The organism is Streptomyces sp. CWNU-52B, assembly GCF_047444975.1.
GTDB lineage: Bacteria > Actinomycetota > Actinomycetes > Streptomycetales > Streptomycetaceae > Streptomyces.
The window spans coordinates 1-56,027 of record NZ_JBLFJV010000023.1 but is presented as its reverse complement, the minus strand read 5'-3'; the positions used below and the strand labels follow the sequence as shown (position 1 = coordinate 56,027).

50 protein-coding genes and 2 pseudogenes (1 of these 52 running past the window's edge) are annotated in these 56,027 nt (G+C 71.1%); 11 read left to right on the top strand and 41 right to left on the bottom strand.

The features are described 5' to 3' along the window. Both ACLVWQ_RS22640 and ACLVWQ_RS22635 read right to left on the bottom strand, forming a co-directional pair. Positions 1-69, bottom strand: the beginning of a protein-coding gene (locus tag ACLVWQ_RS22640; RefSeq protein WP_414110932.1) for an acyl-CoA synthetase. 1,482 nt of this gene lie to the left of the window's left edge; only the first 69 of its 1,551 coding nucleotides appear in the window; its start codon is at positions 67-69; its stop codon lies beyond the left edge, outside the window. Next, on the bottom strand, positions 66-1,175 hold the full coding sequence (locus ACLVWQ_RS22635) for an NAD(P)H-dependent flavin oxidoreductase (protein WP_414110931.1): 1,110 nt from the start codon (positions 1,173-1,175) through the stop codon (positions 66-68). Before ACLVWQ_RS22635 ends, ACLVWQ_RS22640 begins: the two co-directional genes overlap by 4 nt. A gap of 223 nt (positions 1,176-1,398) precedes the next feature. Between ACLVWQ_RS22635 and ACLVWQ_RS22630 the strand changes: the two genes are divergently transcribed. Further along, positions 1,399-3,195, top strand: a complete 1,797-nt coding sequence (locus ACLVWQ_RS22630) for a serine hydrolase (RefSeq protein WP_414110929.1) — start codon at positions 1,399-1,401, stop codon at positions 3,193-3,195. Between the two features lie 61 nt (positions 3,196-3,256). On the opposite strand, the gene ACLVWQ_RS22625 is transcribed toward ACLVWQ_RS22630, so the two are convergent. From ACLVWQ_RS22625 to ACLVWQ_RS22595, 7 genes and pseudogenes are all read right to left on the bottom strand, one after another. Then, complete coding sequence (locus ACLVWQ_RS22625) at positions 3,257-4,765, bottom strand: phytoene desaturase family protein (RefSeq protein WP_414110928.1); 1,509 nt, start codon at positions 4,763-4,765, stop codon at positions 3,257-3,259. A 343-nt stretch (positions 4,766-5,108) separates the two neighbouring features. Then, positions 5,109-7,418: a tetratricopeptide repeat protein gene (locus ACLVWQ_RS22620; protein ID WP_414110926.1), complete on the bottom strand. Its 2,310-nt coding sequence runs from the start codon at positions 7,416-7,418 to the stop codon at positions 5,109-5,111. Between the two features lie 60 nt (positions 7,419-7,478). Continuing rightward, positions 7,479-7,856 (bottom strand): annotated as a pseudogene (locus tag ACLVWQ_RS22615) (oxygenase MpaB family protein); the annotation flags it as partial. 949 nt (positions 7,857-8,805) lie between these two features. Next, complete coding sequence (locus ACLVWQ_RS22610) at positions 8,806-10,527, bottom strand: MFS transporter (RefSeq protein ID WP_414110925.1); 1,722 nt, start codon at positions 10,525-10,527, stop codon at positions 8,806-8,808. Between the two features lie 39 nt (positions 10,528-10,566). Further along, on the bottom strand, positions 10,567-11,025 hold the full coding sequence (locus ACLVWQ_RS22605; RefSeq protein ID WP_414110924.1) for a MarR family winged helix-turn-helix transcriptional regulator: 459 nt from the start codon (positions 11,023-11,025) through the stop codon (positions 10,567-10,569). 121 nt (positions 11,026-11,146) lie between these two features. Continuing rightward, positions 11,147-12,337, bottom strand: coding sequence for an acyl-CoA dehydrogenase family protein (locus ACLVWQ_RS22600; protein WP_414110922.1), 1,191 nt, complete (start codon positions 12,335-12,337; stop codon positions 11,147-11,149). A 181-nt stretch (positions 12,338-12,518) separates the two neighbouring features. Continuing rightward, the gene (locus tag ACLVWQ_RS22595; protein ID WP_414110921.1) at positions 12,519-12,986 is read right to left on the bottom strand and encodes a ferredoxin; all 468 of its coding nucleotides are present in this window, start codon (positions 12,984-12,986) and stop codon (positions 12,519-12,521) included. 228 nt (positions 12,987-13,214) lie between these two features. Between ACLVWQ_RS22595 and ACLVWQ_RS22590 the strand changes: the two genes are divergently transcribed. Then, complete coding sequence (locus tag ACLVWQ_RS22590) at positions 13,215-14,615, top strand: glycoside hydrolase family 43 protein (RefSeq protein WP_414110920.1); 1,401 nt, start codon at positions 13,215-13,217, stop codon at positions 14,613-14,615. 41 nt (positions 14,616-14,656) lie between these two features. Here ACLVWQ_RS22590 and ACLVWQ_RS22585 read toward each other — a convergent pair whose 3' ends face one another. Further along, positions 14,657-15,016: an ArsR/SmtB family transcription factor gene (locus ACLVWQ_RS22585; protein WP_414110919.1), complete on the bottom strand. Its 360-nt coding sequence runs from the start codon at positions 15,014-15,016 to the stop codon at positions 14,657-14,659. A gap of 158 nt (positions 15,017-15,174) precedes the next feature. Between ACLVWQ_RS22585 and ACLVWQ_RS22580 the strand changes: the two genes are divergently transcribed. Then, complete coding sequence (locus ACLVWQ_RS22580) at positions 15,175-16,554, top strand: MFS transporter (RefSeq protein WP_414110918.1); 1,380 nt, start codon at positions 15,175-15,177, stop codon at positions 16,552-16,554. A gap of 39 nt (positions 16,555-16,593) precedes the next feature. On the opposite strand, the gene ACLVWQ_RS22575 is transcribed toward ACLVWQ_RS22580, so the two are convergent. From ACLVWQ_RS22575 to ACLVWQ_RS22545, 7 genes are all read right to left on the bottom strand, one after another. Continuing rightward, a complete protein-coding gene (locus tag ACLVWQ_RS22575; protein WP_414110917.1) occupies positions 16,594-17,034 on the bottom strand; it encodes a hypothetical protein in 441 nt (146 codons plus the stop codon). A 128-nt stretch (positions 17,035-17,162) separates the two neighbouring features. After that, positions 17,163-18,695, bottom strand: coding sequence for an ATP-binding protein (locus ACLVWQ_RS22570; protein ID WP_414110916.1), 1,533 nt, complete (start codon positions 18,693-18,695; stop codon positions 17,163-17,165). Next, complete coding sequence (locus ACLVWQ_RS22565; RefSeq protein WP_414110915.1) at positions 18,692-19,396, bottom strand: response regulator; 705 nt, start codon at positions 19,394-19,396, stop codon at positions 18,692-18,694. The genes ACLVWQ_RS22570 and ACLVWQ_RS22565 overlap by 4 nt, the downstream gene beginning before the upstream one ends. Positions 19,397-19,605: 209 nt before the next feature. Beyond that, positions 19,606-20,826 carry an acyltransferase family protein gene (locus ACLVWQ_RS22560; RefSeq protein WP_414110914.1) on the bottom strand — a complete coding sequence of 407 codons (1,221 nt, stop codon included), beginning with the start codon at positions 20,824-20,826 and terminating at the stop codon, positions 19,606-19,608. Between the two features lie 94 nt (positions 20,827-20,920). After that, positions 20,921-21,784 (bottom strand): SGNH/GDSL hydrolase family protein, encoded by an 864-nt coding sequence (locus ACLVWQ_RS22555; protein WP_414110913.1) that lies wholly within the window; start codon positions 21,782-21,784, stop codon positions 20,921-20,923. A gap of 254 nt (positions 21,785-22,038) precedes the next feature. Next, entirely contained in the window at positions 22,039-23,019 is a 981-nt protein-coding gene (locus ACLVWQ_RS22550; RefSeq protein WP_414110912.1) for a pectate lyase family protein, read from the bottom strand. Positions 23,020-23,322: 303 nt separating this feature from the next. Further along, on the bottom strand, positions 23,323-23,727 hold the full coding sequence (locus tag ACLVWQ_RS22545; RefSeq protein WP_414110911.1) for a hypothetical protein: 405 nt from the start codon (positions 23,725-23,727) through the stop codon (positions 23,323-23,325). Positions 23,728-23,823: 96 nt separating this feature from the next. On the opposite strand from ACLVWQ_RS22545, the gene ACLVWQ_RS22540 reads away from it, so the two are divergent. After that, entirely contained in the window at positions 23,824-24,858 is a 1,035-nt protein-coding gene (locus ACLVWQ_RS22540) for a LuxR C-terminal-related transcriptional regulator (RefSeq protein WP_414110910.1), read from the top strand. A gap of 353 nt (positions 24,859-25,211) precedes the next feature. Then, entirely contained in the window at positions 25,212-26,549 is a 1,338-nt protein-coding gene (locus tag ACLVWQ_RS22535) for a prolyl oligopeptidase family serine peptidase (protein ID WP_414110909.1), read from the top strand. Positions 26,550-26,566: 17 nt separating this feature from the next. Here ACLVWQ_RS22535 and ACLVWQ_RS22530 read toward each other — a convergent pair whose 3' ends face one another. The 12 genes and pseudogenes from ACLVWQ_RS22530 to ACLVWQ_RS22475 all read right to left on the bottom strand — a co-directional run bounded on the left by ACLVWQ_RS22530 (position 26,567) and on the right by ACLVWQ_RS22475 (position 38,382). Further along, positions 26,567-27,124, bottom strand: coding sequence for an FAD-dependent oxidoreductase (locus tag ACLVWQ_RS22530; RefSeq protein ID WP_414110908.1), 558 nt, complete (start codon positions 27,122-27,124; stop codon positions 26,567-26,569). Between the two features lie 328 nt (positions 27,125-27,452). Beyond that, positions 27,453-27,605: pseudogene (locus ACLVWQ_RS22525) on the bottom strand (FAD-dependent oxidoreductase); the annotation flags it as partial. A gap of 71 nt (positions 27,606-27,676) precedes the next feature. Further along, positions 27,677-30,223, bottom strand: a complete 2,547-nt coding sequence (locus tag ACLVWQ_RS22520; protein WP_414110907.1) for a M20/M25/M40 family metallo-hydrolase — start codon at positions 30,221-30,223, stop codon at positions 27,677-27,679. Next, the gene (locus ACLVWQ_RS22515; RefSeq protein ID WP_414110906.1) at positions 30,220-31,038 is read right to left on the bottom strand and encodes an SDR family NAD(P)-dependent oxidoreductase; all 819 of its coding nucleotides are present in this window, start codon (positions 31,036-31,038) and stop codon (positions 30,220-30,222) included. The genes ACLVWQ_RS22520 and ACLVWQ_RS22515 overlap by 4 nt, the downstream gene beginning before the upstream one ends. Continuing rightward, complete coding sequence (locus ACLVWQ_RS22510) at positions 31,038-32,366, bottom strand: MFS transporter (RefSeq protein WP_414110905.1); 1,329 nt, start codon at positions 32,364-32,366, stop codon at positions 31,038-31,040. The genes ACLVWQ_RS22515 and ACLVWQ_RS22510 overlap by 1 nt, the downstream gene beginning before the upstream one ends. Continuing rightward, on the bottom strand, positions 32,363-33,385 hold the full coding sequence (locus tag ACLVWQ_RS22505; RefSeq protein ID WP_414110904.1) for a polysaccharide deacetylase family protein: 1,023 nt from the start codon (positions 33,383-33,385) through the stop codon (positions 32,363-32,365). The genes ACLVWQ_RS22510 and ACLVWQ_RS22505 overlap by 4 nt, the downstream gene beginning before the upstream one ends. A gap of 124 nt (positions 33,386-33,509) precedes the next feature. Further along, complete coding sequence (locus ACLVWQ_RS22500; RefSeq protein WP_414110903.1) at positions 33,510-34,520, bottom strand: Lrp/AsnC family transcriptional regulator; 1,011 nt, start codon at positions 34,518-34,520, stop codon at positions 33,510-33,512. A gap of 244 nt (positions 34,521-34,764) precedes the next feature. After that, on the bottom strand, positions 34,765-35,685 hold the full coding sequence (locus ACLVWQ_RS22495) for a hypothetical protein (protein ID WP_414110902.1): 921 nt from the start codon (positions 35,683-35,685) through the stop codon (positions 34,765-34,767). Positions 35,686-35,754: 69 nt separating this feature from the next. After that, positions 35,755-36,066 carry an MmoB/DmpM family protein gene (locus ACLVWQ_RS22490; protein WP_414110901.1) on the bottom strand — a complete coding sequence of 104 codons (312 nt, stop codon included), beginning with the start codon at positions 36,064-36,066 and terminating at the stop codon, positions 35,755-35,757. Between the two features lie 115 nt (positions 36,067-36,181). After that, positions 36,182-36,553, bottom strand: coding sequence for a Rieske 2Fe-2S domain-containing protein (locus tag ACLVWQ_RS22485; RefSeq protein WP_414110900.1), 372 nt, complete (start codon positions 36,551-36,553; stop codon positions 36,182-36,184). Beyond that, positions 36,550-36,798, bottom strand: coding sequence for a toluene-4-monooxygenase system B family protein (locus tag ACLVWQ_RS22480; protein ID WP_414110899.1), 249 nt, complete (start codon positions 36,796-36,798; stop codon positions 36,550-36,552). The genes ACLVWQ_RS22485 and ACLVWQ_RS22480 overlap by 4 nt, the downstream gene beginning before the upstream one ends. Before the next feature lie 66 nt (positions 36,799-36,864). Then, positions 36,865-38,382, bottom strand: coding sequence for a toluene monooxygenase (locus tag ACLVWQ_RS22475; RefSeq protein WP_414110898.1), 1,518 nt, complete (start codon positions 38,380-38,382; stop codon positions 36,865-36,867). A gap of 467 nt (positions 38,383-38,849) precedes the next feature. Here ACLVWQ_RS22475 and ACLVWQ_RS22470 point away from each other — a divergent pair, with 467 nt between their 5' ends. After that, positions 38,850-39,446 carry an HD domain-containing protein gene (locus ACLVWQ_RS22470; protein ID WP_414110897.1) on the top strand — a complete coding sequence of 199 codons (597 nt, stop codon included), beginning with the start codon at positions 38,850-38,852 and terminating at the stop codon, positions 39,444-39,446. Between the two features lie 64 nt (positions 39,447-39,510). On the opposite strand, the gene ACLVWQ_RS22465 is transcribed toward ACLVWQ_RS22470, so the two are convergent. The 6 genes from ACLVWQ_RS22465 to ACLVWQ_RS22440 form a co-directional block, all read right to left on the bottom strand. Next, on the bottom strand, positions 39,511-40,512 hold the full coding sequence (locus tag ACLVWQ_RS22465; protein ID WP_414110896.1) for an acyl-ACP desaturase: 1,002 nt from the start codon (positions 40,510-40,512) through the stop codon (positions 39,511-39,513). Between the two features lie 165 nt (positions 40,513-40,677). Further along, the gene (locus tag ACLVWQ_RS22460) at positions 40,678-40,872 is read right to left on the bottom strand and encodes a ferredoxin (RefSeq protein WP_414110895.1); all 195 of its coding nucleotides are present in this window, start codon (positions 40,870-40,872) and stop codon (positions 40,678-40,680) included. A gap of 116 nt (positions 40,873-40,988) precedes the next feature. Continuing rightward, on the bottom strand, positions 40,989-42,206 hold the full coding sequence (locus ACLVWQ_RS22455) for a cytochrome P450 (protein ID WP_414110893.1): 1,218 nt from the start codon (positions 42,204-42,206) through the stop codon (positions 40,989-40,991). Between the two features lie 451 nt (positions 42,207-42,657). Beyond that, positions 42,658-43,329: an HAD family hydrolase gene (locus tag ACLVWQ_RS22450; protein WP_414110892.1), complete on the bottom strand. Its 672-nt coding sequence runs from the start codon at positions 43,327-43,329 to the stop codon at positions 42,658-42,660. Positions 43,330-43,385: 56 nt separating this feature from the next. Then, positions 43,386-43,658, bottom strand: coding sequence for an HPr family phosphocarrier protein (locus tag ACLVWQ_RS22445; RefSeq protein WP_414110891.1), 273 nt, complete (start codon positions 43,656-43,658; stop codon positions 43,386-43,388). Positions 43,659-43,729: 71 nt separating this feature from the next. Then, complete coding sequence (locus tag ACLVWQ_RS22440; protein ID WP_414111050.1) at positions 43,730-45,769, bottom strand: transketolase family protein; 2,040 nt, start codon at positions 45,767-45,769, stop codon at positions 43,730-43,732. Positions 45,770-46,088: 319 nt separating this feature from the next. Here ACLVWQ_RS22440 and ACLVWQ_RS22435 point away from each other — a divergent pair, with 319 nt between their 5' ends. From ACLVWQ_RS22435 to ACLVWQ_RS22420, 4 genes are all read left to right on the top strand, one after another. After that, positions 46,089-46,817 (top strand): GntR family transcriptional regulator, encoded by a 729-nt coding sequence (locus ACLVWQ_RS22435; protein ID WP_414110890.1) that lies wholly within the window; start codon positions 46,089-46,091, stop codon positions 46,815-46,817. A gap of 42 nt (positions 46,818-46,859) precedes the next feature. Then, positions 46,860-47,315: a PTS sugar transporter subunit IIA gene (locus tag ACLVWQ_RS22430; RefSeq protein WP_414110889.1), complete on the top strand. Its 456-nt coding sequence runs from the start codon at positions 46,860-46,862 to the stop codon at positions 47,313-47,315. After that, positions 47,312-47,593: a PTS sugar transporter subunit IIB gene (locus ACLVWQ_RS22425; protein WP_414110888.1), complete on the top strand. Its 282-nt coding sequence runs from the start codon at positions 47,312-47,314 to the stop codon at positions 47,591-47,593. The genes ACLVWQ_RS22430 and ACLVWQ_RS22425 overlap by 4 nt, the downstream gene beginning before the upstream one ends. Positions 47,594-47,891: 298 nt before the next feature. Beyond that, positions 47,892-49,280 (top strand): PTS ascorbate transporter subunit IIC, encoded by a 1,389-nt coding sequence (locus ACLVWQ_RS22420; RefSeq protein WP_414110887.1) that lies wholly within the window; start codon positions 47,892-47,894, stop codon positions 49,278-49,280. A 504-nt stretch (positions 49,281-49,784) separates the two neighbouring features. Here the strand turns inward: ACLVWQ_RS22420 and ACLVWQ_RS22415 are convergent. Next, positions 49,785-50,402, bottom strand: coding sequence for a TetR/AcrR family transcriptional regulator (locus tag ACLVWQ_RS22415; protein WP_414110886.1), 618 nt, complete (start codon positions 50,400-50,402; stop codon positions 49,785-49,787). 194 nt (positions 50,403-50,596) lie between these two features. Between ACLVWQ_RS22415 and ACLVWQ_RS22410 the strand changes: the two genes are divergently transcribed. Further along, positions 50,597-51,760: an FAD-dependent oxidoreductase gene (locus ACLVWQ_RS22410; protein ID WP_414110885.1), complete on the top strand. Its 1,164-nt coding sequence runs from the start codon at positions 50,597-50,599 to the stop codon at positions 51,758-51,760. 118 nt (positions 51,761-51,878) lie between these two features. On the opposite strand, the gene ACLVWQ_RS22405 is transcribed toward ACLVWQ_RS22410, so the two are convergent. The 5 genes from ACLVWQ_RS22405 to ACLVWQ_RS22385 form a co-directional block, all read right to left on the bottom strand. Beyond that, positions 51,879-52,835, bottom strand: coding sequence for an ABC transporter permease subunit (locus ACLVWQ_RS22405; protein ID WP_414110884.1), 957 nt, complete (start codon positions 52,833-52,835; stop codon positions 51,879-51,881). Further along, on the bottom strand, positions 52,832-53,773 hold the full coding sequence (locus tag ACLVWQ_RS22400) for an ABC transporter ATP-binding protein (protein ID WP_414110883.1): 942 nt from the start codon (positions 53,771-53,773) through the stop codon (positions 52,832-52,834). The genes ACLVWQ_RS22405 and ACLVWQ_RS22400 overlap by 4 nt, the downstream gene beginning before the upstream one ends. Next, complete coding sequence (locus tag ACLVWQ_RS22395) at positions 53,766-54,203, bottom strand: GntR family transcriptional regulator (protein WP_414110882.1); 438 nt, start codon at positions 54,201-54,203, stop codon at positions 53,766-53,768. Before ACLVWQ_RS22395 ends, ACLVWQ_RS22400 begins: the two co-directional genes overlap by 8 nt. A 139-nt stretch (positions 54,204-54,342) precedes the next feature. Further along, entirely contained in the window at positions 54,343-54,657 is a 315-nt protein-coding gene (locus ACLVWQ_RS22390) for a hypothetical protein (protein WP_414110881.1), read from the bottom strand. 83 nt (positions 54,658-54,740) lie between these two features. Beyond that, a complete protein-coding gene (locus ACLVWQ_RS22385; protein ID WP_414110880.1) occupies positions 54,741-55,868 on the bottom strand; it encodes an amidohydrolase family protein in 1,128 nt (375 codons plus the stop codon). Positions 55,869-56,027 lie beyond the last annotated feature (159 nt).

The window sequence follows — 56,027 nt, the reverse complement described above, 5'->3', positions numbered from 1 at the left end:
CGCGATGAGCACAATGCGCTCGGGGTCGGCGGTGGCCTGGGCCCAGAAGCCGCCTGGGGGCTGACTCACGCGTGGCTCCTTCCTGCGATGCGGTCGAGTCGGTCCACGGCCTCCTCGAAGCCGCGGGTGAGGTCGTCGACGACCTCCTGGACGCTGCGTTCGCTGTTCATCCGGCCGACGATCTGTCCCACCGGTGTCCCCAGCAGCGGTGCCACCTCGTGCTTCTGGATCCGCGAGACCGCCTCGGCGACCAGCAGGCCCTGCAGGGGCATGGGGAGCGTGCCAGGTCCTTCCGGGTCGTCCCAGGCATCGGTCCATTCGGTACGCAACTGCCGTGCGGGCTTCCCGGTCAGCGCGCGCGAGCGGACCGTGTCGCCGGACCCGGCGGCCAGCAGCTTCCGCGTCAGGGCGCGCGAGTGCATGTCGGCCTCGGTGGTGGTCAGCCAGAGGGAGCCCAGCCACACGCCCTGGGCGCCCAGGGCGAGCGCGGCGGCCATCTGCTGCCCGCTGCCGATACCGCCCGCGGCGAGCACGGGCAGCGGCGCGACGGCCTCGACGACCTCGGGCGTGAGCACCATCGAGGCGATCTCGCCGGTGTGGCCGCCGGCCTCGTAGCCCTGGGCGACGACGATGTCGATGCCCGCCTCGGCGTGCTTGCGCGCGTGCCGGGCACTGCCCGCGAGGGCCGCGACGGGCACACCCTTCTGGTGGGCCCGCTCGACGACGTCGGCGGGCGGTGAGCCGAGCGCGTTGGCCAGCAGCTTGATCGGATAGTCGAAGGCGACGTCCAGTTGGGTGCGGGCGACCTGTTCCATCCAGCCGGTGATGCGCCAGCCGGAGGCCTCGCCCTCGTCGAGTCCGGGCACGTCGTACTTGGCCAGGGTGTCCTCGACGTACCGGCGGTGCCCCTCGGGGATCATCGCCTCGACGTCGGCCTCGGTGACGCCCTCGACCTTCTTGGCGGGCATGACGACGTCCAGCCCGTACGGCGCCCCGCCGACGTGCGCCTCCATCCAGTCGAGGTCGCGTTTGAGTTCGTCGGGGTCGGTGTAACGGACCGCGCCGAGCACACCGAGTCCACCGGCCCGGCTGATGGCAGCGGCGACGGCGGGGAACGGCGTGAAGCCGAAGAGGGCGTGCTCGACTCCCAGTTTCTTGCTCAGCTCCGTCTGCATGGGCGCAGGATGCCGCAGTCCTCCGGACGAGGGAAGACATTTCTGATGACCCGTCAGTTTTCTCGGTCCACGGGGAGTCGGGACGGCACCGTTGACACCGCCCCCGTCTGACACAAAAGTTTCACCGGACACCGGGAGCCGGGAAAGATACTTTCAGGCGCCACGGCGACACGGTGGCACAGCGGCACGGCGGCACAGCGGCGGCAGAACGGGAGGCTCTTCGATGGCGGACAGAGCGGGTGGCGGGCCGACCCGTCGTCAAGTGGGCCGGAGCCTGACGGCGTTGGGCGGTGCCCTGATCCTCGCGCCGCTGCCCGCGGCGTCGGCGGCGCCCCGCACGGCCGACGGCGGCACGGGCGTCGGTACGGGCCACGGCCGCACCACCCTGCGGCACGGCTCCGCCGAACGCGCCGGACTGCTCCCCGCCCCTCTGCGCCGACTCGTCACCGACGCCGAGGCGTTCCTCGGCCCGTCCCCCACGCACCCCTGGTACGCGGGCGCCGTGCTGCTCGCCGGCCGCGGCGGCACGGTCGCCCTGCACGAGCCGATCGGCAAGGCGGTGCGCTACTCGGCGTACGACGAGAAGACCGACACCGCCGTGGAGTTCCCCGCGGAGCGGCAGATCGCGACCACGAGGGACACGGTCTTCGACCTGGCCTCGGTGTCGAAGCTGTTCACGTCGATCCTGGCCGTGCAGCAGATCGAACGCGGCGCCCTGGAGCTGGAGGGCAGGGTCGCCTCGTACCTCCCGGACTTCGGCGGCGCCGGCAAACAGGACATCACGATCCGTCAACTGCTCACGCACACCTCGGGGTTCCGCGCCTGGATCCCGCTCTACAGCGCGCCGACGTACGAGGAGAAGCTCCAGCTCATCTGGCGGGAAGCACCCCTCGACGCGCCGGGCACCACGTACCTCTACTCGGACCTCAATCTGATCTCGCTCCAGCTCGTCCTGGAGAAGGTCACCGGTCACGCCCTGGACGTCCTGCTCCGCACCGAGATCACCGCACCGCTCGGGATGCGCCGCACCCGCTACAACCCGCCGCCCTCCTGGAAACCGGGGATCGCCGCCACGGAGGACGCCCGGCCGCCCTGGTCGGGGCTCGACCGCGGTCTCGTATGGGGCGAGGTGCACGACGAGAACGCGTACAGCCTGGGCGGTGTGGCGGGGCACGCCGGTGTCTTCTCCGACGCGTGGGACCTCGCGGTCCTCGGCCGGACCCTGCTCAACGGCGGCGCGTACGGCGGGGCGCGCATCCTGGAGCCCGAGTCGGTGGACCTGATGTTCACCGACTTCAACACCGCGTTCCCCGGCGACGAGCACGGCCTCGGCTTCGAGCTCTACCAGCACTGGTACATGGGCGCGATGGCCACCCCGCGCACCGCGGGCCACACGGGCTTCACAGGCACGTCCCTCGTCCTCGATCCGTCGACCGACTCCTTCCTCGTCCTCCTGGGCAACTCCGTCCACCCGGTGCGCGGTTGGCGATCGGGATCCGCACCTCGCGTCGCCGCCGCGGACAACCTGGCGCGCGCGGTCGCGGTCCGGCCCGCGCGAGGGCGTACGGCCTGGTTCTCGGGCATGACGTCCGCGGCCTCCGCGACACTGACACTGCCCGCGCTCGACGTGGGCGCCGGGGGACGGCTGCGGTGCGCCCTGTGGTGGGACACCGAACCGCGGGCGGACGCCCTCTTCCTGGAGTCCTCGACGGACGGCGGCACGACGTGGCAGGCGGTGCCGTTCACCACCGTCCGCCACGGGGAGGCTCCGCGGGGGCACGCGGCCGGTTCGGTGACCGGCTGGTCGGGCCGGGTCTGGCAGGCCCTCACCGCGGACCTCCCCCGGGCCGGACGGCTCGTCCTGCGGTGGCGGTACACGACGGACCGGCTGTACGTGGGACGGGGCGCGTACGTGGACGCGTTGCGGGTGCGGGACGAGGACCGGGTCGTGTTCGACGAGGCGCGGCCTGCGGACTCGGCCCGCATCGAGGCGGTGGGCTGGACGGCGTCCTCGGACTGACATCCGAGGACGCCTGCGGAGCCACTGAACCACCGGGTTACGGGGCTACCGGGCTACTGGGCTACTGGGCTTCCAGGAGAGCCATGGCGGCGTTGTGGCCGGGGACGCCGCTCACTCCTCCGCCGCGCACCGCGCCCGCGCCGCACAGGAGGACGTTGGCGTGCGCGGTCTCGACGCCCCAGCGGCCGGTGCCCTCCTGGGTGTGGGGGAAGGCGAGGTCACGGTGGAAGATGTTGCCGCCTGGCAGCCTGAGGTCGCGTTCCAGGTCGAGGGGTGTCTTCGCCTCGATGCAGAGACGGCCGTTCGCGTCGGCCGCCAGACAGTCGACGATCGGTTCCACGAGGTGGGCGTCCAGCTGCGCCAGGGTCGACTTCAGCAGCTCGCGGCGTACCCCGTCGTTGTCGTGGGCGAAGAGCCGGGCGGGCGTGTGGAGTCCGAAGAGGGTGAGCGTGTGAAAGCCCTGCTGGACCAGGTCGGGGCCCAGGATCGAGGGGTCGGTCAGCGAGTGGCAGTAGATCTCCGAGGGCGGCGCCGAGGGCAGCGATCCGGACGCGGCCTGCGCGTGGGCGGTCGCCAGTTGTTCGTACCCCTCGGCGATGTGGAAGGTCCCGGAGAAGGCCTCGCGCGGGTCGACGGAGGTGTCGCGCAGCCGGGGCAGCCGCTTCAGCAGCATGTTGACCTTGAGCTGGGCGCCCTCGGCGGGGGTGGGCGGCTCGTCGCCGGTCAGCCGCGCGAGTTCCTGCGGGGAGGCGTTGACCAGGACGTGCCGGGCGGCGACGGTGTGCTCGCCGTCGGCGGCCCGGTAGGTGACCTCGGCGGCGCGTCCGTCGGTCTCCACCCGGACCGCCTCGTGGCCGGTCGCGAGGACCGCGCCGGCCGCACGCGCGGCGCCGGCCAGCGCGTCGGTGAGCGCGCCCATGCCGCCGACCGGCACGTCCCAGGCTCCGGTGCCGCCGCCGATCACGTGGTAGAGGAAGCAGCGGTTCTGCCGCAGGGACGGGTCGTGGGCGTCGGCGAAGGTGTCCTCGACGGCGACCCCCAGCGGCTCCTCGAAGAGCATGCGCCAGGCGTCCTCGTCGTCGACGCGGCGGCGCAGTTCGTCGCGGGTGGGGAGGGGTTCGGTGAGGGTGGGGAAGACCTGCTTGGCGACACGGCCGGTCATGCCGTAGAAGCGCTGCCAGGCCTGGTACTCGCTGCCGGATCCGGTGAGCTTGGTGAAGGCCTCCCGGGTGCGCCGCTCGCCGCCCCCGATGAGCAGTCCGGCCGGCCGGCCGCTGCGCTGGGTGGGGGTGTACGAGGACACGGTGCGGCCGCGGACCCGGAAGTTCAGCCCCAGATCCCGCACGATCTTCCGGGGCAGCAGGCTGACCAGGTACGAGTAGCGCGACAGCCGGGCGTCGACGCCGGTGAACGGCCGGGTGGAGACGGCCGCGCCGCCGGTGCTGCCGAGTCGCTCCAGGACGAGGACGGACTTCCCCGCGCGGGCCAGGTAGGCGGCGGCGACCAGCCCGTTGTGCCCTCCGCCGACAATGACGACGTCGTGTTCCCGATGTCCCTCATGAGCAGCCATGCCTCTTGGTAACACGCGCAGATCACCCACAGCCACCCCGACAGGCACCCGGCGGACACCCACGCGGAACGCCCCACAAGGGGCGCGGGGAACGGCGCACCCAGCCACATCCGACCCGCACCCAAGAAACAACCCCGCCAAAGACCCCCCAAGGGGCGCGAGGAACTGCGCGCCCAGCCACATCCGGCCCGCACCCAAGAAACAACCCCGCCAAAGGCCCCCCAGGGGCGCGGGGAACTGCGCGCTCAGCCACATCCGGCCCGCGGCCAAAACACCCCCGGTAGGGGCCGAGGGGGCCTGGGGGCGCAGCCCTCAGTGTCCCGGCGAAAGACAGCGCACGGCGTCAATACGCCCCGGCCCCACCCCGCCGCAACACCGCCACCCTCCGATACAACTCCGCCGCCTCCGCCCCCCGCCCAAGCTGCTCAAGACAGTGCGCCTCGTCATTGCGACTGGCCAGCGCATCGGGATGCCCCGCCCCGAGCACCCGCTCACGCGCCCCGGCCACCTGCCGGTACTCCGCGAGCGCGTCCCCCCAGCGGCCGAGCCACCCCAGCCCGACGGCGACCTCACGCCGGCTCACCAAGGTGTCCGGATGGTCGGGCCCGAGAACCCGCTCCCGGATCGCGCACACGTCACGCGACTCGGCGAGAGCCTCCTCCCAGCGGCCGAGCCGGCCCAGGTTCACCCCGAGGCCGTGCCGGGCGCGCAGGGTCTCGGGGTGGGCGGGCCCATGGACCCGGGCGCGGTCGTCGATCAGCGCCCGGTACAGCTCCAGGGCCTGCACACTGCGCCCCAGCCGGCCGAGGCTGATGCCGACCTCGTAGCGGGCGGCGAGCGTGTCGGGGTGGTCGGGCCCGAGCGCCTGCGCCCGCGCCGCGGCGACCTCCTGATAGGTCCCCAGCGCCTCGGGCCACCGCCCCAACTGCCCCAGCGCGTACGCCACTTCGTACCGCGTGACGAGGGTGTCGGGATGCTGCGCCCCGAGCACACGCGCGCGGGCCGCCGCCACCTCGTTCGCCATCCGGTACGAGTCCTCCAGGCGCCCGAGCCTGCTGAGGTTGAAGGCGAGGTTGTGCCGGCACCGCAGGGTGTCGGGGTGGTCGGGATCCATCGCGCGCTCCCGGGCCGCGAGCACGGTCGTGTAGACCTGGTGTGCCTCGAAATGCTGCCCCAACTGGCCGAGTACGTACGCCATTTCCTGGCAGGCGGCCAGCGTGTCCGGGTGGTCGGGCCCGAGCACGTGCTCCCGGGCGCGGGCCACGCGGGTGTACTCGCGCAGCGCATCGGCGGGGCGGCCCGTGCGGCTGAGGGTGAAGCCGACCTCGTACCGGCTGGCCAGCGTGTCGGGGTGGTCGGGCCCGAGGACGTGCTCGCGTTCGGCGGCGACGGCCCGGTGCACCTCGCCGGCCTCGGTCCAGCGGCCCAGCCGCCCCAGGCTCAGCCCCGCGTTGTGACGGCCGTCGAGCGCGGTGAGCACCTCCGGCGGCGGGGTGGGGCGTGCGGCGGGTACGGGCGCGTGGGCCCCGCGGGTGTCGGCGCGGGCGATCCACTCACCGGTGAGGCCCGCGGCGGCGTCCGGCGGCGTGGTGCGCAGGGCGGCTCCCGTCGCCTTGTGGCCGGTGGTCATCCCGCGGGTCCAGGACGGCAGGCGCGCCTCGCCGGGGACGGCGTGCCCCGTCGTCCCGGGCCACCCCGAGGCCCCCGCCCGCTCCACCGGCTCGGGCCGCTCCGCCGACTCGGGGCGCGCTGCCGCCTCGGGCCACACGGGCGCCGACAGCACGGTCGGCACGTACACCGGCGTGGTGCGGCCCGCTCCGATCCGCCGCCCCAGTTCACGCGCGTCGTGCGGCCGTCGATCAGGTTCCTTGGCCAGCAGGTCGAGGATGATCCGGTCCAGGAACTCGGGAAGTTCCGCACGGTGGCCACGTGGCGGTTCGGGCGGGGTGTCCCGGTGCCCGACGAGGACCGCCCACGCGTCGTCGAGGTCGAACGGCGGGGCACCGGTGGCGATCTCGTACAGCACACAGCCGAAGGAGTAGAGGTCGCTGCGCTGGTCGACCTCGGAGCCGGCGATCTGCTCGGGTGACATGTAGTGCGGGGTGCCCATCGCGATCCCGGTGCCGGTGAGGCGCGCGGTGAAGCCGATGTCGTGGCCTAGGCGGGCGATGCCGAAGTCGCAGATCTTCACCGTGCCGTCGGCGAGCCGCATGATGTTGGCGGGCTTCAGATCGCGGTGCACGATGCCCTGCTGGTGGGTGTAGGCCAGGGCGCCCGCGACCTGGTCGGCGACGTCCACTATGTCGGCGACCGGCAGCGGATGCTGCTTGTTGTCCTCCAGGAGCTGGCTCAGGTTGCGCCCGTCGAGCAGCTCCATGACCAGGTACAGGACACCGTCGGACTCACCGAAGTCGTGGACGACCGTCACTCCGCGGTGCTGGAGCGCGGCCGCCACCCGGGCCTCACGGCGGAACCGCTCCCGCAGGACACGGGTGAACGAGTGGTCGTGGCTGTGTCCCAGCGGTTTGAGGCACTTGACGGCGACCTGTCTGCCCAGCGACTCGTCCCGGGCACGCCACACCTCTCCCATGCCCCCTCGACCGATCAGGTCGAGCAGTCGGTACCGGCCCTGGATGAGCCTGGTCTCCCCCATCTGCCGCGATCGCCCCCGTCGTCCGGACCCGCCCTCCCCTGGCCCGTCCAGTATGGCGAGCTATGGTCCGACTTTGTACGGTGCGGGGCGCGAGCCGGGGCCGAGCCGTGACACGGCTCGGACAATGTGTTTGGGCGGCAGTTGCCACCGCAGACGTGCGGGAACGCTGCGCAGTACGGTGCCGGTGAGGCGAAGTCGCCGGGTCACCGTTCGGGGCGACCGTACGGATCTTCCGTACAACTCATGGGCGTACGACGGCAGTGAGGCGTACGCGGACTGCGCCACCCAGCGCCACAGCAGGGCCCGCGCCGGGACCAGCAGGGGGTGCACGGGCGGGCTGCGCAGGAAGTCGTCGACCTCCCGCGCCTCCGTCCCGGCGGCCAGTTCCGGTCTGGTCCGCTCGAAGTACGCGGCCAGTTCTCCCTGGTCGGACGGTACGTCGGTCGACGGAACGGGCCTGGTCCCAGTCGGTGGGAGGGATCAGGACCGGCACAGGATCGTCCTCGCTCCGCTCCGCGATCAGGGCGAGCAGCAGTTCCGTCACAAGAACCGTCTTGCCTGCTCCGGCCGCACCGGTGACCAGCAGTCGTCCGGGTTCGGTAGCGCTGTAGAACCGAGCGATGTCGGGGTCCACCCCTTGTGGTTCCCCGCTGGCCTGCTCTCTCAGCAGCCGACCGTGAGCGGTCTGTGTGGTGGCGGCGCGTGGCTGGCCGGAGAAGACCGTGTAGCGCAGGTCGATGCGCTGGGTGTCGTCGCCGAGAAGCCGGTACAGTTCCAGCGCTTCACCGTTGCCCACCTGCTGGGCCAGGGTCTGCGCCCACCCTCGTGCGGGTCCGACGAGGTCGGTCTCCGGCTCCTTGCGCAGTGCCCAACCCGCCATGACCATGCTGACAACCGCGACCATCAGCGCCACAAGGTCCGCGGGCGACGGCGCTCCCATTCCATGCCGGGCGACCACGGAGGCGGTGTACCCGGCCGAGAGCATCACAGCGGCCCCGCCGCCCACCCCCAGCCAAAGATTGCGTCGTCGACTCCGACGCCCCCCAAGACGCTGCATTTCACATACCGTCCGACGACAAGTCCGCACTCGACACGATAGTGGTTATTCGCGCTGATCAGTCGGTGGTTCGGCAGTCTCGGTGGACGTGATTCCCGGCCTGCCCGTTCCTGGACGCGCGATCGCTGTCGCGTCGGCCGTCCGCGGCACCGGCCCGAGCGACTGTTCAACGACCGTGGTGACGGCTGCCTGAAGCGCCACCGCGCGCTCTGACACTCCTCGCGCAGGCACAAGGCAGGCGCTTTGGGAATGGTGCGAGTTCACGGACGCACGATCCCGGCGACAGACCGACGGTAAGCATCTCCCGGCGGCTGTGGGGGCGCCGGGTTCTCAGGTCGCGCTGTCGCGCAGGTGCGCCAGCCCCGCGGTGGTCAGCTGGCGAGGCGCCTCATCCGGTTCGACGAGGACGACGGTGCAGTCGGCCGCGTGGGTGAGGGCGGTGGTGAAGCTGCCGTCCGCGAACTGGGCGAGGGCCCCGCGGGGTGACCGTCCCACCGCGACAGCGCGCGCCCGCACGGACGCGGCGTGCCGGGCCAGGGCCCGGCCGGCGGCGGCATGGTCGCCGACGCTGGTGAGGATCTGGCCGGTGGCGAAGACACCCGAGGCGGTGACCCGGTCGAGGTGGGCGGAAACGGCGGTCCGAGCCCGCTCGTCGCTCTCGGCTTCGACAGCCAACTCCTCGACGACGGCCGTCTCCTGGACGTGGACCACCTCCAGCGGGCTGTTCGTGTCGTGCGCGAGACGGGCCGCGGCGTCGACGATGGCGGCGGCCCGGTCGTGGGCCCCCACGGCGACGATCACCCGCGAAGTACCGGCTGCGGGGCCGGCACCGACCGCGGTGAGCGACGGCGCCACCGGCTCGGCGCCGGTGGGCTCGGTCTCCGCCTGGCGCAGCATGCGGTGACCGGTGGCCAGGACGGGGATGGCGAGGAGGAAGGCAGCGGCGCCGACGTAGAAGGGCAGGCCCAGACCGGCGGCGTCGGCGAGCTTCCCGGCGACGTACGGGGCGATACCACCGCCGATGAACCGCAGGAAGCCGTAGGCGGAGGACGCCACGGGGCGCTCGACGGGGGACACCAGCATGACGGCCTGCGTGGTGAGCGTGTTGTTGATGCCGATGCAGGCACCGCTGACGATGACCGCGACGATCACCACGCCCGGTGTGTCCACGCAGGCGGCGATCACCGCCATGATGACTGCCAGGGCGGTGAGGTTGGCGTACAGCGTGGGGGCGGTGCCGAAGCGGGCCTGCAGGCGCGGCGCGCCGAACACGCTGAAGAGGGCGACGAGCAGGCCCCAGCCGGTGAAGACCAGGCCCAGCCGGATGGCGTCGAGCTCCATCGGGTAGGGCGCGTAGCCCAGCATGGTGAAGAAGCCCCAGTTGTACATCAGCGCCACGATGCCCATGGTCAGCAGGGAGCGGTGGCGCAGCGCCCTGAGCGGGGCGATGGGTGAGGTGGGGCGTGCGGGTCGCGGAGTGTCGGGGACCCAGACGACGGTCGCCGCCAGCGCGACGGCCATGAGGACCGCGACGCCGAAGAAGGGCCCGCGCCAACTCACGTCGCCGAGCAGCCCGCCGAGCAGCGGGCCGACGGCGATCCCGAGGCCGAGGGCGGTTTCGTAGAGGATGATCGCGCCGCCGAAGCCGCCGCTGGCGGAGGCGACGATCACGGCCAGGGAGGTCGCGATGAACATCGCGTTGCCCAGTCCCCAGCCCGCGCGGAAGCCGACGATGCCGTCGATGGAACCGGTCGACCCGGCGAGGGCGGCGAAGACGACGATGACGGCCAGACCGATGACCAGCGTGCGCTTGGCGCCGATCCGGCTGGATATCCAGCCGACGAAGATCATGGCCACGGCCGTCACGATCAGATAGCTGCTGAACAGCAGCGACACCTGACTCGGCGAGGCGTGCAGGCTCTCGCCGAGGGCCGGCAGGATCGGATCCACCAGGCCGATGCCCATGAAGGAGATCACGCAGGCGAAGGCCACGGCCCAGACGGCCTTCGGCTGCCGGAACGGGCTGGCAGCCTTTTCGTGCGGTGCGCTCATTACCGCTCTTCTCCCGTCATGTTCGGAAAAGGGTGCATGTCACGGCTTCGCTGGCAGGTCGCGAACGGCCCGGGCCAGGGCAGGCAGCGCGATGCCGACCGCCTGCCGCTCCGCCTCCGGCAGCCCTTCGACGAGTTGCTTCAGGGCGCGGGCGCGCTCCGCCTGCCGCTGACGGAAGACCTCCCGGCCACGGCCGGTGACCTCCACCAGGACCGCGCGGCCGTCACTGCGGTCGGCGACGCGCCGCACCAGGTCCGCCTTCTCCATGCGGGTGACGAGCTGAGTCATGTTCGGCTGCGAGACGTTCTCCGCACGGGCCAGCTCCGTCAGCCGTACGGCTCCCTCACGCCCCAGCCTGTTCAACACGGCCGACGCCGCCTGACTCAGGCCACCGGCCGTGGTACCCCGGCGCACATAACGGACCAGCTGCTCCACGGCGACCATCAGGTCCTCCGCGGACACCTCCGGCGAAGCGGAGCCCGCATCCTGCTCATGCATAACGCCATTATGCATCTACATGCAGGATGCATCAATATCTGGACAGCCCACTACGGGCACGGGGATCGCTCGAACGCGGCCCGCGCCAGGCGCGTCGATGCGGCGCGCCGTCACATCGCGGCTACCGCCGCACCCGCGGCATCCCCAGGCCGATCCACGAGATGATCTCCCGCTGGATCTCGTTGTTGCCGCCGCCGAAGGTGAAGATGACGGCCGAGCGGTAGCCGCGTTCCAGGTCGCCGTGGAGGACCGCGCCCGCCGAGCCGTCCTTGAGTGCGCCCGCGGCGGCGACGACCTCCATGAGCGAGGCGTACGCGTCGCGGCGGGCCTCGGATCCGTACACCTTGACCGCGGAGGCGTCCTGCGGGGTGAGCGTGTTCTCCTGGACGGCGTTCACCATCTGCCAGTTGAGGAGTTTCATCGCGTCGAGCCTGGTGTGGGTCCGGGCGAGACTGCGGCGCACCCAGGGCAGGTCGACGACGCGGCTGCCGTCGGCGAGCTTGGTCTCCATGGCCCAGCGCTGGACGTCGTGCAGGGCGCGGATGGCCATGGTGCCGTGGGCGGCGAGCGTGACGCGTTCGTGGTTGAGCTGGTTGGTGATCAGCCGCCAGCCCTTGTTCTCCTCGCCGACCCGGCGCGAGGCGGGGACACGGATGTTCTCGTAGTAGCTGGCCGTGGTGTCGTGCGAGGCCAGGGTGTTGATGAGCGTCCAGGAGTAGCCGGGGTCCGACGTCGGTACGAGGAGCATGGTGATGCCCTTGTGCGGCGGGGCGTCGGGGTCCGTGCGGACGGCGAGCCAGACCCAGTCGGCGGTGTCTCCGTTGGTCGTCCAGATCTTCTGGCCGTCGACCGTGTAGTGGCCGCTCTCCTCGTCCCCCTCCCTGACCGCCTTCGTCTTCAGGGCGGCCAGGTCCGTACCCGCGTCGGGTTCGCTGTAGCCGATCGCGAAGTCGATCTCGCCGGAGAGGATCTTCGGCAGGAAGTACGCCTTCTGCTCGTCCGTGCCGAACCTCATGATCGTCGGTCCGACCGTGTTCAGCGCCATGAGCGGCAGCGGTACGCCGGCCTGGGCCGCCTCGTCGAAGAAGATGAACTGCTCCATGGGCGTCAGACCACGCCCGCCGTACTCCTCGGGCCAGCCCACACCGAGCCAGCCGTCGGAGCCGAGCCGGCGGACGGTGGCACGGTAGAAGCGTTTCTGTGCCGCCGGGTCGGCGTAGCGACTGTGTACGTCGTCCGGGACGAGTTCGCTGAAGTAGGCGCGCAGTTCGGTGCGCAACCGCTGCTGCTCCGGCGTGTATTCGAGGTGCACGGCGCCTCCCTGGGGCTTCCCTGACCCACCGCCCGGCCACCCGGACCTGACGGCGCACACCGTAGAACGTGTTCCAGAAATAGGGAATGGCGGTGACGTGGCCGGATGCCGTGCAGGGTCCACGGCGGGCCCGAATCCGGCCGCGCGGCCGCCCCCCCTTTCCCCTCAGCCGCCCACCAAGTCACCGCAGCAGAGTGAGGAACTCCGAGCAGGCGCGGGCACACTCCCGGCAGGAGCGGGCACTCTCCTCGACCTCGACCTCGACCTCAGCCTTGAACCTGACCTCGATCTCGGTCTCGGTCTCGGTCTCGGTCTCGGTTCGAGCGTGGGTCTCAGCCCCGGCCTCGACCCCGGATCCGGCCCCGCGGTCGAAGACGCGAGCCGTCTCCAGGCACACGGTTCGGCACCGTTCCACCTCGGCGCGCACCGCCCTCTCGGACCGCGCGCCCTGTTCCGCCAGGAAACGGCACGTCATGTCGCAGATCTCCGCGCACGCGATGCCCTTGCGGCGGATCAGTTGCTGGTCCTCGGGGCCGTCGAGGTCGACGAGGCTCACCCGCAGGGCGCACGCCTGCGCGCACTCGGTGCAGGCCAGCGCACAGGCGAACCGGCCCTCGAGGAAACGAACACGCTCCTGAAGCTCTGTCACTGACACACCGTCCGGGTAGCCGGGCACGGCCGCGCCAAACCCCGCCGGGGCACAGGTGACCCACCTGGAACGGCTCGCACGAACGACCGACAACGGACCCCGGTCGCCGAGCGCGCCCAAGTTATTGACGTGACCATGACCGCGCTCTAGGTTCTGACCGGCTTGTCGAACCTTGTTCGAGATATCGCTCATTCATGACGGGGAACGCGTCAGCAGGGAGAGCCGCACATGATCACGCCAGACAGTTCCACCGGACCCGCCCCCTTCGCGCGCCGGAGCCTGTTGCGGGCGATGGCCGCCCTGCCCGTCTCGGCCCTCGCCGTGGGCCGACTGCCGGGCCTGCTCGGCGCTGCCACGGCCGCCGCGCCGCCCAGCGGATCCGCCACCCGCTACACCATCGTGCCGTTCCTCAACAGCAACGACGGCACCGTGAACGTCTACCAGTCCGACGACGCCACGGACTTCCGGCTCCTCAAGGCCTCCGCGTACACCCCGCCCTCAGGACGGATCCGGGACGCCAGCATCCTCAAGCACACCGACGGCCACTACTACATCACCTACACCACTCACACCTGGCAGGACACCAGCACCACCATCGGCTTCGCCCGCAGCGCGGACCGGGTCAACTGGACGTTCCTGTACGACCACACGGTCCCCGTCTCCAACCTGTCGCGCGCCTGGGCGCCCGAATGGTTCGTCGACAGCGACGGCAGTGTGAACGTCCTGGTGTCCTGCTCGACCGCCGACGACGAGTGGATCTTCACTCCGTACCGACTGAGGGCCACCAACTCCGCACTGACCGCGTGGAGTTCACCCGTCGCACTGTCCGGCATCGGCACCAACCACATCGACACGTTCGTGGTGCGGACCGGCTCGACCTATCACGCCTTCACGAAGAACGAGACGACGAAGTACATCGAGTACGCCACGGCAGGCGCGCTCACCGGGCCGTACACCATCAGCCGCACCGGGAACTGGGCGGGCTGGGGCGGCACCCGTGAGGGCGCCGCCCTGACACAGCTCGACAACGGCGCGTGGCGGATCTTCCTCGACGGATACGGCGACGGCACCTACTACTACAGCGACAGCTACGACACCTTCGCCACCTGGAGCGCACCCAGGGCACTGCCGGGCATCTCCGGTACGGCACGCCACTTCACCGTGGTCAAGGAGACGGTGTCCGGCGGGGTGAGTCTGCCGACGGGGATCACCCGCGCGTTCCGCTCGGGCAACTTCACCACCCGTTACTGGCAGGACCAGTCCGCCCTGCTCAACCTCCCCGTGGTCACGGCCTCCAGCACGGCCGCGGAGAGGCAGGCGTCCACGTTCACCGTCGTGGCGGGCCTCGCCGACGGGAACGGCTACTCCTTCCGCAACTCGGCCGGCAACTACCTTCGGCACTGGGACTTCCGGGGCCGTCTCGACGCGAACGACGGCACGTCCACGTTCGCCAGGGACGCCACCTTCATCGCCCGTACGGGCAGCGTCAGCGGCTCCGTACGACTGGAGTCGTACAACTACCCCGGCTACTACCTGCGCCACTACAACTACCAGGTCCGCGTGGACCCTTCGGACGGCACCGACCTCTTCCGCCAGGACAGTTCGTTCGTGGCCGTGGCTCCCCTCTGATCCGCCGGACAACCGAGCGGCGGTGATCCTCTCGGCCGCCCTCAGGCGTGCGGCGCCTGGCCGCTCACCCGGTGGTCGGCATGGCTGAGGGCCTCCGTCACCAGGCGCCGCAGATGCCCGTCGCGCAGGCTGTAGTGGATGTGCCGCCCTTCGCGCCGCGCCTCCACCAGCCCCGCGAGCCGCAGCTTCGCCAGGTGCTGGCTCACCCCCGTACGGGAGGCCGCACAGCGCTCGGCCAGTGAACCGACGTCCGCCTCCCCCTGGGCCAGCAGCCACAGCAGGTGCAGCCGGGTCGTGTCGGACAGCAGCGCGAACACCTCGGCCGCTTCCGCGAGTCGCGCGCTGTCCGGCGGACGCAGATGCGCACCGGGCGCAGGTGGCAAAGGCTCGCGAGCAGGCATGCGCACAGCCTCGCACAGCCGAGAGGGCGGGGCGGGCCGCCGCGGGGCAGGGCCGACCACGCCCCGTCCCCCGCGTGACGTCAACACGTGCACAGGTGCGCACATGTGGATACAGTGGTCGGCAGTCGTACCGCCCCGCGTCGGCCCGGGAGACATCCATGCTCTCCGTCCTGCGTCATCCCGCCTACCGCCATCTGTTCGCCGCCCAGGTCATCGCCCTGGTCGGCACCGGGCTGGCGACCGTGGCGCTCGGGCTGCTCGCCTACGACCTCGCGGGCGCCGACGCCGGTTCGGTGCTCGGTACCGCGCTCGCCGTCAAGATGGTGGCGTACGTGGTGATCGCGCCGGCCGTCGGCGCGGTCGCCGACCGGCTGCCGCGCCGCACACTCATGGTGGGCGCCGACCTGACCCGGGCCGGGGTGGCGCTGTCCCTGCCGTTCGTGGACCAGGTCTGGCAGATCCATGTGCTGGTCTTCCTGCTCCAGTCGGCGTCCGCGGCCTTCACTCCCACCTTCCAGGCGGTCGTCCCGGACGTGCTCCCCGCGGAACGCGACTACACGCACGCGCTGTCGCTCTCCCGTCTCGCCTACGACCTGGAGAGCCTGTTCAGCCCGGCCCTCGCCGCCGCGCTGCTCTCCGTGATCACCTACAACTGGCTGTTCCTCGGCACCGTGGCCGGCTTCGTCGCCTCCGGCGCCCTGGTCCTCTCCGCCGTACTGCCGAAACCCGAGCCGGAGCCGACGCCGACGGCAACAGCGAAGGCAAAGGCGGACGACGGCATCGCGCGCACCGGAAGCGTCTACGCCAAGGCCACCGCGGGTGCGCGGCTCTTCCTCACCACGCCGCGACTGCGCGCCCTGCTGGCCCTCGACCTCGCCGTGGCCGCGGCGAGCGCGACGGTCACCGTCAACAGCGTGGTCTACGTGCGCGACCAGCTCGGGCGCGGCACCGCGGACGTCCCGCTGGCCCTCGGCGCGTACGGGGCCGGCTCGATGGCCGTCGCCCTGCTGCTGCCCCGCGTCCTGGAGCACACCGCCGACCGTACGGTGATGCTGTGCGGCGGCCTGCTGCTCACCGTGGTCTTCGTCCTGCTCGGCGCCGTCACCGCGGCCGACGGCGGCGGGTGGCGCTGGCCCGCGCTGCTGGGTACCTGGGCCGCCTTCGGCGCCGCGTGTTCGATGGTGCTCACGCCCACCGGACGACTGATCCGGCGCTGTGTCCCGCCGGCGGAACGCGGCCGGGTGTTCGCGGCCCAGTTCTCGCTCTCCCACAGCTGCTGGCTGCTGACCTACCCGCTGGCCGGCTGGCTCGGCTCGGCGGCCGGGCTGCTGCCCGCGGCGGCCGCGCTGGGTTCCGTCGCTCTCTGCGCCGGGCTGCTGGCCGTACGGCTGTGGCCCGCGCGGGAGCAGGCCCCGGTCGAGCACGAGCACACCGGCCTCCACGCGGGCCATCCGCACCTCGCGGGCGCCGTACGGGTGCGGAACGGCTGGCGCCACAGCCACCCGCGCGTCACCGAGGGGATCCACGCCCACCCCTGACGACCGCGGGCCCGCCTCGCGTCTGCGCGCACACCGCTCCTACCGGCTGGGGGCCTCCTGGCTCGGGGCGCGTTCGGAGACCGGGACGACGTTGCCCGCCGCGTCGCAACGGACGGTCCAGGGCGTCCCGTAGCCCTCCTCGTAGACCCGTACGTCGATGTCGGGGGCCGGTTCGCCGTCGGCCGCGCGGGCGTCGGCCGCGGTGCAGATGATCTGGCTGAGCCCGAGACCACCCCCGCCGGTCATGTTCGCCACGGGCACCGCCAGGCGCAGGTCCACGGCATCGCCGGCGGCCCGCGCGGTCAGCCGTCCGTGGTCCGCGGGCACCTCGGTGCTCAGTCCGCGGGCGCGTTCGGCGGCGTCGGGGCCCTTGAGCAGCAGGTCCAGTGCCTGTTGCGGGGTCGCGGGGGTGTCGGTCTCACGGGTGACGGCCTGGACCCCGTACGGACTGACGAAGTAGAGCCGGGTGTGGTGAGCCACCGATCCCGGTTCCCGAAGGCCCGACGCCGGGGCACCCGCTCGGACCGGTCCTGTGGAGCCGATGCCGCAGCCTGCCGACGACAGCACGACGCCCGACACAACGGCCGTCAGACAGAGGAGCCGGCGCTTCATGACGGGTCCCCCTCCGGCGGCGTACGCGGAAGCGTGACGGTGAACACCGCGCCGCCTTCAGGGAGGTTGGCGGCGGTGAGGGTGCCGTGGTGCAGGCGTACGTTCTCCGTCGCGATGGAGAGTCCCAGGCCGCTGCTCTCCGAACGGGCCCGTGCCGCGTCCGCCTTGTAGAAGCGGTCGAAGACATGCGGCAGGACCTCGTCGGGGATACCGGGGCCGGTGTCGGCGACGTCGATCACCAGGGACTCCCGCGTGACCCTCGCCCGGACGGTGACCGGAGCGGCGCCGTGGCGCAGCGCGTTGCCGACCAGGTTGGCGAGGACGACGTCGAAGCGCCGCACGTCGACCCGGACGCGCGGATCGTCCCCGGGAAGCTCGGTGATCACTTCGTCCGGCTCGCGCCAGCCACGCAGGTGAAGTGTCTTGTGGACGACGGTGCGCAGGCTCACGCTGTCCAGGTGCAACACGGCCGCGCCCGCGTCGAAGCGGGAGATCTCCATCAACTCCTCGACCATGACGGCGAGTTTGCGGGTCTCCCCGCTGATGAGGAGGACCGCGTCGGCGGTGTCCGGGGGCAGCGCGCCCGAGCAGGCGTCCTCGTCGAGGGCGTCGGTGACGGCGACCATCGCGGCGAGCGGGGTGCGGAGTTCGTGCGTGACGTCCTCGACGAACCGACGGGCGCTGGCCTCCATGCGCCGCAACTCGGCGTCGTCCCGCTCCAGCGCGGCCGCCATGGAGTTGAACGTGCCGGTCAGCGCGGCGAGTTCGTCCTTGCCCAGGACCTCCAGGCGGGTGTCCAGGGCGCCCGAGGTGATCTTCTCGGCAGCCGTACGCAGCTTTCGTACGGGGCGCAGCACCTGGCGGGACGCGAACAGCGCGGGTACGACGGCGAAGGCCAGCGCCGGAATGCCGCCCGCCCAGGCCGCGGTGATCAGGGCGGAGATGTCGGCCCGTTCGCCGTGCAGCGACAGGACGGCGTACACGACCAGTCCTGACGGCTCGCCCGCTCCTGCGCCCCGGTCGGTGTAGCCGACCGGCATGCCGATGCGCAGGTAGGGCCCGTCGGCGTGCTCCACGCGCTCGTAGTAGGCGCTGTCGCCGCTCCTCGTCGCGTCGCGCAGGGCGTCGCCCACGTCACCCACGTCACCCGGTTCGCCCACTTCGCCCGCACTGCCCGCGCCGCTCGTGGCGCTCGTGGCGCTCGTGGCGCTCGTGGCGCTCGTGGCGGCAAGAGGTGACTCACCGTCGCGGGAGACGGCCGTACGCCATCCGCGCGAGCCCGAGGCGCGGTCCAACTGGCGTACGAAGACCCGTAGATCCTGGTCCGTGGGGTCCTCCGGGAGGTTGGGCGCCAGCGAGTCGATCTGAAGCCGCAGATCGTCGACGGCGCTGTTCTGGGCCCGTTCCAGGATCGCGCCGCGGGCCTGCCGGAAGGTCAGCATGGCGGTGATCAGCGCGCTGAGCCCGGCGACCAGGACGAACGCGACGACCAGGCGCGTGCGCAGCCCGCTGGACAGGGCGGGCCTCATGCCGGCAGCGGGCCGAAGCGGTAGCCGAAACCGCGGACAGTCTGGACGTACACAGGGCTGCGCGGGTCCTCCTCGATCTTGGCGCGCAGCCGCATCACACAGGCGTCCACCAGTCGGGCGTCCCCGTGGTAGCTGTGCTCCCAGACGTCCTCAAGCAGCTGCTGGCGGCCGAAGGTCCGCCCCGGGGCGGCAGTGAAGAACAGCAGCAGCTTCAACTCGGAGGGAGCGAGCGGGAGTTCCTCACCGCGTTTGCGGACGATCAACGCGTCACGGTCGATCTCCAGATCGCCCACCCGGGTGGGGCCCGCCGGTGCGCCGCCGTCGGTGTCGGCCTGGGCGGGGGCGACGCGGCGCAGCACCGCGCGCATGCGCGCCTCGATGACCGCTCCGCGGGCCGGTTTGATGACGTAGTCGTCGGCGCCCGCCTCCAGGCCGATCACGACATCGAGGTCGTCGCCGCGCGCGGACAGGATCACGATGGGCACCCGGCTGGTCTCACGGATGCGGCGGCACACCTCCAGGCCGCTCATACCGGGGAGCATCAGGTCGAGGAGCACCAGATCGGGCTCGGTGGCCGCCAGGGCCTCGATGCCGTCCTCGCCGGTACCGACCGCCTCGGTCTGGTGCCCGTTGCGGGACAGGCCCAGGACGACGCCGCGGCGTACGGCCGGATCGTCCTCGATCAACAGAACGCGGGGCATCCACGGGTCCTTTCCGCAGCGAGCATGTCATTGCGCACCGCTTGCGCGATCGGTCGGTCGTTCACTGTACGGCCCGCCGAAAACCCTGTCGGGGACGAGTCCGAAGCCCGTCGGAAGACCCGTCGGAAGACCCGTCGGAAGACCCGCTCCAAGGCCCGTCCGAAGGCGCGGCACAGGGACCGCGGGCCGCGCCCGGCTCGTCCTCCGCTTCACCGCAGTCGGTCGACATCGACCGTTCCCGCCCCCGGTACCGGTTCGGGAACCGCCGCCCAGAGGACGACTCCCGTCAGGGCCACGGCGGCCACCGTGAGCACACCTCGGTGGCCGCGTGCCCAGCCCGTCCTGAACCGCACCGGGTCCTCGACGAACCGCTTCGTCACCGCGGCCGCCATCAGCGAGACCCCGATCGCGGCGACGGTCGCGCCCCACTCCCCGAGCGCCGTCAGCCGCGGCAACACCAGCAGGTACACCGGCCAGTGCCACAGATACAGGCTGTACGAGAGCCCTCCCAGGCCACGCGGCAGCCGGCTGCCCGCGATCCGTGCCGCCAGAGTGCCCGGCACCTGGGCCATGAGGACGATCAGCACGGCCGCGGCCAGCGCGTGGACGTGGAGCCCGCCGCGGAAGAGCAGGGGCGCCTTCTCCCCCTCGGTCACCGCCCACGCGACCAGCAGCCCGCACCCCAGGACCAGGCACACCGGGTCGGCCGCGCGGTGCGGCAGCCTGCGCACGAGGCGGCGTACCGGCGCGGTGGCCGCGAGCGCTCCGAGCAGCAGGGCGGCGGCGCGGGTGTCGGTGCCCTCGTAGGCACGGGTGGTGTCCACCGCGGCGCCGAGCGAGACGGTCAGCACCAGGGACACCGAGGAGCCCACCCCGGCGAGCGCGGCCACGATCCACTCACCGCGCCGGCCCCGAGCGGCCGACGCCACCACCAGCGGCCAGGCCACGTAGAACTGCCACTCCACTCCGATGCTCCACAGATGGGCGAAGACGCGGGTGTCTGAGGCGTTCCAGTACCCGATCCGCTCCGCGATGTAGTGCCAGTTGACCGCCTGCGCCCCGACCCAGGGCAAGTCGTCGAGTGCGAAGCGCAGTTGCTCCGCACTCCCCCACATCCACGTGGCCGGCACGCTCACGACGGCCACGCAGACGAGCGCGGGCAGCAGCCGACGGGCACGGCGGCCCCAGAACACGGCCGGCGCGATCCGGCCACGCTGCTCCGCCTCGCCGAGCAGCAGCCCGGTGATCAGGTACCCGGACAGCACGAAGAACAGGTCGACGCCGAGGAATCCGCCGCGCAGATGTCCGGCGTGGAAGAGCAGCACGGCCGCGACGGCGCACCCGCGCAGCCCGTCCAGTGCGGCGATGTGCGCACGGCCCGTCCCACCGGGGCGCGCCGAAGCGCCCGACGGGGAAGAAACACTCGGCACGGAAGCGGAAGCGGAAGCGGAAGAAGGCAAAGGGGAAGGGGAGGCGGAGGGCATCACGTCGGCCGCTCCGTCAGGCGTCAACTCGCCCGCTCGGTCACGCGGCACAGCGGAGCTTGCCGTATCGCTCGTCGCCGGTCCAGGACTCCTGGGCCCAGGAGTCCACCGCGGCCGGTGCGAAGCTCTCCCGCTTGCCGAGTTTCTCGGTGAACCACTTGGCGAAGGCCGCCGCTCCCTGCTGGCAGTTGTGGATACCGTCCGGGGCGCGCAGCGCCTTCTCCCCCGACGCCTCGGTGCCCCACACCTGGGAGGCGTCGAAGAACTCCGCCGTGCCGTCGCTCCGCACGGCGACTTCCGCGGCGACCTCGGGAGCGGTGCCCATCTGCGCCTCGTGCTGCTCGTAGAACCCGTCGATCCTGATGGGCGGCGCCGAGACGAGCACCACCTCGGCCCCGGAGTCCTCGGCCGTGTCGACGACCTTCTCGTAGGCGGCCCGCTGCTGATCGCGGGTTCCCCAGTCGTACGTCGTGATCTGATAGGCGATCACGGTGGGCCGGAACGACTCGATGTCCTCGCCCAGTTGCTTCCACGTGGCGCCCGAGATCATCTGCGTGATCTTCTCGCCGCTGTCGACGATCGTGCCCCCGCCGTCCGAGGAGGAGTCCTGGAACTCCACACCACCGGCTTTCAGGGCCGCGCCCAGGGCGGGAGCCTCGGCGCCCGCGATGGAGTCCCCCAGCCACAGCACCTTCGTGGCGGCGCTCGTCGTCGTGCTCCTTCCCTCGTCCTCGACGCCGGAGCCGTTGTCGCCGCAGCCGGCCACGGTGACGCCGAGCAGGGTCACCGCCCAGACGGCGCTCAGGGCGTGGCAGGCCGTACGGCGCGGAGAACCGGATCGGGAGCAGGAGCGGGAGCGGGAGCCGGATCGGGACCAGGAACGGGGCTTGCGTTTGCTGTTCATGCCCTCAGCACAGCAGCGCCCGAGCCCCCGATCGCCCGCCGTCATCGTTTGCTCATGGTCCGGGCAAGGAGCGCTCACAACGCGTCCGGCGGCCGAGCGGACCTCCATGGGGGAAGAAGAGGTCCGTCCGGCCGCCAGGGTCTCACCTCACCCGCGCTCCCTTCCTGCGCAGACCCGCGGCTCCGGATGACCGGACACCTGCGGCTCCGGGTACCGGCAACTCCTGGTAGGGGCAGCAGCGGCCGGCGGCGGGGTCAGATTTTGCCCGCGCCCGCTCCGGACGTCACCGAGGCGACGACCGTCGAGGCCGGTTCGGCGGTATAGGCGTAGGGCGGGCTGGTGAAGGTGCCGGTGCGGGAGATCTCGGTGGCGGCTCCGCCGAGGTCGTTGCCGCGCAGGTTGGCGTAGCCGTCCACGTCGCTGCTGCGGCTGGTGGTGACCGCGAGCTTCGTCGTACGGAAGACGTTGTTCTCGACGAGCAGTTGAGCGCCCATGCGGGAGTGCACCGCGGTGTCGGCGCCCTCGACGTAGTTGTCGTAGAAGTGGCCCGTGCCGAATCGCAGGCTGGGGATGCGCGAGTACACGTCGCTGAAGTGGTTGTGGTGGTAGGTGACCTTCAAGTGGCCGGTGTCCTCGGCCGAGTTGTTGTCGCTGTGGCCGACGAGTGAGCCCTTGAAGTGGTTCTTGAAGGTGTTCCAGGACACCGTCACGTCGTCGGACGCGTGGGTGACGTCGAGCAGGCCGTCGTAGTAGTCCTTGTCGTGATCGCGGTCCGCCGAGAAGGAGTTGTGGTCGATCCACACCTTCGTCGCCTCCTGGACGGTGATCCCGTCCGACGGCGCGAGGGGCTTGCTGATATTCAGATTGCGGACGACGACGTTGGTCACGCCTTTCAGCCGGAGACCGCCGCCGGTGAACCCGGAGGACGAACCGACGCCCAGGATCGTGGTGTTGGAGCCGACGTCGACCTGCCCGGTGAGCGAGATCAGCCCACTGACCTTGACCACCTTGGCCGTACCGCCGGTGACGGCCGTCGTGAACGCGGCGAGCGTGGAGACGGTGACCTCGCTCGCGGCGCCGCCACCCGTGGTGCCGGCGCCGAAACCGATGGGGGAGGTCTCGGCGGCACCCGCGGACTGCGGCAGAGCGACGGCGGTGCCGATCGCGAGGGCGGCCGCCGCGACCACGGACAGGACCAGTCGTCCGGGACCGGTACGTGGAGGGTGTGTGCGCATGCGGGTGCGTCCCTTCGAGAGCGTTCCATTTTTCAGATACGCGAACGACGTACGTGATGTGGATCGCCGTGCGAATGCGGCGCACTCTTCAGCACTCTTCGTCGCGGCGCCCGAAGGGCCCGGGAAGTGCACGTTCCCCGGTCGTGCACCGCCCCGGCGTCCGACGTCTCACCTACTGGATGACGACGAAGAGTCACGCCACTGAACGGGAACGTAAACGGCAAGCGCTTTCTAGTCAACGTCTGGAGCAGAACGACCTGGAGCAGAACCAGCGCACTGTTCCAGGAGGGGTCCAGCAGTGTTCTAGGTCAGCGGCTTGCGTTCGGGCCACCACCGCCGGACGGCCTCGAAGATCGTCGACGGACTGGTGTTGAAGCAGAGCTTCGCGTCGGGCGCCAGTTCGTGGGTGGTGTTGACGAGCACCTCGAAGAGCGGGGTGAGTGCCGGGTCCAGCCGGACACCGGCGCCGATCATCACGACGTCGTAGTCCTTGGCGGCCAGTGCGGCGCGGTAGACCGCCTCGGCCGTGCGGCCGTAGTCGAGCAGGCAGACGTCCATGGTGATACCGAGTTCCGCCAACCGGGCCCGGCCTGCGGCTATCCCGGCCCGGATCGTGTCGGCGTCGATCGCGGGGAACGCCTCCCGCGAGGAGGGCGCGTCGTCGACCAGCGCGGGATCCAGTCCGACGTTGAGCAGGGACGGGGACATGTCTTCGTACCTCCGGTTGGCTCGGGGTTCTCGGATCCACGCTAGGGGTCCGTGGGCCGGGCGGCCCTCCCACAATTCTGGGATACGGTCGGAACGGTGAGCATTCCGACAGCGCGGCGCGAGACCCTGCGCGGCATCGAGGCGATCTGCCGTCTCGATCTCGACTCCCGGGAGCTGAGGCGTCGGATCGCCGACCGGCTGACGCGGCTCGTCCCGGCCGACTCCTACTGCTTCGGCGCGATCGACCCGACGACGCTGCTGTCCACCGACGAGGTGAGCGTCGGACTCGTACCGGAGGCGGCCGCGGCGTCCGCGTACAACGAGCATCTGGTGGACGACGTACTCAAGTTCGCGGTGCTGGCCCGTTCCGGGGTGTCCGCGGGCACGCTCAGCGCGGCGACCGGCGGCGACCCGAAGTCCAGTCACCGGTACCGGACCGTGCTGCCGATGATCGACGCACGGCACGAACTGCGGGCGGGCTTCGTGGTGGACGGCCGGTGCTGGGGCGTCCTCGCCCTGTTCCGCGGCGGCGGGCGGCCCGACTTCACCCCGGCCGACATCGACGTGCTGCGGCGGCTGTCGGCCCTGGTGGGCGCGGCTCTGCGCAAGGCCGCCCGCCGAACCCCCGGCGAGGCCGCCGCGGGCCCGGCCGAGGCCGGTGTACTGCTGCTGGACCAGGACCTGCGACTGCTCTCGGAGAACCGGTCCGCGAAGCTCTGGCGGGACGAACTGGCCCCGTCGGAAGGGGAACTGCCGACCGCGGTCCTGGAGGCCGCCGCGCGGGGAAGAGGTGCGGCGCTGCCGGCGTACGGGCGGATCCGTGGCCGCTCGGGTCGGTGGCTCTCCGTCCATGCCTCGCCGATGAGCGGTGGCCCGCACCCGGCGACCGTCGCGGTGACGATGCATCAGGCGCCCGCCGCCGACGTGGCCGAGATGCTGCTGCTCGCCTACGGGCTCACCGCGCGCGAGCGGGATGTGCTGGCACGGGTCGTCGCCGGCCTGCCGTCGCGGACCATCGCCCTGGAACTGCACATCACCGCGGCGACCGTGCAGGACCACCTGAAGAGCGTCTTCGCCAAGACCGGCGTCCACAGCCGCAGCGAACTGGTGGCGACCGTCCTGGGTCTGTGACCGGGTGTGAGGCCGGTGTGAGGCCGGGTCTGTGACCCAGGTGCGAGGCCGGCGCGCCGGGCTGTCCGGCCCCCGTCCGTGCGGCGGCGGCCCTGCGGCATCAACGCCCGCGAACTGCCGCCGTCCTCGGCCCGTCGGTCCGCTGCGCGGCGACGCCGGGAACATGTACATGTCGACGGTGCCCGCCTCTTGCCCACGACACCGCCCCCCCTTGATCCTGTACGTGGTGAGCCGCCGTCACCTGCCCATCGGCTCCAAGTCCTCAGCGAACTCAGCACCGTGTTCGAGCGAACTCACCAGCGTGTTCGGCAGCCAGGCCGCGATGAAGTCTCCCCACCACTCAAGGAGTCCGCATGGCAAGACCGATCAGCCGTCGCATCCTTCTGGCCACCGGCACGGGCGCCGCCGCCGGTCTGTCCCTGCCGGGTGGCGCCGCGTATGCCGACGGCCGTGCGACCACCCGCGTGCGATTCACCCTGAACGCCCAGGTGCTCGACGGTGGCGAACAGGTCACCTCGGTCACCCTCGACACCGCCCGGCTCGGCCCGATCGACCCGGCCGGCCTGACCACCGGCACCTTCACCGTGCACGCCAAGGCCACCAGCCCGATCCCCATCGCCCCCGACGACGTGATCTTCAGCGAGTACGACCTCGACCGCACGGTGACCGCCGTCCGGCTCGACCGCCACGGGCGCATCGTCCTCGAACTGAGCTACGCGGAAGGCCGGACCGGCGGCAGCACCCTCGGCTACGTCGCGGGCCGGGGCCGCAACGTACTGCTCGACCTCACCTACACCATCACCCAGCACGCCCCGATCACCCTGCGCGATCACCGCTCGCTCACCATCACGGACTTCGTGCAGGCCGACCGGGTGTCGGACCCCGAGGTCGACGCGTTCAGCTCCCACGTCTCCGGCTCGGGGATGAAGTACCGGCTGTACTCACCCACCGGCGCCCACTCTTCCGGACACTCTTCCGGACACTCCTCCGAGCGCTCCTCCGAGCGCTCCTCCGGACGTTCCTCCGGACGGGGCGGACGCCCTCTGATCGTCTGGCTGCACGGCGGAGGTGAGGGCGCCTCACTGCCCGACGACTACTACGACAACGAGACGACGCTGCGAGCCAACCGCGGCGCACTGGGCTTCGCCACTCCCGAGGCACAACGCGTCTTCGGCGGCGCCTACGTCGTCGCTCCGCAGAGCACCTCCGCGTGGATGCAGGACGGCCCCCGCTTCGCCCCCCTCATCCACGAGATCATCGGCGACGTCGTGGCGAGGAACCGCGTCGACCGCGACCGGATCTACGTCGCCGGATGCAGCAACGGCGGCTACATGAGCATGAAGATGACCACCGTCTACCCCGACCTCTTCGCCGCGTCCGTGCCGATCTGCGGTGTGGTCACGCCCCTTCAGCCCGGCGGTGCGCCGCTGATCCCGGACGCCGAGCTGGCGCGGATCACCACCCCCAGCTGGCTCGTCGCCTCCCGCGACGACACCACCGTGGACCCGCAGGCCAACACCGCCCACGCGCACGACCTCATCCCCGGCTCGCTGATGACGCTCTACGACCACGTCGTCTGGAACGACTACCAGTACGCCGGTCACTGGTCGTGGATCTATGTCGCGCGCAACGACCCCAGCGTCGACGGAACGCACATCTGGCAGTGGACGGCCGCCCAGCGCCGGCACTGACAGGGACCCCGGAACCCCTACAGCTCATCGCTCATTGCTCGCCGAGCCGGTCGGCCCGCTGGTCCGCCTCGATGTCCGAGCGCCGTACGCCGTACGCCGGTGAATCGGGTGGGACGGAAGGCCGCGAGGAGGTCCTGGGACCGGTCGCCCGTGATCTCGGTCGCGGCCAGGCGTCCCAGGACCGCCGCCAGGGTGATGCCGCTGTGCGAGACGAGGCAGTAGACACGGGCGTGCCCGGCGGCGTAGCCGACGACGGGAAGGCCGTCCGCAGGCAACGACCGCAGGCCGACGCGCAATTCGATGTGCGGGGCGATGCGCGGCGCCCGGCTGCCGTCCGGCAGCAGCTCGGAGAACCGGCGGGCCAGGGTGCTCGCGACCGCTCCGCCGGCGGGCGGAGGATCGGCCGCATCGACGTCCGCGTTGAGGTCGAGGGCCTGCAGGACCGTGCGTCCGCCGCCCGCGGGGCGCACGTCGAGGCCGGGGCCGTGGATCACGCAGCGCAGGTCGAGTTCCGGGTGGCCCGCGTACCCGAGCAGCCCCACCGTCGGCGCACCACGACCGGTGTCCGTGACCATCGGGACGTCGATCCCGGTCCGCTCGGGCGACCGACACTCCGCCGGGCCCTTCGTCGATCTCCACGGCCTCACCGGTCACGTACCGGGCTCCGTGCCGCTCGGCATCGGCCGGCCGGTTGTTCACCAGGAGGCCGGGCAGGACGTACCCCTCGTCGGGGAGGTGCGCGACGGACGTGACGGCCGCCGGAACCCGCACACCGGCCGCGATCCGCGCGGCCTCGGCCGTCGTGATCCAGTGCGCGGGGTAGCCGAGGGACCGCAGTCGCCCGGCGAGCCTTGCGTGCTCCGCCATCCCCGCCACACCGAGCCGGTGATGGTCGGGGTCGAGCCTGCGGTACGAGTTCGTCCGGGCGAAGGTGGTCGCGCTCGTACCCGTACCAGGTCCCAGCCGGTCCGTCACCAGTACGTCGGCGCCGGCGACAGCGAGGTGCCTGGCGAGGCTCACGCCCAGCACCCCGGCGCCGATGACGATGACCTTCATCGTTCGCGTGCCCCCTCACCGGTCTCCGGTCTGCGGCACGCTGCCCACCGGGCAGGGACCGGAAACCAGGTTCATCCGGCGGCGAGTGAGGCCAGCACCGTGGCCGTCAGCGCGGAACGCGTGACCATGCCGGACACCGAGGTGTTCTCCGAGCGGGCGTGCGCGCCCGAGCCGACCGCTCCGATGCCGTCCAGGACGGGCGTTCCGGCGGCCACGACGAAGTTGCCGTCGCTCGCTCCGCCGACGGACGCCTCTCGCAGGTCCTCCCCGAGCAGTGCCGCGCACCGGCGGGCCAGCTCCGCGAGCGCCGCGACCTGGCCGGTCCGCTCGAAGACGGGGCGGTTCCAGTCCCCCGTGACCGCCACACCGGTGCGCGGATCGACGGGGCGCAGGGCGGCGAGGGCCTCGGTGACGCGGTGCTGCTCGGCGGCGGAGGCGACGCGTACGTCGATGCGGGCGACGGCGTGTCCCGCGGTGACGTTGCTGCGGGTGCCGCCCTCCACGACGCCCACGTTGAGGGAGGTGCCCGCGGCAGGGTCCCGCAGTTCGGCCAAGTGGAGGATCTGGTGGGCGAGTTCGTCCACCGCGCTGGCCCCGGCGGTCGGGTCGAGCCCGGCGTGGGCCTCACGGCCGGTCACCGTGACGGTGAACAGTCCCACGCCCTTGCGGGCCGTCTTGATCGCTCCGTCGGCGGCCGCCTCGAAGACCATGGCGAGCCTGCTGCCGTGGGACTCGGCGACGATGGCCTCGTGGGACGCGAGGCTGCCGGTCTCCTCGTCGCCGTTCAGCATCAGGGTGCAGGCCGGCCGGGGCAGTTCCAGCGCGTCGAGGGCGCGCAGGGCCCACACCGCCTGCACGAGACCGGCCTTCATGTCGAAGACACCGGGCCCGCTGATGTGGTCGCCGTCCCGGCTGAAGGGCCAGGTGTCGAGGGTTCCGGTGGACCAGACGGTGTCGTAGTGGCCGAGGAGCAGGACCGGCCGGCCGTCGTCGGCGTGGGCGTCCCGGGCCGGGTAGCGGCGGACGAGGATGTCGCCCGCCTCCTCCCGCGGAAGGATCTCCTCGGCGTCCGGGGCGCCGAGGCGCCGGTCGAGCCAGCCGCGCAGCCAGCCGAGACAGGCGTCGAGGTCGTCCGGGTCGTCGCTGGCGCTGCCCTGGGAGGTGTACGCGTCGAGGTCGGCGACCATGTCCTCACGGTGCGCGTCGAGCCACCGCCGCACCGCCTCGGCCTGCTCCGCCGCCGGCAGCCGACCGGACACCACGGGCCCGCCCGGGTGAACCGCGTCATCCGACCGGCCAGGACCAGCAGCCCCGACCAGGCCGCCCCGGTCCCCCGACCGCACAGGTACGACGGCCCCCGGCGGGGAAACCGGCTCAGCCGACCGACCGGAGACCACGCCCCCAGCCAGGCCACCAGGGTGATCCGGCCCGTCCGACCCACCAGGAACCACAACCCCAGCAGGGGCAACCCGCTCGTCCGCCCCACCGAGGCCCGCAGCCCCGACCAAGCCGCTCCGGTCCCCCGGCCTGCCGTGGACGGCGTCGCCGGTCGGGTGGTCCTGTCCGGCCGGCCGGACCTGCGTCGCACGACCCGCTAGGCGGTCCAGTTCCTCCAGTCGTGATTCCGCCATTCCGCCCGGGGCGCCCTCCAGTTCCCGCAGGCCGTCCATGACCGCGCGCAGGAGCGTCGTGGGCAGTCCTTCGCGGGCCGCGTGGGCGAAGACGTCGGCGTAATGGGTGGTGACCTCGACGGGCCGGTGGCGTACGGCGAGGTCCCGCCAGATGCCGCTGCGGTCCTTGGCCTGGGTACGCAGCCACGCGCTCAGGCGGTCGAAGGCGGCGTCGCGTTCCGCCGGGTCCGTGCCCTGCCGCAAGGGGTGGGGATCGAAGGCGTCGAAGGCCTCCAGCGTGACGCCGAGCCGGTCGGCGACGGCGAAGATCTCACCGGTGAGGCCCGCCATGGCGGGCCGGTGCCGGTCGATGAGGTCGGCCATGGGGGCGTCGGCGAGGGCGGTGGCGGCGAGCATCGCGCCGAAGCCGGCCTTGGCCCAGAGGTACCCCTCGACGTTGTCGCTGGCCACCGCCGGGCCCCAGCTCCGCAGGTCGGCCACGATCGCGCGGACACGGGGGCCGGCCGGGGCGCCGCCGAGCTCGCCGACGACGAGGGCGCCGGCGCCGCCGTCGAGGACGACACCCGGTTCGACCACGTCGGCGAAGATGTTCACGAACGCGGCGACGGTGCGGTCGGCGCCCACGTGCTCGGCGATCAAGGCCTCGTTGAAGCCGTTCTGGAGCGAGACGACCTGGCCGTCCGGCTCCAGACGGGGCGCGATCCAGGCCGCCGCCGCGGCAGTGGCCTGCGCCTTCACGGCCAGCAGGACCCGCCCGAGGGTGCCCGAGAACTCGTCCGGGGTCGTGGCGTCGACCCGCACGCTCGTACGGGACTCGCCGTGCGCCACGACGAGTCCGCGGGCGCGGATCGCGTCCACGTGGGCGCGGTCGGTGTCGACGACGGTGACCGGGTGGCCGGCGCGCGCGAGGGCGAAGGCGAGGGTGCCGCCGATCGCGCCCCCGCCGACGACCGTGTAGGCGGCCCGCTGCGGGGCGGGGTCGGTCATGGGGTGGGTCCTTCCGTGAGGGCGGCCGGGACCGCCGCGAGCGGGGTGGCGCGGGTGTCGCCTGGCTGCCAGATGCGGGGCAGGTGCAAGGCGCCCGTACTGGATCCGCCGTCCACGCGCAGGATCTCCCCGGTGATCCAGGAGGCCTCGGGGCCCGCGATCCAGCACACCGCGCGGGCGATGTCCCGCGGGCTGCCGGGGCGCCCCAGCGGGTTGGCGCCGATGGCCGAGGCGTACTCGGCGGAGACGGGATTGCAGTCGCTCGACACCTGGACGAACCCGGGGCTGACCGCGTTGACGCGGATGCCGTGCTCACCCAGTTCCAGGGCGGCGGCGCGGGTCGCCATCTCCAGGGCGGCCTTGGAGCTGGCGTACGGGCCGCCGCCGGGGCGCGCCCGCAGCGCGGAACCGGAGCTGATGTTGACGACCGCGCCGGGCCGCCCTTCCGCGACGGCGAGCCGGGCGAACGCGGCGGTCGCGAGGACGGGCGCGCGCAGGTTGACGGCGAACAGCCGGTCCCAGGCGCCCGCGTCGACCCGGGCCATGTCCAGCGAAGGGTAGACACCCGCCGCGTTGACCAGCACGTCCACCGGGCCGTGCGCCGTCCAGACTTCCTCGACCAGGGCGGTGGGCGCGTCCGGGTCGGTGAGGTCGGCGGTGTGCACCGCCGCGCCGCCGCCCAGCCGGGCCGCGGTCCGTTCCAGCGCCGCGGGATCGCGGTCGGCGAGTGTGAGCCGCGCGCCCCGCGCGGCGAACTCCTCGGCTGTCGCGCCGCCGATACCGCCCGCGGCACCGGTGACGAGCACGTGCGGCATCAGTCGAACTCCTTGTCCTTGGTCTCCGGCATCGTGAGGTAGACGACGAGGGAGACCAGCGCGGCGCCTGAGACGTAGATCCAGAGCAGGTCGCTGTGGCCGTTCTCGTGCATCCAGGTGGTCAGATAGGGCGCGGTGCCGCCGAAGACCGCGACGGCGAGGGCGTAGGGCAGGGCGATACCGGTGGCGCGTACCTCCGCGGGGAACTGCTCGGCCATGATGACGGCGCAGTTGGCGGAGTAGCCGAGGATCAGCAGCATGCCGACGAGCTGGACCAGGAACAGGCTGAGGAAGCTCCCGTCGAGCAGGTGCAGCAGCGGCCAGGCCAGGACGACGAAGCCGCCGGCGAAGGCCGCCATGGTCGGCTTGCGGCCCACCCGGTCCGAGAGGCGCCCGACGAACGGCAGCGCGACGACGAACACGACCAGACACAGCGTCTGCGACAGCAGGGCTGTCTTCAGCGGGATGCCGGTGGTCAGATTCGCGTACGTCGGAAGGTAGTTGACCCAGATGTAGTAGGTCAGCGTGCCCGCGACGGTGATGCCCGCGACGCGCAGGGTGGCCGCGGGGTGCTCGACGAACATGGCCTTGACGGGGTTGGTACGGGTACGGCCCGCGCCCTGTGCCTGGGTGAAGGCCTCGGTGTCCTCGACGGAGACGCGCAGCCACAGGCCGACCAGTCCGAGGAGGCCGCCGAAGACGAACGCGGCGCGCCAGCCCCAGGAGTGCACGGCGTCGTCGCTGAGCGTCGAGGTGGTGAGGGTGCCCAGGAGGGAGGCGATGAGCACGCCGCCAGCGACCGACACCTGTTGCCACGACCCGGCGAACGCGCGCCTGCCGCGGGCCGCCGACTCGACGAGGAAGGCGGAGGACGAGCCGAACTCGCCGCCCGCGGAGAAGCCCTGTACGAGCCGGGCGAGGAGCAGGATCAGCGGCGAGAGGACGCCGATGGTGTCGTAGTTCGGGGTGATCGCGATCAGGAAACCGGCACCCGCCATCAGGGCGACCGTGAGGGTCATGCCCTTCTTGCGGCCGTGGCGGTCGGCGTAGGCGCCGAGCACGGCGGCGCCGACCGGGCGCATCACGAAGCCGACGGCGAAGACGGCGAGCGTGGACAGCAGGGCCACCGCCCCGTCGCCCTTGGGGAAGAACTCGTCGGCGATGATCTTGGCGAAGATGGAGTACAGGGCCCAGTCGACCCATTCGACGGTGTTGCCGATGGTGCCGGCGACGATGGCCTTGCGCTGTGCGCCGCTCAGTCTGCCGGGGGCGGCGGAGTCGCCGTCCTTGGACAAGGGACCGGCGGGTGGGGCGGATCCGGTGTTCATGGCGTCTGCTCCGGGGCGTCGGGGACGGAACGGGAGGTCGGGGGGAGCGGGGAGGGCTGGGTGCTCGGGACGGTCGGAGTCGTCGGAGCGGTCGGCCGGCCGGGCTGTCGGCCGGCCATCACCGCGCGGGCCGTGTCGGCGAGCTGGGCATGGGTGGCGTACCAGACGTCGGAGTGGGCGGCGATGTGGTCGAGGAGTTCGCGCAGCGCCACCAGCCGCGAGCGGTGGCCGATGACGTGCGGGTGCAGGGTGAGCTGGAAGACACCCCCGTCGCGGTGGGCGGCGTCGAATTCGTCGGTCCAGATCTCCAGCACGTCGCGGGGACGGCTGTGCGGGCGGACGGAGCCGTAACGGTCCATCGTGAAGTACGGGGCGTCGTCCCTGATCCAGTCCACGGGGATCTCGACCAGGCCGGTGGGCCGGCCGTCGGCGACGATCTCGTAGGGCTCGTCGTCGGCCATCAGCGAGGAGTCGTAGGCGAAGCCGAGTTCGAGCATGATGGCGAGCGTGGACTCCGAGAAGTCCCAGGACGGGGTGCGGATTCCGACGGGCCGCCGACCGGTCAGCGTGTCGAGGGTGTCCAGGGCACGTGCGGTCAGGTCCCGCTCGTCGGCGCGGCTCAGCAGCATGTTGCGCTCGTGGATCCAGCCGTGGACGGCCAGTTCGTGCCCGTCGCGGGTGTAGGCGAGGGCCTCCTCGGGGTGCAGGAGGGCCGAGACCGCCGGCATGAAGAACGTCGCGGGGACGCCGTACCGGGCGAGGAGGTCCAGGATCCGGGGTGCGCCGACGCGGGCGCCGTACTCCCCCTGGGCGAGGCGGCCGGGGCTGGTCTCGCCGTCGCGCAGCGGGATCGTCTCGTGGTCCGAGTCGAAGGACAGCGCGACGGCGACCCGGGCGCCGCCGGGCCAGCGGTCGGGGACCAGCCGGCGGCTGGCGCGTACGGCGTCGACGTGGCCGCGCCAGGTCGGTTCGGTCCAGAGCCAGCTGTCCGCGGGCAGGCCGGAGTCGTCTGTGGGCATGGTGACTCCACGAGGGTCGGGGACGGGACGAAGGAGGAGAGGGAAGCGGAGGAAAGAGAGAAACGGGAGAGGAGCGGGACGGCCGTCGGGAGCCCTCGCCGGCTACGACCGGCCGGGTGCCCGCTCAGGCGGGGTGGTGGACCATCCGGTGCCAGGAGTACTTCATGGTGACGAGGTGCAGCGTCACGTCGGAGGCGATCAGGCCGGGCAGCGCGCCGATGACGTCGCTGGTGTAGCGGAAGAGGTCGGTACGGCGGGGCAGCACCATGTGCCCGACGAGGTTGAAGCGGCCGGTCGCCGCGCCCAGGAACTTGGTTCCCGGGTGTCCGGCGAGCTGTCGTCCGGCGGCGTCGAGCCGGTCGGGCTCGATCGAGAGCCAGACCATGAACTCCGCGTCGTAGCCGATCAGCGCCGGTTCGACGAGGGTACGGAACTGCAGGACGCCGCGGGCGATGAGCCGGTCCATGGCCCGCGCGACGCTGGACTCGGTGTGCTCCAGGTTCCTGGCCAGGGTACTGACCGGGGTGCGGCCGTCCTCCTTGAGCGCCGCGACGACCGCCTGCTCCAGGGCGGTGAGCGCTCGTGGCGTCACGTCCCAGTCGGCGCGGTCGCAGGACGACGCCAGGGCGCCGGGCCGCAGGTCGGCTGCCGCCTCGGCGGGCAGCAGTCCGGTGTCCCAGGCGGACGCCGAGGTGAACGTACGGATGACCGGTACGGCTTCGGTGCTGGTGATGAGATCGGCCGCGGGCAGGTCGGTGAAGAGCATCCGCATCATCTCCTCGTTGTCCCGGGCCACGAAGTCGACGATCAGGTCGGCGGCGCCGGTGACGACGGCCACGAAACGGACGTCGGGGCTGGCGGTGAGCCGGTCCGCGACGTCCAGCCCGCGGCCGGGCCTGGCCTGCACCCGGACGAGCATGGAGGATCCCTCCCGCGTCCGGTCCAGCTCCAGGGTGCCGACGACCTGCAGCAGCCCGCGCTCGCGCAGGGCACGGTAGCGCCGCTGGGCGGTCGTCTCGCTGGCGTCCACCCACCGTGCCACCGCGCTCCACGGGGCACGGCCGTTGAGCTGGAGCGCGGCGATGATGCGCCGGTCCAGTTCGTCGACGGTGTCCACGGGGGCTCGGTTGTTCATGGCGCCGACGCTAATGAGCACCTCGGCCGCCGTCAATGAGGGAATCCTGCATCACCCCAGGTCACAGCAGTGCCATCCGGCGTCCGGGGCATTACGGAGGCGTAAAGTACCCAGTTGGAGCCCGCACCCGCGCATGGCTGGAACATGACGGATTACCCCACCGGCGTGTCCGAAAAAGTTCACCGGACGTCTGTGGACACCTCTGTGGAACCTCCGTGGAGACCTGGCCCGGGGCAGGCGCCGGTCAGCTGTCCTGCGCACCCCCGGTGGGTGCCGGCGCGGTCGCGAAGAGCGCCGCGAGGGCGTCGACGGCCTCGTCGGCACGCGGCTGCCACTTCGTCACCCAGTCGTCGACGACTCCGGCCAGCTCCGGCTTCCGCTCGATCGCGTAGCCGGTCAGCGCCCGGGTCCAGTCCTGGCTGCGGCGCGCGTCCCTGCCGAACTCCGTGCACAACTCGACGAGGAACCTGTCCCCGTTGTCCTCGGCCAGCCGGCCGAACCTCTCGTTGACGAGGGTGTCCACCGCGGGTTTGACCACGACGTCGAGCCCGACGAAGGCCTCGCCCCAGTCGTAGGCGATCAGGAGGTTCTCCAGGGTCTGCCGCAGCGGCTGCCAGGCCGGGCCGTCCTCCCAGGCCCGGCGGGCGGTGTCGGTGCCGGCCAGGTCGTCGCCGTGGGCGTCGGCCAGCACCTTGGTCCAGTAGGCGATCCGCTGGATGCGGCGCATTTCGTCGGCGGCCTGGAAGTGCGCGCAGTTGGTGATGTACGACGAGGGAGCCATCTGCCCGACGTACAGGCTGATCATCTGCAGCACGTGCAGCGGGAAGCGCAGGGGGACGAACAGGGTCCGCAGCGTGTCCACCCATCCGGGGTCGAGCGCGGCCGCCGACTCGTTCTCCTCGTACCGGTCGACGAGGGCGTCCAGGTAGATCTCGCGGTCGTGCTGGAGCTCGATGTAGTCGCGGTAGGTCAGCCTGGCGGGGTCGCGGAAGCCCTCCCAGTCGTCCACCTGGAGGGGAGATCCCTCACGGTGGGCGAGGTACCACTTGTTCAGCGTCCACTCGGGGTCCATCTCGAACGGGACCGGATCGCGCCGGAAGTGGTAGTGGAACTTGCCGGTGACCACCTCGTAGGGCGTCGGCCTGCGCCGGACGTCGCCGAACATGCTCCAGGTCCTCTGCTTCGGCCCGCCGGACTTCCGCCCGCCGGACGCGCTCGACGCACTTGTCACGGCTCAGTCCTGCCTCTCCAGGTACCAGACCACCTGTTCGTCGCTCTGCTCCAGGCGCCCGGCGAACGACACCAGCGCGGGCTCCAGATCGCTCAGCCTGAACTTCCTGCCCAGCTCCTCCTCCAGGCTGCCGCGCGTCAGCACGCAGCGCCGGGGGACGCTGATCCGCACGTACCCTCCCCGATCGTCGACGATCACCTCGGCGTCGGGGTTGTCCTGTGCGATCGCGGCGGCCACCGCCTCGGCGAGGTCGCCGTCCATGCCGCGGATCACTGGTCCCACCAGCTTCTCGGCGCCGGTGCCGGATACGGTCATCGTCTCGTCCTCGGAATTCGTCCTCGGTGGGCGGCTTCGGTAGGCGTCTTCGGTAGGCGTCTTTCGGAGTTCCTTCGCCGGACCCGTTCGCCGGACCCGTGCGGCGCGTTCGTCCTCACGGCTTTCGGCAGCGGTGGTGGTGGGGCTCGCCGTCCTGCGGGATCCCGATCCGCACCACGCCGCCTTCGGTGGCCCGTACCGCGTACCGGTAGAGCCGACAGCCGGACGGGTTGACGCCCGTGCCGGAGTTCAGGTCGAACTCCCAGCCGTGTCCGGAGCAGGTCAGGGCGCTCCTCTCCACGTCCCAGTCGCCGTCGGTCAGCGGGATCCGCTGGTGCGGGCACACCCCCTGGTAGGCGGCGAAGGACCCGTCGACGTGGTGCACGACCAGCACCCGCTCGCCGGCGACCTCGGCGTCGACGAGATCGCCCTCCCACAGCCCCTCGGCCTCCGGCACGTCGAACCACCGCACCGGAGCGTCGCTCATGGCGCGTACCCCACTTCCACCACGTCCAGCGGCCGCATGCCCGCGGTCACCACCGTGGCGTCGAGGGGCAGCGTCCGCCCGTCGTGCCGGACCCGCAGCGGCCGGTCCTGTGCCGGTACCCGGTGGTCCACCACGTGGTGGGCCACCTTGTCGGCGACCACGGTCATCGGGTCCTCGTCGTCCACCGGTACCAGCAGCACCACGAAGTCCCCGTCGAACACTGCCTGCAGAGGAAACAGCGCCATCACTCAGTTTCCTTCCGTCTTCTTCCGTCTTCTTCTGTTTCCTTCGGTCCGAGTCGTCGGGGCCGGTCAGCCGCGGGTGACGGTGCGGTCGCCCGGCGCGGCGTGGGTCCAGGCGTAGCCGGTGGCGTCCTGGCCCATCTCCTCGGGCGACAGCCCCATGTAGGCCAGCGCGCCCTCCATCGTCGGGGGCTGGATCTGCCCGCCGAGGAACCGGTCGATGACGGTGGTGTGCCCGCGGAACCGCTGTGGGGCCTTCTCGAAGACCCACTGGCAGGGCACGGAGCAGAAGACGCGGCGGCGCCCGTCCGCGTCGAGGATCCTCGGCTGCGGACCGGCGAGCCGGCCCACGTTGTACCCGGCGGGTGCCACCACCGGGATGTGGCACAGGTGGCAGATCATGGGGAACGTCTCCGGCAGGGCGGCCTCCGGACGGCCCGCCCGGATGTTGGCGGCGATGACGTCCCAGTAGCGGCCGAAGTCGTCGTTCCAGCCCGGGTACTTCTGTTCCAGCCAGTCCCGCTCCTCGGGGGCGACGCCCGCGTCGGGGTTCCACCACACGGTCGGGCGCCAGTACCAGATGCCGAGCTGCAGGGCGTGGTGGTACCAGTCGAGTTCGGGCAGGAAGTGCTCGTCCCAGTACCAGGGCTTCTCCAGGCCGAAGTCGCGGAACTGGTCCAGGAACTGCTTGCAGATCCACTCCTCCATGAACTCCTTGAACGAGTGGCCGCGGTGCTCAAGCGGCGTGTAGTAGTCCATCGACAGGCCGGTCAGCAGCGCGAAGAGCCGCCACGACCGCCAGAACATGTGGTCCACCAGGTGCTGTGCGACGTCCTTGCGACCGTGCTCCACCAGGAGCTTGATGGTCGGTTCCCCCTGCTGGGAGTGGCGGGCCTCGTCGGTCTGGATCGACGAGATCAGCGCCCCGAAGTCCACGTCACCGACCTTCATCGCGTCCGCGGCCATCCCGAGGAACTGCAGGTTGGTGAACCCGGTCTCGAAGGTGAAGGTCAACTGGACGGCCGTGGACACCGCGTCGTTCGCGGTGAACATGTCGTCGAACAGGCTGCGGGCGGCGATCGCGCCCCACTCGTTCGTGTGCAGGGCTTTGTGCGCCCAGTCCGCCCGCGGTTCCTTGGCCAGGAGCCCGTACGGGAAATAGGTCTGGATCTGACCGTGGCGGGTCTCGTCGAGGGTGCCGAACGTCGCCATGTTCCGCCACGCAGCCGCGCGCCCGAACCGGCCCATCCGGGACTCACCGAGAGCGGCGAGGTACTCGGGAACCGCGATCACGCCGTAGTGCGCGATGATCGCCGACTTCCACCCCGGGTCCAGTTGCTCGTACACCTTCGACCGTCCGATGACGGCGTTGACGGCGTAGACGGCGGCGTCCTTGCCGTACTGGTTGTGCACGTACTCCGGGTACGTGACCTTGTACGGCTCGTCCCACGCCCACCAGGCCTCGGCCGGCAGCCCGAAGCTGTCGGAGAGCTCGGCCGGCCAGACCTCCTCCTCCTTGACGTAGGACAGGGACCAGTTCATGTCGCGGGTCAGGTCGTACCACTCGGAACGGGCAAGACGCGGCACGTGTCGTCTCCCTTCGTACGGTGCTTCGTACGGTGAGCGGACCGGGCGACCGGGGTCGCCGCCCCGGGACGGGTCTGTGCGTGCGCGATCGGTGGCGTCCCCTCATGGCTATCACCGCGACGGTGCCCGCGCCATATGCACGTCCGCCCGCGGGTGGGGCGGTTGCGGCGACGCGGCCACACCGTCCGTGGGGACGGCCTGCTGCCGGGAGGAGTCGGCGGCGGTCACCGCCCGGTCGGCCGACGGCTTCCCCGTGTTGACCAGCGGCGGTGGTCACGTCGCACGCGCGTGGGCTGCCGCCGGAGGGGCGCCGGCCCTCACCGGGATCACCGTCCGGACGCGTACACCCCCGGAGCAGCTCCCCTACGGCGTAAGCATCACCGACGGCCGGTCCCGCGCCTCAGATCAGGTCGCTGTATCAAGTCGCTCCATCAGGTCGCCGTCGAGCGGAAAGGTACGCTGCCGGAGTGATCCTCCCGACGGCCGATGAAGTACGCGCGCTGCACGAGAGGTACGCGCCGACGGACGAGGCCCTGGACCTCGTCCTCACGCACTGCGAGATCGTCTGCGGCATCGCCGAACAGCTCGCGGCACGGACGGACCTCCCCCTCGACGTCGATCTCGTCCGGGCCGGCGCGCTGCTCCACGACATCGGCGTCTACCGGCTCTACGACCGGGCCGGCCGGCTCGATCACCGCGACTACATCCGCCACGGCGTTCTCGGCCACGAGATCCTCCGCCAGGAGGGGTTCCCGGAGCGTCTGTGCCGCTTCTGCTCCTGCCACACGGGAGTCGGCGTCACCCGGCACGACATCCGCGCACGACGACTCGCGCTGCCCGAGGCGGACTATCTGGCCGAGAGCGTCGAGGAACAACTGGTGATGTACGCGGACAAGTTCCACAGCAAGACGACTCCCCCGACGTTCCTCACCGCCGATTCCTATGCCACGCAGCTGGCGAGATTCGGCACGGACAAGGTCCACGCGTTCGGCCTGCTGCGTGACCGGTTCGGCGAACCCGACCTGACCTCGGCCAGGGCGCGATACGGCCACGCGCAGGCTTGAGACCCGCGGCTCCGTGCCGGGCGGACCGGTCGGTACCGAGGACGCGCGGCCCGCGGTCGGCCCGTCAGCCAGTCCTGGCCGCACGCCGCGCCAGGACGGCGTCCCTGCGCTGGTCGAACCGGGTCGCCTGGATGTCCAGCGAGCCGAGGAACTCGCCCAGTTCCTGCTGGGCCCTGAGCCCTTCGGGCCCGAGGCCGGAGAGGTGCAGGACCTTGAGGTGGCGCAGTACCGGCTGGAGGACGTCGTCGTGGTGGACCCGCAGGTCGTAGACGCCGCCGAGAGCGATCTCGACGGCGGCGCGCTCGAAGCCCGGCAGGCCGTGGCCGGGCATCCTGAAGCCGCTCACCACGTCGGCGACGGCCCGCAGCGCCTGGTCGGGGGCGATCTCCAGGGCGGCCTTCAGCAGGTTGCGGTAGAAGACCATGTGCAGGTTCTCGTCGGTGGCGATGCGCGCGAGCAGCCGGTCGCAGACCGGATCGCCGGAGCTGCGCCCGGTGTTGCGGTGCGAGATGCGGGTGGCCAGCTCCTGGAAGGCGACGTACGCCACGGTGTGGAGCGGCGAGTGCCGGTTGTCGGAGACGAATCCGGCGGACATGTGGGTCATGCGCGCCCGCTCCAGCGCGACCGGGTCCACCGCGCGGGACGCGACCAGGTAGTCCCGCATGGCCATGGAGTGCCGGGCCTCCTCCGCGGTCCAGCGGTGCACCCAGGTGCCCCATGCGCCGTCCCGCCCGAACAGGGTGGCGATCTCGTGGTGGTAGCTCGGAAGGTTGTCCTCCATGAGCAGGTTGACGACCATCGCGACCTTGCCCACCTCGGTCAGCGGGGACTGCCCGGGTGCCCAGGGCTCGCCGCCCGGGATCCCCTCGAAGTCCCGCCCCCGGCTCCACGGGACGTACGCGTGGGGCATCCAGTCCTTGAACACGCCCAAGTGACGGTTGAGTTCCCGCTCGACCACCTCCTCCAGCGCGTGGAGGAGCTGCGCGTCGGTCCAGGTGGCGCGCCGGACGGAGGAGGTGAGGGAGGTTACGGAGGGGACAGCGGGAACGGAGGGAACGGGGGGCATGGTAGAGCGGCCTCTCACCGCGGAATGAACCTACGGTTCCGTAAGTTATGAGGCCGCACAGTGGTTCCGCTGGGGCCGTTCGGCCCTACTTGGGGTCACAGGGGCCGTGGGGCCCAGTCCAGTCGTCCGCGAGGGGCCGCTCCGCCGGCCGTACGGACGACGAGGTCACTGCCCGACCTCGATGACGGAGGCGGGACAGATCGCCGCGGCCTCCCGCACGGCGGCGTGCAGACCGGCCGGCGGCTCGGGCTCCAGCAGGACGACGATGCCGTCCTCGTCACGCTGGTCGAACACCTCGGGAGCCGCCAGTACGCACTGGCCCGCGCCACAGCACTTCTCTTCGTCAACGGTGATGTGCATCGTGCTCCTGTCAGCGGTCCGACGCGGCCTGACGTACGCGCCGCGTCGGCCCGCATGCGTCAGCCGACTGTGCCGGAGGGTGGATACGGGCCCAGGACGGGGCCCGCTACGGGGTGCTACCAGGAGAGGGGGAGCTCGTGGACTCCGTAGATCGCCATCGTGGAGCGGAACGGGACGGCGTCCAGCTCGCCGTCGAGGCGCAGGCCGGGGAACCGGCGGAAGAGCGCCGGGTAGGCCAGCTGGAGTTCGACACGGGCGAGGTTCTGGCCGAGGCACTGGTGGGGGCCCGAGCCGAAGGACATGTGCCGGCGGGCCGCCGGCCGGTCGATGTCCAGCCGATCGGGTGCGTCGAAGACGGCGGGGTCGCGGTTGGCGGCGTCGTTCGCGCAGATGACGGCGTCACCGGCGGCGATGCGCACACCGTCGATCTCGATGTCCTCCAGGGCCACCCGGCGTCGCCCCATGTGGACGATGGTGAGGTAGCGCAGCATCTCCTCGACGGCGCCCGCCACCTTGTCGGGAGCGCCGTCCCGCACCGCGGCGAGCTGATCGGGATGCTGGAGGAACACCAGGGTCCCCAGGGCGATCATGTTGGCGGTGGTCTCGTGCCCGGCGACCAGCAGCAGGCGGGCCTCGTGGGCGCACTCCTCCTTCGTGCTGACGCCGGTGGCGAGTTGGTCGGCCGCGACGCGGCTGAGCAGGTCGTCGCCGGGGTGCTCCACCTTGTGCTCGATGAGGTCGCCCAGGTAGTCGACGAGCTCACCGGAGGCACGGAGCGCGTCCTCGGGGGTGCTTCGGGTGTCGACGATGACGGCGCTGGCCCGCTGGAAGAACGCGTGATCGGTGTAGGGCACGCCGAGCAGTTCGCAGATGACCAGGGACGGCAGCGGCAGCGCGAAGGCCGTGACGAGGTCCGCGGGCGGCCCCTGGCGCTCCATCGCGTCGAGCAGGTCGTCGATGATGCCCTGGATCCGCGGGGCGAGCTGCCGCGTCCGCCTGACGGTGAAGTCACCCGTGTAGGCGCGGCGGCGGTCGCTGTGTTCCGGGTCGTCCATGGAGATGAACGAGCGGTTGTGGTTGCGGGTCGCCTCGCTCCCGGCGCTGACGCTGGGGTAGCCCGGGAGTGTGTTGTCGGCGCTGATGCGGCTGTCACGCAGCAGCGCGGCCTGATCGGCATGGCGGGTGATCAGCCACGCCGTCCGCCCGTTCCACAGCGAAACACGGGCGACAGGAGCGGTGGCCAGCAGATCGGTCACCATGGGTGGGGGGTCGAACGGGCAGCCGGAGGCGCGTTCGGCGGGCCAGGGTACGGGGGCGGTGGGGGCCTGGGTCATACCTGATCCTTCAGCTGGGTTCGGCGGCCGGGACGACGGGCCTGCGCACACCGGTGGTCAAGTGCCGTGCGGAGGCGGTACGTCGACGGCCGGCCGTCCGGATGTCTGCGGTGCCGGATGTCTGCGGTGCCGGACGTCCGACTCGCCGGCACGGTAGGGATCACGGGCGTTCTGGAACCTCCTCGCACTGTGTGTGACGCGCCGGAAGCGATCTGTGTGCACGCTACGACTCGCCCCCTACCTGCGGAAGAGCAAGTGAATGTATATGGCATGTTTCTTGCCAGCGGCGCACATGCGGAATCCGCCGCAGGCGACGGCCCGAGCGCCCGCCACAGGCGGCCCCGCACGGGGAACACGACCTGCGCCCCCCGCGGCCCGACCCGCCGCGGCCGGCCTCACGAACGGCCGATAACAGCCGTCGGGCCGGGCGCCGGACCGGGCCCCGCGTCGTTCACGCGCCCGCGACGAGGTGCGTCATGGAGGAGATCACCCCGGCGTTCGCGTGTGCCAGTTCCGCCGCCTCGGTGGGGCCTCCGGTGTAACCGACGACCCGCATCGCCGCGGCCAGCGCCGCGTCCACGCCCGCCGGGCTGTCCTCGATCACCAGGCATCGTTCCGGCGCGTACCCCATCGTGCGGGCCGCGTACAGGAACAGGTCGGGGGCCGGCTTGCCGAAGGGCACGTCGTCGGCGCTGAACACCCGCCCGGTGAACCGGTCCTGGAGCGCGGTGACCGACAGCGAGTGCGCTATGCGCTCGTGGCTGCCGCTGGAGGCGACGCAGTAGGGCAGACCTCGGGCGTCGAGGTGGTCCAGCAACTCCCCCACGCCGGGCATCGTCCGCGGGGACGCGGCGAACGCGTCACGGAAGCGCGTACGGTACTCCGTCAGCCACTCCGGGCCGATGGACGCGGTGGCGTGGCCGCGTATCTCGTCGTAGAGGTAGCTCTCGGGGCGGCCCAGGAACCGGCGCCGGACCTCCGCCGGGCTCAGGGGCCAGCCGGCCTCCGTGGCCATGGCCGCCACGACCTCGGGGCCGATGCGTTCGGTGTCCACCAGGACGCCGTCGCAGTCGAAGATGACGAGCAGGGCGTCCCTCGACGCGATCTGCGCAAGCGTGTTCAACGGTGGCCTCGCTTCATGGTGCGGTCTCCGTGCTGGGGTCTTCGAGGCGTCGGCGTCTAGGCGTCGGCGTCGTGGTCCTGGGCCAGCAGGGCGGCCAAGGCGTCCAGTGCCTCCGCCGCGCCCTCGCCCTCCGCGGTCAGGGTGACCGCGTCGCCGTGTCCGGCTCCCAGCGCCAGGACCGACAGCAGGCTGTTCGCGGCGACGGGGCTCCCGCCTTCGCGTGCGACGGTCACCTGCGCGTCCTGTTCGGCGGCCGCCCGGACGAACGCGGTGGCGGGCCGGGCGTGCAGTCCGCTGCGCGAACCGATGGTGACAGTGCGTTCAGGCATGACAGGTATTCCTCCGTAGCTGGGTGGTGGTGAAAGGAAGGAGGGCCACGAGTGGCCCCGCCGGTGCCGGTTCAGCGGCGGGCGGCGGCGAGCGACGCGAGTGCCGCCCCGACCACCGCGTCCTCGGTGAGACCGACCGCCGTCAGGGCGTCCTCGGCCGGAGCCGACGTACCGAAGTCGTCGACGGTCACGGCGCGGCCGTGCTCGCCGAGCAGGCCGTGCCAGCCGAAGGCGGTGCCCGCCTCGACGACCACGCGGGCACGCACGGACGGCGGGAGCACACTGTTCCGGTAGTCGGCGTCCTGCTGTGTGAACCAGTCGAGGCAGGGCACGGAGACGACCCGCGCGGTGATCTCGCGGCCGGCGAGCACCCGCCGCGCTCCCAGCGCCAGTGCCACTTCGCTGCCGCTGGCCATCAGGACGACGTCGGCGGCTTCCTGAGGGTCGGTCACCACGTAGGCGCCGCGCGCGACACCTTCCCGGACCGCCTCGGACGGTGTCGGCAGGACGGGCAGTCCCTGTCGGGCGAGGGCCAGGCCCACCGGACCCCGGCAGGTCAGGGCGCTGAGCCAGGCGGCGGCGGTCTCGTTGGCGTCGGCGGGCCTGACGACGGCGAGTCCAGGCATGGCGCGCAGGGCTGCGAGGTGCTCGACCGGCTGGTGGGTGGGGCCGTCCGCGCCCAGGGCCACGGAGTCGTGCGACCAGACGTGAACCACGGGCAGCTTCATGAGGGCGGCGAGGCGCAGGGCGGGGCGCTGGTAGTCGCTGAACACCAGGAACGTACCGGCGAAGGGGGTGTCGTAGCCGACCAGGGCGATGCCGTTGAGGGCCGCGGCCATCGCGTGTTCGCGCACGCCCCAGTGGACGTTGCGCCCGAGGGGGCCCTGCCCGTCGCTGTCGTGCGCCGGCAGGAACGATCCGCCGGACGTGATGGTCGTACGGTTGCTGTCCCCCAGGTCGGCCGACCCGCCCCACAGCCTCGGCAGCGCGTCGGCCAGCGCCTGGATGACCTTGCCCGACGCGTCACGCGGGGCGAGTGAGGTCCCGGGCTCGAACCGCGGCAGTACGGCCGCGGCAGTGTCGGGGTCCAGGGGCCGTACGGCGTGTGCGCGGGCCTGCGCCGCCTCGGGGTGCTCTGCCGTCCAGCGGGCCAGTTCCCGGTCCCAGGCGGCGTGCAGTCCGGCGCCCCGCTCCAATGCCCCGCGCGTGTGGGCCAGTACGTCCGCGGGGACATTGAACTCGCCTTCGACGCCGAGCAGTTCCTTGACCGCGGCGGCCTCGACGGCGCCCAGCGGAGCGCCGTGCGCCGCAGGCGTGTTGACGGCGTTCGGGGCGGGGAAGGCTATCTGCGACTTCAGGGCGATGAAGCTGGGCCGGCCGCTCTCCGCGCGCGCCGCGCCGAGGGCCAGGTCGAGGGCGTCGGTGTCCACGTCGCCGTCGGCACCGAGGCCGACCGACTGCACGAACCAGCCCTGCGCCCGGAACCGGGCGGCCGTGTCCTCATGGGTCGTCAGACCGGTGGGGCCCTCGATCTGGATGTCGTTGTCGTCCCAGACGACGACCAGGTTGTCCAGGCGGTGCCGGCCGGCGAGCGCGCCGGCCTCGTAGGAGAGCCCCTCCTGGAGGTCGCCGTCGGAGCACAGCACCCACACGGTGCGGCCCGCGGGGCCGTCGGGCGAGGTGTCGGCGCCCGCCAGCCGGTTCTCGTCGCGCTTGAGGGCCATCGCCATGCCCACGGCGGTGGCGACACCCTGGCCGAGCGGTCCCGTGGTCGTCTCGACGCCGGCGGTGTGCCGGTACTCGGGGTGGCCGGGCGTCAGCGAACCGAGCCGGCGGAAGCGGCGCAGATCGTCCAACTCCAGCCCGTATCCGGTCAGGTAGAGCTGTGTGTACTGAAGGATGCTCGCGTGGCCGCAGGACAGCACGAACCGGTCCCGGCCCTCCCAGGCGGGATCCGCCGGGTCGTGCCGGACATGCCGCTGGAACAGCAGGTGTGCCACGGGTGCGAGGGCCAGTGCCGTGCCCGGGTGGCCGGAGCCCGCGGCCTCGACCGCGTCCACCGCCAGAGCCCGCGCGACAGCGACGGCCCGGGTGTCGGCCGCCCCGAACACACGCCCCTCGACCGGGGAGTCCTCAAGGGACCGTGTCGACCGCGCTGTTGAGAAAACCACGAAGACTCCTTACAGAGAACATGACGTCATGATGACTTCAGGAAACGTAACCCACTCCTCCACATCGACACCAGAGAGGTTCCGCCGGGCACCACCGAGGAGACACACCAGGCCAGCGGCGTGTGACCATGCCCACGAGAAGCGGCGGAGGGCACCGCCCACCCGAAGATTTCGTTTAGGTGTCTACTATTGACGTGTCGAACGTCCTGTAGTCATCATGATGTCTCGATGACATGTAAGCCCGACAAGGAGGTCGCGGATGGCCGGGCACAAGTACGCACAAGTGCGCGACCACCTTCTGCGTCGTGTGCAGAACCTCCCCGTGGGCGAACGACTGCCCGCCGAGGGCGCCCTGTGCAGCGAGTACGACGTGAGCCGCATCACGCTGCGCCGGGCCGTGGACGAACTCGTCCAGGACGGCTACCTGGTGCGCGAGCACGGCCGCGGCACCTTCGTGAGCCGCCCCCGCTACAACCTCAAGCACCGCGAGCGGTTCGTGAACGAGGTGACCGGCTTCCACACCCAGCTCACCCGGCAGGGGCACACCGTCACCTCGCACGTCACGGTGCAGCAGAGCGAGCGGGCCGGCACCCGCCTCGCCGCCGCGCTCGGGGTCAGCCCCGCCGCCTCGGTCGTCCGGCTGGAGCGGCTGCGCAGCGTGAACGGCGTGGTGCACCACCTCGCCGAGTCCTATGTCGAGGAGGACCGCTTCCCCGACGTCCTGACCTCGGACTTCACCTCCTCCTCCCTGTACGCCCACCTGCGGGCCCACCACGACGTGCTGCTCGTCCGCAACGAAATCGTCGTCGGACTGCACCGGTGCGACGCGCGCGAAGCCGCACTGCTGGACGTGGCCGAGGAGACCCCTCTGCTGCTCGCCACCTCGTGCGTCTTCGAACCGGGCCGAAAACCCGTCATCTTCGGCACCTCGAAGTTCCTGCCGGACACGGCGGAGCTGTCCTTCGACATCGTGGCCGACGCCGAGTAGTCGCCCGCGGCCGCCTTCCCCGCACCCCCCTGTGGAGCCCGCATGCTCAGTCACCTCCTCCCCGAGCAGAACATCCACTTCACCCGCTCCGAGCTGACCTGGCAGGAAGCCGTCACCCAGGTCGCCCGCCCGCTGGTGGAGGCCGGAGACGTCACTCCCGAGTACGTCCGGGCCATGATCGACTCGATCGCGGCCGGCGGCACCTACATCGACCTCGGACACGGCATCGCCCTCGCGCACGCCCGCCCCGAGCACGGAGTGGTGCGCACCGGCATCTCGATGCTCCGCCTGCGCGAGCCGGCCCCGCTGCTGGACCTGCCCGAGCACGCGGTCGACCTCTACTTCTGCTTCGCGGCCGCGGACGCCGACGCGCACATGCGCGCCATGGCCTCCCTCGCGCGCATTCTCTCGGACGCCCGCACCCGCCAAGCCCTGCGCGAGGCGACCTCGGCGCCCGAGGTAGTCACACTGATCAAAGAATTCGAGGACTCAGAATGAAGTTCCTGGCGATGTGCAGCACCGGACTGGGCAGCAGCTTCATGGTGCGCATGAACATCGAGACCGTCGTACGCGAACTGGGACTCCAGGACGTCACGGTGGAGCACTCCGACATCAGTTCCGCCGGCCCCGACAGCGCGGACGTGTTCTTCGTCGCGAAGGACCTGGAGGACGCCGTCCAGGGCCTGGGTGACGTGGTCGTGCTGAACAGCATCATCGACATGGACGAGCTGCGCGGCGCGGTCAAGGAAGCGGCCGTCCGGCACGGCGCCGCCTGAGCGGCGACGGTTCCTCACCCACCTGCGGGAACTGATCCGCAGAAACGTTTCACCCGTACGTTCACGACGGCCGCCGGCTCCGGCGCCGCCCCGCACACGACGGCGAGGGGCAGCAACTGCCCCGGCCGTCCCCCGCCCATGGCGCACGACGTCCCGGTCGTGCGGCCACGGAGCTGAAGCCGCCGACAGGTTCCCCGCACGCCGCCCGGCCGCGCCGAACCCGGTACCCGCTCTCGCCGAACCCGGCACCCACCACTTCCGCACGCGGTCTCGTCGTGCCCGAAGAGAGGCGTTGTCAGTGAACAGCGTTCTGGACAGTCTTCTGGATGTCTTCCGTGAGCCATCCGTCATCATCGGGCTGATCGCCCTGCTGGGCCTGGTGCTCCAGCGCAAGTCCCTCTCCGACACCGTCAAGGGGACCATCAAGGCGTTCGTCGGCTTCCTCGTCCTCGCGGCCGGCGCCGGTGTCGTCTCCGACGCGCTGACCCCGTTCGGTGACATGTTCCAGCACGCCTTCGGAGTGCAGGGCGTGGTGCCCAACAACGAGGCCATCGTCGGCAAGGTGCTCACCGACTACGGCTCGCAGGCCGCGCTGATCTTCTTCTTCGGCATGGTCGTGAACGTGCTGCTGGCCCGGCTGACCGCGTTCAAGTTCATCTACATGTCGGGGCACGTCGCCCTGTACCTGGCGGCCATGATCGCCGTCATCCTCATCGCGAACGGGTTCAGCACCTGGCAGGCGATCCTCTGGGGCTCCCTCGCCCAGGGCCTGATCACCACCCTGTCGCCCGCGCTCGTCCAGCCCTGGATGCGCAAGGTCACCAAGAACGACAACGTCGCGCTCGGCCACACCGGCAACTTCGGCATCGCCACCAGCGGCCTCGTCGCCAAGTACCTCGGCGATCCGTCCAAGTCCACCGAGGACCTGAAGATCCCCAAGGGGCTCGGCTTCCTGCGCGACACCACGGTCGTCATCGCCAGCTCCATGGGCATCATCTACCTGCTGGTCACGCTGGTGGCGGGTCCCGGCTACGTCGAGGGCGAACTCAGCAACGGCCAGTGGTACGTCCTGTGGGCGATCATGCAGGCCGGCAAGTTCGCCGCGGGTGTCTTCATCATCCTCGCCGGTGTCCGCGTCGTCCTCGCCGAGATCATCCCCGCCTTCAAGGGCATCTCGGAGAAGCTGGTGCCCAACGCCCGGCCCGCCCTCGATGTCCCGATCGTCTTCACCTTCGCCCCGAACGCCGTGCTCGTCGGCTTCCTGGCCAGCTTCGTCGGCGGCCTCATCGGCATGGGCGTCCTCGTCGCCGTCGGCGGCACCATCATCATCCCCGGCATCGTCGCCCACTTCATGACGGGAGCCGCGTCGGGCGTCATCGGCAACGCGACCGGCGGACGGCGCGGCGCCGTCCTCGGCGCCCTGGCCAACGGGCTGCTGATCACCTTCCTGCCGCTGCTCGTCCTGCCCTTCCTCGGCGACGTCGGCCTGCAGAACTCCACCTTCTCCGACGCCGACTTCGGTGTCTCCGGCCTCCTGATCGGCGGCGCGGAACGCATCGGCCACGTGGCGGTCATCGGCCTCGTCCTCTGCTCCCTGGCAGCCACCTTCGTCGCCAGCGCCCTCGTCACCCGGCGCCGCGCCGCGGACGAGGCGACAGCGGAGAAGGAAGCGCAGCCCGCGGGCTGAGCTGAGTCACCTGTGCGCCGAGGGGCACGGTCCCGTGAGCACGGGGCCATCGTCGGGTTCGCGCTCGGTGGCGCCGGACCGGGGTGCCGGCTCCGGGCGAACGGCCCGGAGCGGCAACGGCCGGCCTCACCGGACCGGACGAGGTCCGCGCCGCTGCCGGAGTTCGCCTTTACTGAAGCGGCGCCGCTCGCAGGACTTGATGTACGGGCCGGACCTGGTGGTCGGCCGCCGGGTGCACCGTTCGCGGGTGCCCGGTACGCCCATCGGACCGGTGCCGCGGGCCGGGCGGCAGCACGTCTGCGCCCCGGTCGCCGTTTCGCCGCACGACTGAGAGTCGGATCAGGTCAGGCGCGGTACGCAGTCATCGGCCCCGCCGCCGAGGTCCGAGCCGGAACGACGCGGTCACGCGTCACGGCCCGTCCGGTCCCGGCACTCACCGGGCGGACCGGACGCGCATCGTCGCCCCCAGTCCCGTTCGTCCTGCCGGTGTGTCCGGCGCGCGATTCAGTCGTGGGAAGGGCGGGAGGGGCGGGAGGGGAGTGCGTGCCAGCCGCTCTCGAGCAGGTCGAAGGCGCGGATGACGGCTTCCCGGGGGTTCTCGTGGCCGCGGGCGACGCGCGGTGCTTCGAGTGCGAAGTGAGCCAGGGCGGCACAGGCGGGGTCGGCTTCGGGCAGGCCGCTCTCCTCGGCGATGACCTGCGCCAGGGCGCCGGCGTGGCGCAGCCACATGGCCTGGGCGTAGTCGCGTAGGGCAGGGGTGCCGCTGACCAAGTCGAAGAACGCGGTGAATCGGGCGTCGCCGCCCGCGGCGGCCATCCGGTGGCGCAGGGCGTGCTCCCGCAGGGCCGCGGGGACGGACTGGCCGTCGGGACGTTCGCGTACGGCAGCGAGCAGGCGTGCCTCGTGGTCGGCGTCCTCGTCGAGGACGAGGGCCTCCTTGACCGGGAAGTGCTTGAACAACGTGGTGGTGGACACATCGGCGGCATCCGCGATCTCACGGATGCCCACATCGTCGTACCCCCGCTCCAGAAACAGGCGCAGCGCGGCGTCGGCGATGGCCTGACGGGTGGCGGCCTTCTTGCGCTCGCGGCGCCCCATCGGCGCGGGTGAGGTGTCGGTCATACCCCGCAGCCTATCTTTCGGTTACCCGACTACAAAAGTGCAACCGTTGAACTAATTGAGTTGCTGTGCTTTTCTGGAACGCGGCCGCCGGCTGCCCTCCCGGCCTCCCGGGTGCCTCCCTGCCTCCAGACCGCACCAGCAAGACGGCGTACCGCCAACGGCACCGTCGCGCCACTCACGAACGGAGCACCGCCATGAGCACCACACCCAGCCCCCGCATCTCGATCATCGGCGCCGGCCCCGGCGGGCTGACCTGCGCCCGCATCCTGCAGAACCACGGCATCGACGCCACCGTCCACGACCGCGACCCGAACGCCGACGCCCGCGATCAGGGCGGCAGCCTCGACCTGCACGACGACGACGGTCAACTCGCCCTGCGCGAGGCGGGCCTGATCGAAGAGTTCTGGAAGCTGGCACGTCCGGAGGGGCAGCAGATGCGCCGCTGGGACACCGCCGGCAACGTCCTGCTCGATCAGATCCCCGACGAGGACGACCTCCACAAGCCGGAGATCGACCGCGGCCAGCTGCGTGGCCTGCTCCTCGACTCCCTCGCACCGGGCACGGTGCGGTGGGGCCACGCCCTCGCCTCCGTCGCCGGCCCCGCGGACGGACCTCGGATTCTGCACTTCACCGACGGTACGAGTATCGAGACCGATCTGGTCATCGGGGCGGACGGCGCGTTCTCCCGGGTCCGCCCGGCCGTCTCAGCGGCCGTCCCCTCCTACTCCGGAGTCACCTTCACGGAAGCGTGGTTCGACGACGTCGAGAACCGCCACGCCGATCTCTCCGCACTGGTCGGCGACGGCAGCGCGACCACGACCGACGGCGAGCGCGCGCTGTTCGCCCAGCGCAACAGCGGTGGGCACATCCGGGTCTACATCATTCGGCGTGCCCCGGCCGACTGGATCACCGCGGCCGGTCTGAGCGCCGAGGACACCGCCGGCATCCGCGCACAACTGCTGGACGAGTTCGCCGAATGGGCACCCGCCATGCGGCAAATGATCAGCGCCAACGACGGCCCTTACGTCGACCGGCCGCTGTACGTCCTTCCGGCACCGCACACCTGGGACCACGTGCCCACCGTGACGCTGCTCGGCGACGCCGCACACCTCATGCCGCCGATCGGCGTCGGCGTCAACCTGGCCATGCTCGACGCCCACGACCTCGCTCTCGCCCTGGCCACCCACCCCACCGTCGACGAGGCCGTCCGCGCCTACGAGAAGACCATGCTGCCGCGATCCACCGACCTGGCCGAGGCACTCGTCGGAGGCGCCGACTTCCTCCTCGAAGTGGACGAGCGACCCGACGGCCAGGACGAGGCCCGCGCCCTGCGGCGCCGGCTCACCGAGCAGAGCTGAGGCGTCGCGGGGCGGCGGGGGCCTCGGCTGCCACGTGGGCACTCACGAACCGCCGGCCGGCCGGTCCTATGAGGCCGGGTCCTATGAGGCCGTCGCGGTGAGGTCGGCGCGGCGGGTCTCAGGCGAGGCGCTTACGGCCCCAGAAGAAGAGGAACACCGTGACGGCGGCTGTCAGAGCCAGCAGGATCGACGCGCCGAACCACTGCATGCCGTTCATCTGGGAGATCGGCAGGTAGTCGACCGACCAGCCCACCACATCGGCCTTCCGCAGGCACACCTCGCGCGCCTGTTCCGTCTGCGCGTCCGCACACGTGCCCCAGCCGAGGAGTTTTCCGTCGCCGGTGAGGTACGGGTGCGACCCGTCCATCTGATACGCACCCGTCGGCAGCGTCTGGACCGCGGTCTCGTCCATGACGCCCTTGTTCGTCGTGCTCGTGACGACGTTGCCGAGCGACAGCAGGAAGTGGGACCAGACGAGTTGGACGACCACGGTGAAACCGAGGGTGACCACCATGGCCGTCAGCGTGCGGCGCAGCACCACACCGATGGCCACCCCGCCGAAGACGGAGAAGAGGGCCAGGGCGACGGGCACGGGTCCGGTGTTGTTGAAGGTGGATTCGTCGATCCATTCCGTGGCCGTGATCTCGGACTTGTAGAGGTTCCACCACCAGCCGAACGCGACCGACAGCGCGACCGTGCTCGCTACGACCACCAGCGCGGTCACGGCCAGTTTCGTGGTCAGCCAGCGGGTGCGGTTCACGGACTGGGTGACGACCAGCTTGGCGGTGCCGTTCTCCAGGTCGCTGGCGAACAGCGGGGCGCCGAGAAAGACACCGAGCAGGATCGGCATCAGCCGCAGTCCCGTGGACACGGGGGTGTAACCGGCGAGGTGCGACTGGGAGCGCTGGAAGACGATGCCCGCCACGGCGAGCGCGGACACGCCGAGGACGGTCCAGAACACGGCCCGGTGCTGGCGCCAGACCAGCCACGGCATGCCCTTGAGGAGTTGGGGGAGTTGGCCGGTGCCCGTGGCCTCGGAACCGGTCGTCGTCGAGGTGCTGGTGAGGGTGCTCATGCTGCCACCGTCCGGGTGTCGTACGCCTGGTCCTGAGCCTGGGCGGTGGGGGTGATCAGAGGTGGTGCGTCGGGTGAGCGGAGATAGGCGAGCAGGAGTTCCTCCACGCTCGGGCTGTCCGTCTCCACAGGGCCGGCGACCGGGCCGTCCGGGCGGATCAGGGCGGTGAACTGCCGTCCGCTGACCCGGGACTCGACAAGGGGGTGGTGCGCGAGGGAGGCAGGCAGTCCCTCGCCCTCTTTGGCACCGGTGACCATGGTGTGTACGGACAACAGCTCGTCCACGTCACCGGCGAGGCGCACTGCGCCGCCGGAGAGGACCACGAGGTAGTCGCACAGGTCGTCCAGTTCGGCCAGGACGTGGGTGGACATCAGGACGGTGGTGCCGCGCTCGGCAGCATCGGCGAGGATCGTGCCCATCAGTTCTTTGCGCGCGACCGGGTCGAGGTTCGACATCGGCTCGTCGAGCAGCAGCAGGTCGGGGCGCTTGCCGAGGGCGAGAGCGAGGGCGACGCGGGTGCGCTGGCCGCCGGAGAGGGTGTTGATCCTCGCGTCGAAGGGCACATCGCCCGCTCGGACGATGTCCTCGGCGGCGCGCTGGTCCCAGCCCGGGTTCAGCTCTCGCCCCAGCCGCAGGGTCTCCGCCACGGTGAACCGGCGGAACAGCGGCTTCTCCTGGGCGAGGAACGCGGTACGCCCCGAGTCCACCGAGTCCGGTGCCGCACCGAACAGGCTGACCGTGCCCTGCGTCGGCTCCAAGACGTGGGCCAGGATGTTCAGCAGCGTGGTCTTGCCCGCCCCGTTGGGACCGACCAGCCCGCAGATCAGTCCCGCCGGGATCCGGAAGGAACAGTCCTTCAGCGCCCATCCCCGCCGGTAGCGCCTCCCCAGACCGTGCGCCTCGAGCGCCGGCTCCCCCGCGCGCATACCGTTACTCATCAGTGCTCCCAGATGTCGTGGCCGCCGGCGCCGTACCGGTGGCGTACTGCTTCTCCATCGCCGACGTGACCAGCGCGGCCACGTCCTCCTGCTCCAGGCCCGCTTCGGCCGCCCGGGACACCCACGCCCGCAGCTCCGCGTACAGCGGCGAGTCGATGCCTGCCGAGGGGCGGGCCAGCGTGCGGCGTACGAACGTGCCCCGGCCGGGGCGTGGTTCGACCAAGCCCTCACGCTCCAGCTCGCGGTACGCCTTGAGGGTGGTGTTCGGGTTGACCGCGCTGACCTCGGCGACGTCCTTCGCGGTCGGCAGCCGGTCGCCCGGCACCAGCACGCCCAGCCGCAGGGCCTGTTTGGTCTGCTGGACGATCTGCTGGAAGGCGGGGACACCGTTCCGCCTGTCGATGCGGAACTCCATGACTACCACCACCATTCAACTAGTCGATTAGTGGAATGATGATGGAGGAGTGTGCGGCTGCTTGTCAACGGCGATCAGGTGGGGGCTCCCCAGGCAGGGTTTCGGCCGCCCAGGCCGCAGGAGCGGCGTCTGTCAGGCGTCGTCCGACGTGACGTCACCGAGATTTCGGTGGATCGGCCGGCCGGCCCGCTGCGGCGTCGTTGCAGCCGTCCATCCAGTGCCGGGACGGCGCCCTTCCGTCGGACGTCTCGTACTCCACGCACACAGTCGTCTCATGGAGGCCGGCGTCGTAGCCCTCCTCGTACTGCTGCTCGTACCTGCCCTTGCACCCGGACACCAGCAGCACCGGAACGACCAGAAGGGCCACCACGTATCCCTGCACACGCCCGGCGAGACCCAGCCGGCCGTACCACGCGACCGCACCGCAGTCACCCTTGACGTGACATGCCGGGAGGGCTCCATCGTCCATACGGCTCATTCTTCCAGAACACCCCGCCACCGGGGCCGGTTCACCCGCAGGACCCACCGATGCCGCACGTCACTTCGCGGGCATCAGGCTTTAATCCCGAACAGTTTTTCCGCATTTCGGAACGAGATTTTCTCCTTGGCTTCGCGCGACAAAGCGACCCCCCGGAACCAGTCGGTCTGAGTTTTCATGTCTGCAAACGGGTAGTCGGTTGCGAACATCACTCGATCCACACTTATGTACTTCAGCAGAAGATCGAGCAGTTCGGTCTGGGGGAATGCACTGGTCGTGAACCAGAAATTGTCATGGAAATACTGCTCGAACGGCTTTCGCAGGCTCTTCCTGGTCACTTCGCTCATCTTCTCCACGACGCGTTCGTAGAAGAACGGAAGGCCCTCTCCCATATGGCCGACGATTATCTGGAGCTTGGGGTGCCTGTCGAACACTCCTGAGGTGATCATTCGGAGGCACTGAGTAACGACTTCCTGGTGCCATCCATATGCAGAGATGCTGAGAACCTGGTCCTGGAACTCCTTCTGGTATTCCGGCCGCATATTGCTGTAGTAGATCTCGAAAACCTCGTCGGGCGGCAGGCCAGGATGGATGTATATAGGCACATCAAGGGTTTCGGCGCGCGTCAGCAGGGGCTCGAAGTCGGGATGGTCGAGGAATTTCTTCCCGATGATCCCATTGGTCAAGCACCCCAGGAATCCATCTTCCCGAACTGTGCGTTCCAGTTCGTCCGCCGAGGCCTCCGGATTCTGGAGCGGCAGGGTTGCAAACGCCTTGAACCGCCCCGGATAGGTGGCCATCGGTCCATCGACGAGCAACTTGTTCAGGCGATACGCAAAATCGATCCCCTTCTGACCTTTGACATTCTGCACACCCGGCGTATGTGCGGAGAGAATTTGAACGTTGAGCCCCGCCGCATCCATTGCACCGATGCGGCGCGGGCCGAGCTCGGCGAGACCGGTGTCCTCGAGGAACAGCCTGTCGTTCAGCACCATCAACTCATGGGTGGAAAAGGTCTCTTCCGTGCCGATGAAGGGCAGGTCCCGGTCTCGCTCCGAGAAATCCGTAGTCTCGTTCGCGGCCACGCGTGAGGCAATGGCATGCGTGGACAGGCCGGCGCCGATGCCAAGTGCTGCCGAGCCGGCCAGAAAGCCGCGGCGGCCCGTCGTGAGGCGCTTCAGAGAGCTCGCGTCGGACTTCATGTCAGTTTCTCCTCGGGTGTTTGTGCGGTGCGGCATCCGTCTGCAACGCACGACGGGTTACCTCGCTTATCCGGACGCCTACTTCCTACCGAGCGAACCTGAGACCGCGTTTGAGATCTGACATGGGATGATCGGTCGGTGACTCGCCTCGTGAACCGT

What these genes read in the sequence shown, in the direction of transcription:
- ACLVWQ_RS22635 (WP_414110931.1), bottom strand. Translation starts at nt 1,175, where the DNA reads ATGCAGACGGAGCTGAGCAAGAAACTGGGAGTCGAGCACGCCCTCTTC.
- ACLVWQ_RS22630 (WP_414110929.1), top strand. Translation starts at nt 1,399, where the DNA reads ATGGCGGACAGAGCGGGTGGCGGGCCGACCCGTCGTCAAGTGGGCCGG.
- ACLVWQ_RS22625 (WP_414110928.1), bottom strand. Translation starts at nt 4,765, where the DNA reads ATGGCTGCTCATGAGGGACATCGGGAACACGACGTCGTCATTGTCGGC.
- ACLVWQ_RS22620 (WP_414110926.1), bottom strand. Translation starts at nt 7,418, where the DNA reads ATGGGGGAGACCAGGCTCATCCAGGGCCGGTACCGACTGCTCGACCTG.
- ACLVWQ_RS22610 (WP_414110925.1), bottom strand. Translation starts at nt 10,527, where the DNA reads ATGAGCGCACCGCACGAAAAGGCTGCCAGCCCGTTCCGGCAGCCGAAG.
- ACLVWQ_RS22605 (WP_414110924.1), bottom strand. Translation starts at nt 11,025, where the DNA reads ATGCATGAGCAGGATGCGGGCTCCGCTTCGCCGGAGGTGTCCGCGGAG.
- ACLVWQ_RS22590 (WP_414110920.1), top strand. Translation starts at nt 13,215, where the DNA reads ATGATCACGCCAGACAGTTCCACCGGACCCGCCCCCTTCGCGCGCCGG.
- ACLVWQ_RS22585 (WP_414110919.1), bottom strand. Translation starts at nt 15,016, where the DNA reads ATGCCTGCTCGCGAGCCTTTGCCACCTGCGCCCGGTGCGCATCTGCGT.
- ACLVWQ_RS22580 (WP_414110918.1), top strand. Translation starts at nt 15,175, where the DNA reads ATGCTCTCCGTCCTGCGTCATCCCGCCTACCGCCATCTGTTCGCCGCC.
- ACLVWQ_RS22570 (WP_414110916.1), bottom strand. Translation starts at nt 18,695, where the DNA reads ATGAGGCCCGCCCTGTCCAGCGGGCTGCGCACGCGCCTGGTCGTCGCG.
- ACLVWQ_RS22565 (WP_414110915.1), bottom strand. Translation starts at nt 19,396, where the DNA reads ATGCCCCGCGTTCTGTTGATCGAGGACGATCCGGCCGTACGCCGCGGC.
- ACLVWQ_RS22555 (WP_414110913.1), bottom strand. Translation starts at nt 21,784, where the DNA reads ATGAACAGCAAACGCAAGCCCCGTTCCTGGTCCCGATCCGGCTCCCGC.
- ACLVWQ_RS22550 (WP_414110912.1), bottom strand. Translation starts at nt 23,019, where the DNA reads ATGCGCACACACCCTCCACGTACCGGTCCCGGACGACTGGTCCTGTCC.
- ACLVWQ_RS22545 (WP_414110911.1), bottom strand. Translation starts at nt 23,727, where the DNA reads ATGTCCCCGTCCCTGCTCAACGTCGGACTGGATCCCGCGCTGGTCGAC.
- ACLVWQ_RS22535 (WP_414110909.1), top strand. Translation starts at nt 25,212, where the DNA reads ATGGCAAGACCGATCAGCCGTCGCATCCTTCTGGCCACCGGCACGGGC.
- ACLVWQ_RS22530 (WP_414110908.1), bottom strand. Translation starts at nt 27,124, where the DNA reads ATGGTCACGGACACCGGTCGTGGTGCGCCGACGGTGGGGCTGCTCGGG.
- ACLVWQ_RS22520 (WP_414110907.1), bottom strand. Translation starts at nt 30,223, where the DNA reads ATGACCGACCCCGCCCCGCAGCGGGCCGCCTACACGGTCGTCGGCGGG.
- ACLVWQ_RS22515 (WP_414110906.1), bottom strand. Translation starts at nt 31,038, where the DNA reads ATGCCGCACGTGCTCGTCACCGGTGCCGCGGGCGGTATCGGCGGCGCG.
- ACLVWQ_RS22510 (WP_414110905.1), bottom strand. Translation starts at nt 32,366, where the DNA reads ATGAACACCGGATCCGCCCCACCCGCCGGTCCCTTGTCCAAGGACGGC.
- ACLVWQ_RS22505 (WP_414110904.1), bottom strand. Translation starts at nt 33,385, where the DNA reads ATGCCCACAGACGACTCCGGCCTGCCCGCGGACAGCTGGCTCTGGACC.
- ACLVWQ_RS22500 (WP_414110903.1), bottom strand. Translation starts at nt 34,520, where the DNA reads ATGAACAACCGAGCCCCCGTGGACACCGTCGACGAACTGGACCGGCGC.
- ACLVWQ_RS22495 (WP_414110902.1), bottom strand. Translation starts at nt 35,685, where the DNA reads ATGTTCGGCGACGTCCGGCGCAGGCCGACGCCCTACGAGGTGGTCACC.
- ACLVWQ_RS22490 (WP_414110901.1), bottom strand. Translation starts at nt 36,066, where the DNA reads ATGACCGTATCCGGCACCGGCGCCGAGAAGCTGGTGGGACCAGTGATC.
- ACLVWQ_RS22485 (WP_414110900.1), bottom strand. Translation starts at nt 36,553, where the DNA reads ATGAGCGACGCTCCGGTGCGGTGGTTCGACGTGCCGGAGGCCGAGGGG.
- ACLVWQ_RS22480 (WP_414110899.1), bottom strand. Translation starts at nt 36,798, where the DNA reads ATGGCGCTGTTTCCTCTGCAGGCAGTGTTCGACGGGGACTTCGTGGTG.
- ACLVWQ_RS22465 (WP_414110896.1), bottom strand. Translation starts at nt 40,512, where the DNA reads ATGCCCCCCGTTCCCTCCGTTCCCGCTGTCCCCTCCGTAACCTCCCTC.
- ACLVWQ_RS22460 (WP_414110895.1), bottom strand. Translation starts at nt 40,872, where the DNA reads ATGCACATCACCGTTGACGAAGAGAAGTGCTGTGGCGCGGGCCAGTGC.
- ACLVWQ_RS22455 (WP_414110893.1), bottom strand. Translation starts at nt 42,206, where the DNA reads ATGACCCAGGCCCCCACCGCCCCCGTACCCTGGCCCGCCGAACGCGCC.
- ACLVWQ_RS22445 (WP_414110891.1), bottom strand. Translation starts at nt 43,658, where the DNA reads ATGCCTGAACGCACTGTCACCATCGGTTCGCGCAGCGGACTGCACGCC.
- ACLVWQ_RS22435 (WP_414110890.1), top strand. Translation starts at nt 46,089, where the DNA reads ATGGCCGGGCACAAGTACGCACAAGTGCGCGACCACCTTCTGCGTCGT.
- ACLVWQ_RS22430 (WP_414110889.1), top strand. Translation starts at nt 46,860, where the DNA reads ATGCTCAGTCACCTCCTCCCCGAGCAGAACATCCACTTCACCCGCTCC.
- ACLVWQ_RS22425 (WP_414110888.1), top strand. Translation starts at nt 47,312, where the DNA reads ATGAAGTTCCTGGCGATGTGCAGCACCGGACTGGGCAGCAGCTTCATG.
- ACLVWQ_RS22415 (WP_414110886.1), bottom strand. Translation starts at nt 50,402, where the DNA reads ATGACCGACACCTCACCCGCGCCGATGGGGCGCCGCGAGCGCAAGAAG.
- ACLVWQ_RS22410 (WP_414110885.1), top strand. Translation starts at nt 50,597, where the DNA reads ATGAGCACCACACCCAGCCCCCGCATCTCGATCATCGGCGCCGGCCCC.
- ACLVWQ_RS22405 (WP_414110884.1), bottom strand. Translation starts at nt 52,835, where the DNA reads ATGAGCACCCTCACCAGCACCTCGACGACGACCGGTTCCGAGGCCACG.
- ACLVWQ_RS22400 (WP_414110883.1), bottom strand. Translation starts at nt 53,773, where the DNA reads ATGAGTAACGGTATGCGCGCGGGGGAGCCGGCGCTCGAGGCGCACGGT.
- ACLVWQ_RS22395 (WP_414110882.1), bottom strand. Translation starts at nt 54,203, where the DNA reads ATGGTGGTGGTAGTCATGGAGTTCCGCATCGACAGGCGGAACGGTGTC.
- ACLVWQ_RS22390 (WP_414110881.1), bottom strand. Translation starts at nt 54,657, where the DNA reads ATGGACGATGGAGCCCTCCCGGCATGTCACGTCAAGGGTGACTGCGGT.
- ACLVWQ_RS22385 (WP_414110880.1), bottom strand. Translation starts at nt 55,868, where the DNA reads ATGAAGTCCGACGCGAGCTCTCTGAAGCGCCTCACGACGGGCCGCCGC.